Consider the following 56,618-nt stretch of genomic DNA (forward strand, 5'->3'; position numbering starts at 1 on the left):
TTTGTGCTTTGTGCGCCAGCAATGCGCGTAGCACCACGCTGGCCGTCGATTCCTGTTGCTGCCTTCCTGCTGCCGACCTTCCTTTTACTCGACGGATTCTTTTGCCCTCTGCGTGCCGCTGATCAGAAAAAAACTATCGCCTGTCAGAAAATTCTTTGCAGTTTTACTGATGAATTACGCTAATGAGGTAGAAATTTCTCGAGAACTTCCATGGCCGGGACGCGCTGCCTGCGTGGCTTTACCTTGATCGAGGTGGTGGTGGTGATGGCGGTATTTGCCATTTTACTGACCCTTGCCCTGCCGTCGATGTCGCAGTTTGTGACTGGCAACCGGATCAAGCAAGCTGCCACCGATTTCGACATGACCTTGCTGAATGCACGCAGCAACGCCATGCGCATGGGTGTGCCTGTGGTGGTGTGCGCCTCGACCGGTGCCACCAGCAATAATGTCCCGAGTTGTGACGCATCCAGCTGGAGTTCGGGCTGGGTGTCCTTTGTTGACTATCAGCGTACTGGCAGCCCGACAGCTTCCGGGGTGCTGGTGGTGCATGGTTCGATTCCGTCTTCCTTGTATGTCACCGTGACTCCGAGTGCGACCACAGCCTTCCAGTACCTGCCCGGTGGCCAGTTGCAATTGCAGGCCAGCGGTACAGGCGGATCGGCAGCCACGACCACCACCAAGATTGCCATTTGTGATGTGACGGGCAAGAGTTCGACCATGGCGCAACAGGTCAACATCCTGGCCAATGGCCGTCCGCAGCGCCTGAATCTGGGGACCTGTCCATGAACCGTTCCGTGCCAGGAAATATCCGGCATGAGGCCGGGGTGACCATGATCGAGGTGCTGGTGGTACTGGTGATTGTGGCAATTGGTATGTTGGGCGTTGCCGCCTTGCAACTGAATAATCTGCGTTACTCCAGCATGAGCAGCGGGCGCCAGCAGGCTGCGCTGGTGGCCGAACAACTGGCAGACCGTATCCGGGCCAATGCCGGGGCGGACTATTCCACTGCATCCGGTAGTTATAGCGGTAATTGTTATTCGGCCTCTACCAATTGTCCGTCCACCACGCCGGCCAATCGTGCGGCCTTCGACCTGGCCGAGATGCAGGCCATTGCCGCCAGCAGCGGCCTGAGCAGCCCTGCGCTGGCAGTCAGCAAGGTGTCCAGTGGTGGCGTGACATTCGGTTATCAGGTGACGGTGAGCTGGCAGGAGCGGGCGACCAGTGTGGCTTCGCAGACAGCAACTGCGTCAATGTCGGTATTGGTGAAACCATGAGCAAGCATCCTGTGTCCGCCTTGCATGGTGACTCCCGTTTTCAGGCGGGCTTCACCATGCTGGAGTTGATGGTCTCGGTAACCATCAGCTTTTTCATCCTGCTGGCAGTGACCAATATCTTTATCGCCAACCAGCAAACCCTGGCGGCGCAGTCGGGCAATGCGCTGATGACAGATAACGGCCGCATTGGTCTGGCGGTAATTGGTCGCCTGTTGAAGCAGTCGGGTTATTGTGACGAAACGGCCTATAGCAACACCAATGCCAGTGGCAACTGGGTGGTGCCTTGTAATCACATTAATTCGGCTGCGGCATCGGGTAGTGCCGGGTCGGATGGCTTCAGTCAGATCAGCCTGAGCGCGTCGGCTGCGGTGAGTATTGCCAGTGGAACCAGCAGTTTTACCTTGAGCAATGGCAATAGCACCAGCCTGAGTGCCATGGGGCAGAAAAGCGATACCCTGACCATCAGCTACATCACCGGGCCGCAGGCTTCTTCCAATACCGCCATGCCGGATTGTCTGGGTAATCCGTCGCCGGCGGCCAGCAATGTGATTGTCAGCAACCGCTTCTACATCAAGGTGCAGGGTGTGGGGACCGGCAGTAGCCCGCAGGTGGTTCGCCCGCAGTTGATGTGTGATGTCAGCTGGACCGATATCAATGGCAATGCCCTGTCCAGCGCGTTGACCAGCAGCCTGGTTTCATCGGGCATTGTGGCGGAGAACATCGAACGCATCGGCGTGCTGCTGGGTGTGGATAGTGCCAGTGATGGTCAGCCTGATTATTACACGCCGCCCAGTTCTTCCATCAGCATGAGCAAGGTATATGCAGTGCGCGTGGTGCTGCTGGCCAGGCAGGACCCGGTTTACAACCAGGCGCGGGCAGAGGCCTTTGGTGGTGCCACCTTCAATATGTTCGGGAGTAATTACGGAGCCACGGTGTCGTCCAGCGACAACTCCTGGGTGGCGCCGCTGGCCTCGGCGACGGTGGCGTGCAGTGCCAGCAATCCATGCTGGGCGCGCCGTCTGTATGACTCTACCTTTGTCTTGCGCAACAGGATGTCGTGATGAGAGCGCTACCAATCAATTCTGCACAACGCGGGGCCGCCCTCTTGGTGGTGCTGGTGCTGCTGGTAGCCATGATGCTGATCGGCCTGACTGCGTTTTATTCGTCCAAGCAAGAGGAACGGCTGGCGCGTGCGGGGCGGGATGGCTTGATGGCCAGGGAGGCGGCGGAGGCGGCCTTGCGCTATGCCGAGGGTCAGATTGCCAGTGGCGTGATCAGCGGCAATCTGGGTTTCAACAGCTGTCCCAATAGCGCATCCACCGGGCTTTGTTCCAACTATGCCAGTGGGCCGATGAGTGTTTTGTTGGCATCCGCAGCGATTTCCACCTCGCCCACCACGGTGGCAACAGTGCCCAGCAGTGCCTGGAATGGCGGCAGTCTGGGTAGTTTCAGCTTGCAAGCCCCGCGCTATGCCATTGAAGTCATTCCGGACCAGGCACCAGGCAGCGACCTGAGCACGGAAAGTTATTTATACCGGATTACCGCCTGGGGTTTTGGTTTCAACAGCAATATCGTGACGGTGACCGAGTCGGTTTACCGCCCGTCGAAGTAAATGGAGTCGGCAATGAAAACCAGATTGTGCATGTTGGGATTGTTGCTATGGAGCTGCTGCCTGTCGGTGGTGCAAGCGGCTTCGGCGGTGACCATCGGCTCCTTGCCTTTGGCCGGCATCGGTTCTTCCTATGGCCCGAATGTGATGTTTGCCCTGTCGGTGGAATTTCCGACCGCTGGCTCGGCGTTCAACACCAAGACATCCATCGGCAGCGTGGCAGACCTGGATGTTTCCGGGGTGGGGAATACCCCGTTTCTGGGATATTTTGATTATGCCAAATGCTATAAATACAGCGGCTCAGGATCGACAGGCTATTTCTCACCCTATGCCAGTGCCACGCTGACATCGGTGACGTACAACTCCACTGTTTACAAGATTTATACCTGTGATGGCACGGCCTGGAGCGGCAATTTGCTGAACTGGGCCACCATGACCGCAATTGATATTTTCCGCGCCACCCTGACCGGCGGTAACCGTGCGCTGGGCACCGGCGGCTGGTCCACTTCATCGGGCAACTCCACCGCAGCCACGCTGGTGAGCGATTATTCTGCTGGTGACTCCACCACTGCAACCTATCTGCGCCGCTCTGCCGTGGTACCTGGTCAGAACCAGAGTTACAACCTGACGGGTAAAACCGTATCCGGTTTGACGGTGGGCGGGACCAATTATCTGGCCAAGATCACACCATACAGTTCGACCTATACCAATCTGTGGTTCAGCAATGGTCCGGGTTACGATGGCTCGTCCACGACTTCTCACCCCTGGAGTGTGTCTGTTTACCGGTCCAGTAATGGTACCCAGCCAGGCACCCCGACTGAGGTGGATAACGCCATCGTCAAAGTCTGCGTCAGCGGCATGGTGGAAACCGGCAGCACTACACCCTACACCTGCAAGCAATATGGCAGTAACTACAAGCCGGAAGGGCTGATCCAGTCCAATGGCAGCAAGATGCGCTTTGGTGCCGCCAGTTATCTGGTGAATACCCAATACACCCAGGATGGCGGTGCCTTGCGTGCCCGCCTGAAATACCCGGGCATTTCCCAGACAGTGACAGGTGGGTCGGGCAGCAGTTACACGCTGGGTGCCGAATGGAATAGCGACGGGACTTTTGTCGTCAATCCCGACACCACTGACGCAGCCTCACACACCATTACTGCTGCGGATACTTCAACCACCTACGGTAGCACCCTGGCCGTGTCCAATAGTGGGGTGGTCAATTACCTGAACAAATTTGGTGACACTATTAGTGGCAATGTCGGCTACAAGGGTTATGACCCGGCCGCGCACCTGTACTATGCTGCGTTGCGCTATTACCGCAACTACGGCAACTATTCCACCTTTACCAGCACGCTGAGCAGCAATACTGCGTGGCAGGGCGGCTTCCCGGCCATTACCGACTGGGACGACCCCATCCTCAACTCTTGCCAGAAAAACTTCATCATCTATATCGGGGATAGTAATACCCATAACGATATTGATCTGCCGGGTTCATCCTGGTCTGGTGCCGTGGTTCCCACGGATGACACTGCTTTCAATGTTTCCACCTGGACGCAGAATCTGGGTACGGATGAGGGTATGACCGGTACGCAATATCAAACGGTGAATACAGGTTCCACCAACTCGCCTCCCTATATTGCCGGTCTGGCCTGGTGGGCGAATACCAACAATATCCGCACCAAATCCGGCGATACCAAAACAGCCAGTGTCAGCTCCTTCATGATTGACGTGGTTGAAGGCGGGAATTACAAGGGGGTAGGGAATTATCCTTGCTCTTCATATTGGAGTTCCAATGTCTGCAATGCCTTCTTCATGGCGGCTAAATATGGCGGATTTACCGACTCCAATGCCAATAGCTGGCCAGACCTCCCCAAGGAGTGGGCATCGGCAGCCAGCAGCAGTACATCCACTACCGGTACCAGCTCCATTTCGGTGTTCCCCAGCCCGGCTGCTGGCTATACCGGCACGCCGACCAATTATGCCCCGGCCAATAATCCGGCAGCCATGGTGACCGCACTGACCAATGCGCTCAGTACGGTGTCCGGTTCGGCCAATGCGTCCCAGGCCGGCCTGGCGGGCTCCTTTACCGGCAGCAAGGTATTCAGTGCCAGCACCTATGTGTTCCAGCCGGCATTCAACTCCACCGACTGGAGTGGTGACCTGCTCGCCAATACCTACTCGTTGAGCACCAGCTCCACCGGAGCCATTACCGTGACCTACAACACGGCATGGCAGGCCAAGCTGAAGCTGGAAAGCCAGCTGAACAACAGCGTGTCGTCACGTAATGTGCTGACTTACGACTACACCACCATGACCGGTGCCGCATTCAACACAACCTGGTACTCCGCACTCAGTAGCAAGACAGATGTCCCGACCGGTACCACCAGCTTCCAGTACACCGGTTTGAATACGGGGGGTTACGGTACTTACCGGGTCAATTACCTGCGTGGTGACAAAACTCAGGAAGGCAGCTCCGCTTCGCCGCAGTTCCGTACCCGCAACTACCGCATGGGCGATGTGGTGCATTCCACGCCGGTGTTCATTCCCACGCCGACGGCAGATCCGAGTGGTTGCTCCTTCGATGCCAATCTTTCCAGTCCGGCCACGGACCGGGCGACCATTTTCGCCCGTCCGGCCGCAGTGGCCGTGGCAGCCAACGATGGTATGTTGCACATCTTCAATGCCACCTACGGCAGCAGCAATGTAGGCAATGAATTGGCGGCCTATCTGCCAGCCAGCATTTACCCCAACCTGCCCAATCTGAGTTCCACCACGTATGCGCACCAGTACTTCAATGATGGTTCGCCGATGTACAAGGATGTGTGCTTCCTGTATGGCAGTAATGGCTCGGCACTGGCCAGCCCGGAAGCCCGTTCGGTGGTGGTGGGCACGACCGGGGCGGGGGGCAGCAGCGTGTATGCGCTGGATGTCACCCATGTGGACAGCCTGGGCAGCAGCAATGTGCTGTGGGAGTTCTCGGCCAAGGATGATGCCAAACTGGGCAATACCATTGGCAATCCGACAATCACCAAGCTTGCCAATGGCCGGCCGGCAGTGATCTTCGGCAATGGCTACAACCAGAGCAGTGGTACCACCGCCTCGTTGTTCGTGCTGTATCTGGACAAGCAACCGGGCACAGCCTGGACCAAGGGAAGCAACTATTTCCGTATCGACCTGCCCGCGCCCACCTTGCTGAATACTTCACCCAACGGCCTGTCTGAACCGGGCATCATCATCAGCAATGGTGCGGTGAAAACGGCTTATGCCGGGGACTTGAACGGTAATTTGTGGAAGTTCGACCTGTCCTCCACCACGCCGGGCAACTGGACCGCACCGACTGCTCCGCTGTTCACTGCCTGTGCCGGTACCTCCACTGGCCAGACCAGTGGCACCCAGTGCACGGCCAGCACGGTGCAGCCGATCACTTCCGGGGTGAAAGTGACGCGTGATCCGCTGCGTGGTTATCTGGTGTTGTTCGGCACCGGCCAGTATCTGTCCGGCAATGACCTGAGCCAAAGCAATACCCAGACCCTGTACGGTATCCGGGATGATGGCACCTTGTCCGGCAAGACCACTATCTCGGCCAGCTTGCTGGCACAGAGCATTGGTTCGCAGGTGACGACCAGCACCGATATCAGTACCGGTAATTCCCTGACCTACTACAGCATCAGTAATAACACCACCTCCAGTATCTCGGCGTGTTCCGGGGTGAATGGCTACCTGCCCAGTGGCTGCAATGGCTGGTATTTGCCGCTGACTGCCAGCGGATTTACCAATAGTCGGGTAGTCACCACGCCCACCTTGTACCAGAACACGCTGGCGTATTTCACGGCCATCACGCCTTCCTCCACCAGTGTGTGCGGCAGTGGCGGCACCACCACCTTGTTTGGTCTGAACTATGCGACCGGCGGTGGATCGACCTCGGCGATTTACGATACCTCCGGCAATGGCATGATGAATAGTGCCGACCAGGGGGCCAATGCGGTGACCAGCAACGGGATTGCCCCGGGGGGGCCCATGTTCGTGATGGTGGCTGGCAAGAGCTATATCCTTAACAGCACCGGCTCTGACGGCAAGATCGGTACGATGGGCAATCAGAACTACAGCACCATGTACGGTCGCCTGTCCTGGCGTGAAATCATTCAATCCTGGTGAGCAAGAACATGACGGATAAAAACAGTGGTTTTACCTTGATCGAGATGATGATCACCGTGGCCATCGTCGGCATTCTGGCGGCGATTGCCCTGCCGTCCTATCGCAATTACATCATTCGCGGGCACCGTAGCGAGGCGGCAACCGTGATGTTGCAAGTGGCGCAGGAGCAGGAGCGTTACTACACCATGAACAACCAGTACAACATCGGCGCCACCCAGGTCAGCCCGCTGGGGGCGACCGGCACTTCCGTCCTGTACAACATCACCGTGGTCAGTGGTACGGCCCCGGCCGGTTTCCAGGTGAATGCGGTGCCGGCCAACAGCCAGTCGCCAGATACCCAATGTGGCACGCTGACGCTGGATGCGCTGGGCAATAAAGGGTCTAGTGGCACCTACTCCACCGCAGATTGCTGGAAGTAAGTCAGCTGCCGCATTCCCGCGCATTGTTTCTGAAGCGGCATGCAGCCTGAGAGCGTGACTACCGTATAATGTCGGCCAGTCTCGCTCCTTACAGGCCTTGCCATGTCCTACCCCACACCTGCATTCGAAGACAAGATCTGCCCGCCGGAACAGCTGGCGCAGCGGCTGGCGGCATTGCCGCGTCCCATCGTGTTCACCAACGGCTGTTTCGACATCCTGCATCGCGGTCATGTCACCTATCTGGCGCAGGCCCGTGCGCTGGGGGCCAGCCTGGTGCTGGGCCTGAATACCGATGCCTCGGTCAAGCGTCAGGGCAAGGGCGAGGACCGGCCCATCAATAATGAACAGAACCGTGCCGCCGTGCTGGCTGCGCTGGAAAGCATCAGCCTGGTGACCTGGTTTGACAGCGACACCCCGGCCGAGCTGATCGAGCTGGTCAAGCCGGATGTGCTGGTGAAGGGTGGCGACTGGGCGGTCGACAAGATTGTCGGCAGCGCCGAAACCCTGGCCCGTGGCGGCCAGGTGCATTCCATTCCCTTCCTGTTTGCTACCTCCACCACGCAAACCATCAACAAGATCCGCGCGGCCGAGGATCAGGCGTGAGCGAGCATGCATTTGCCGTACTGCGCCAGCTTAGCGATGGTCGCTTCCACTCCGGTGCCGACATCGCCCGCGAGCTGGGCTGTTCGCGCACACTGATCTGGCAGGCAGTACATGCCATCGAACAGGAATTCGGACTGACGGTATTCAGTGTGCGTGGTCAGGGCTACAAGCTGGCCGAGCCCTTCGAGTGGCTGGACGTGGCCCGTGTACGTGAGGCCTTGACCTCACCCGCAGCGGAAACCTTCACCCTGGCAGTGACCGAGCGCACCGACTCCACCAACAGCCAGCTGATGGCGCGTGCGGCCAGTGGTGGCCTGCACGGCCTGGTGCTGGCGGCCGAAATGCAAACCGCAGGCCGTGGCCGACTGGGGCGACGCTGGCAAAACCGGCTGGGCGCAGGGTTGACCTTCTCGTTACTGTGGCGCTTTGATCGGGGACTGGCCGAGCTGGCCGGCCTGTCGCTGGCGGTGGGCCTGGCGCTGGCGCGTGCCTTGCATCGTCTGGCGGTGCCGGTGCAGCTCAAATGGCCCAACGACGTGCTGCTCAATGGCCGCAAGCTGGCCGGTATCCTGATCGAGCTATCGGGCGATGCGCTGGGGCCGGCTGCGGTGGTCATCGGCATCGGCCTGAATATCGACAATCCCGGCGAGGTGGATCAGCCGGTGGCCTCGCTGGCCGAAGCGGGCATCCAGCTGGGTCGCAACCAGTTGCTGGCGGCCCTGCTCAGCGAACTGGCCGTGGTGCTGGACACCTTCAACCGCGAGGGCTTTGCTGCCTTCCGCGAGGACTGGATCCGCTGCTCCAGCCACGAAAACGCACCGGTGCGGCTGAGTTTTTCCCATGGCGAACCGGTGGATGGCATTGCCCGAGGTGTAGCAGAAAACGGTGCCCTGCAAGTGGAAACGGCAGATGGCAGCCTGCGCATCTTCCATGCCGGTGAAGTCAGCCTGCGGAGCCGCGCATGAAGCTGCTGCTGGATGCAGGTAACAGCCGCCTCAAATGGGGCGTGCATGATGGCGAGTGCTGGCAGGCGCAAGGTGCGGTCAGTCATGAGCAGATTGCCCAGCTGACCACGCAATGGGCTGCCTGGCCGATAGACAGCGTTTACGCCGCATCGGTGGCCCGCCAGACGGTGGCCGATGCCATCAACCAGACCGCCCCCTGTCCGGTGCAGTGGGTGCGCTCCGCCGCTGGTTTTGCCGGTGTGCGCAATCACTACCGCAATCCGGCCGAGCAGGGTGCTGACCGCTGGCTGGCGGTACTGGCGGCGCGCAGCCTGTGTGCGGGTGATGTGGTGGTGGCCTGTGCCGGTACGGCGCTGACGGTGGAAGCGCTGACCGCAGAGGGCGATTATCTGGGTGGAATGATTTTGCCCGGTCAGGCACTGATGCTGCGCAGCCTGGCACAGGGAACCGCCCAGCTGGACCGCATGGCCGGGCAGGTGACAGCCTTCCCGCAAGGCACCGAAGACGCGCTGGCCAGCGGTGTGCTGGCAGCCCAGTGCGGTGCCATCGAGCGCATGTGCCTGCAACTGGCGGCACATACCGGCCGACCCACGCCGCAGCTGCTGCTGACCGGTGGGGATGCCGCCTCCATTGCTGCGCAACTCGCCGTCCCGGCGACGATCGTGGATAATCTCGTGCTGATGGGACTCTTGAGAGTAGCGTGCGAATCATGAAGTGGTTTCTGGTACTGATTGTGGTGCTGAATCTGGCCGTGGCCGGTTATGGCAGCTTCAAGCAACGTCCGCCGGCGGACGTGCATGCGCAGGAAATCAGCCCTGAGCAGGTCAAGCTGTTGCCGGCAGACTGGCAGCCGGCCTCTGCCCCGGCCGGTGACGCCAGTGCGCCGCTGAAGGTGTTGGCATCCATGCCGCAAACCGAAGCGCTGAAGCCGGAAGACCTCAGCAAGGCTGCGTCACAGCCGGTGGCCGCCAAACCGGCCAAGACTGAGGCATCGGCCACTACGGCCAAGGCTGAAGTAAAGAATCCGCCGCCCGCCAAGCTAGTAGAAAAACCCGCCGAGAAAACGGCTGAAAAACCCAAGACCGAAGCCATCAAGCCCGAACCCAGCAAGGCGCTGGCCTGCTACGACTGGGGTACGCTGGATGCCAAGTTGCTGACCCGGGTGAAGGGTGGTTTGCCCGGCCTCAAGCTCAAGCCCGAGCAACTGGTGGAAAGCAGCAAGGGCGAGGTCAAGGCCAATGGCAAGTTCTGGGTCTACCATCCGCCGCTGGCGACCCAGTCTGAAACCCAGACTCTGTCTGCCGAACTGAAAGACAAGGGTTTTGACAACTACATCGTGCACAGCGCGGAATTCAAGGGCAGCGTGTCGCTTGGCCTGTTCGGCCAGGAGTCTGCTGCCAAGGCCATGCAGGCAAAGGTGAAGGCTGCGGGCTTTGACAAGGTGGCCGTCGAGCAGAAGGGTCAGAAATCTTCCGCGACGGTGCTCAGATTCAAGGCGCTGGACCCGCAGCAGGCCGAGCGTCTGCAAGCGCTGCAAAAGCGCCTGACGCCGGGGATTGCCTTGCAGGCTTGCCGTTAATCGCAGCGGACAAGACGGTGTGGTGTCGCTGGCGTAAGCGATGCTGACGAAGCTGGGCGCAACGCCAAGGCATTGCGCTGCCGCAAATGCGCTGGCAATCAGGCTTGTCAGCAGACCCTTGCAAGATGGATGATGAACGGCAATGGCGGGTGTTCCGCCTTGCCGTTTTTTCATGGTTCGCTATGTCCCGACGTTCAAGCAATATCACCCGCCTGCTGGACCGTGGCGCTTTCAACGACCGTGTCCTGCGCCAGCTGGGCGGCTCGATGGCCTTTATTGCCGGCGCGCTCAATGCCGGTGGTTTCCTGGCGGTACAACGTTATACCTCGCATGTCTCCGGGGTGGTGTCCGGCATGGCCGACGACCTGGCCCTGGGGGAAGTTCGCCTGTCGCTGTCCATGTTGATCATGCTGCTGTGTTTCATCAGTGGTGCCATGCACTCCACCTGGCTGATCCTGTGGGCCAGACGCCAGCGTCTGCGCGGTGGTTACGGGGTGTCGATGATGGAAGAGGCCGGTTTCCTGCTGCTGTTTGGTGTGCTGGGTGCGGGGCTGGCCAGCCACAAAGGCTTGTTCACACCACCCACCGTGATGCTGCTGTGTTTCATCATGGGCATGCACAACACCATTGTCACCAAGCTGTCCGGTGGCCTGCTGCGCTCCACGCACATGACCGGCATTGCCACCGATATCGGCATCGAACTGACCAAGATGAGTTACTACAACCATCTGCACAGCCCCAAGATCAAAGACATCAAATCCAACCGCAGCCGGCTGTGGGTATACAGCATGATTCTGACGGCCTTCTTCCTGGGCGGCGTGGTGGGGGCACTGGGTTTCAAGCATCTGGGCTATGCCTTTACCCTGCCGCTGGCCTTGCTGTTGTTTGCACTGGGCTTGCGCCCGGTATGGTACGACATGCGTCTGCGCTGGCGCTGGTGGCAGCATCGCCACGATGTGCGCCAGCCCTGAAGTCTCAGCCAGCCTGGGGTGTGCAGTGGCTGGCAGTGTCCACCTGGTGGGTGCCGGGGTGGGCTGCCAGCAGGGTAGCGGCACTGTGGTCCGGCCCGTCCAGCCGCGCGAGCAAGGCATCGCGGGCGCACAGGCTTTGTGCACCCAGCAGGCGGCTGGCATAGGCGTCGGCTTCGGCCTCAAAGTCCGCAGGATATTTCATGTCCGCCAGCAGGATGGGGGCCACAGCCAGCAGGGTGGAGCGGTCGCCACTAAACAGATTGACCGCCAGCGAAACACCGCCTGAGCGGATCAGGCCGCGCAAGCCGTGGCGTGCTTCGATGTGTCCCACCGCATGGGCCAGCATGGCCTGCATTTCCAGCGGGCTTTTGCTATTACGCACCAGTTGGTCGGTGACAATGATTTGCCCGCCGGGCAGGGGAATGATGTCCGGACCCAGCTCGCGCGCATCCACCAGTTGCAAGTGATAACGATAGGGGCTGTTGCCCGGCACCAGCTGCTGCAATTGCTGTTGCAGTGCTTGCTGGCGGCTGTCCGGCAAGCGGGAAGGGCGTAACGTGCTGGTTTTCTCCAGCAGGCTCAGGGTGGCGCTGGCCATCGCCTGTTCCACCGCGGGCGGGGTGCGGCGTGCGGCCTCGCTGGCAAGCCAGGGCAGGCCATTGCGGTAGGCAAACCAGCAGGCCAGCAGCAAGAGCAGCAAACCAGCCAGCCGCAGCTGCGGCCAGCAGCGCCGCAGCCCGTCCAGCAGGCGGGCGGCCAGTGGCAGGTGGCCGGTCAGTTGCTGGCATTGATAGGCGCTGGCCACCTCGATGATGCCACCGTCCGGTAATTGCAGCCGGTCTGGTCGACCGGCCCTGCCGGGGTGAAAGCTGACCTCCCGCGCCGGGTAGCGATGTGTGTGCACCCCGTCGGTGAACACCAGATGATGGACATTGCGTTGCAGCATCACGGCTTTGCCGATCTGGCTGCGACCATCCAGATAATTGCCGGGCAGACTCATGGCAGATGAATCCTGTTGCGCGCAACCCGCGAAGGGGTGGCAGGCTGGTAGAGGGAAAGTATGTTGTTGTCTTTCCTAATCTGTAGCGCAAGCCGACTGCTTTGGCAACGGTGCGCTCACCCCTTGTTTGCTTTGTCTACTGGCTGGTGTTGGTGTTTTGCTGTTTTGATATAGGGGGCAAGCTGCTGGGTTCTGTGCTGTACTGACAGCATTGTGCTGTTGTGGCGCGGTTTTGCTTGAAGAAGGGGGTGAGAAGATGCGCAAACTGGGTGGAGTACTATTGCTGATACTGGCGCACGGCGTGCTGGCTGCGCCGCAGTTATTGCAGGGCAAGGTCGGACAGGCCGCGGTTGTGATGGAGCTGGACATTGCCAAGGACGGTCAGGTGGAGGGGCGCTATTTTTATCGCAAACATCACCGCGATATCGCCCTGACCGGCAGGCAGCAGGCCGATGGCAGCTTGCAACTGGGCGAGAACTTGCAATATGACGAACAGCGCAATGACATGACCCTGCGGCCGCAGAACGGCGGCTGGGTAGGCGAATGGCATGGCCCCAAGGCTACCAAGTTAGTGCCGGTCAGCCTGAATGCCTATACCCAGTCACAGTGGCCGGCCAGCAACGATGCCGCGTTAAACCCGGTACGCCAGCGTTCCGGCTACGACTATGTCCGCATGGTGGACTTGCCGCTCAAGGCAGGCAAGCGTGAGCGGCTGCAGGGTCATACCCTGCAATGGTGGGACGAGCCAGTCAGCAAGATCCGCCTGTTCCGCGTGGTGGATGGTTATCCACAGGCCAGCCTGCAGCGCATCAACCAGCTGCTGGCCGAGCGCCAGTGGCAGGAAGTGGCTAGTTATTTCGACTGCCAGCTGGGCGGCGCACGGACTGCTGGAGCGGATTTCGAACAAACGGTGACGCCGCACCTGCTGGGCAGCAAGTTGCTGAGTGTCAGTATTTTCACCAGCTATTACTGCGGTGGTGCCCACCCGGATTTTGCCGATAATCCGCTGACGCTGGATGTTGCCAGCGGCAAGGCGCTGCAACTGGAGGATTTGCTGTGGGTAGGCAAGGGCAAGCCGCAACTGGCGCGCAAGGCCGGTGGCGAGCGGGCCGACTATCAGTATGAGGAGAAGGTGCTGGCACCCTGGCTGGTGAACACCCTGACCCGTCTGTATCCGGCGCAGACCAAGCCGGGTAATGAGGACGAGTGCGATTACCGCGACCCGCAGGTATGGCAGTTTGTTAGCTGGTATGCCACGCCGCAGGGGCTGACGCTGGGGCCGTCTTTTGCCCGCGTGGCACGTGCTTGCGAATATCCGGAGTGGAGCGTGCTGCCCTGGAGTGTGGTCAAGCAGCATCCGGGTGCGCGGCCGGACCTGCTGCCCTGATCAGGCCGCCTGGCTGGTTTTCGGCTGGGCGCGGCGGGCAGGCTGCCAGCGGCCCTCTGCTGCGCCGCGCTGCCACTCCATATAGCGTTCGCCATGCTGCAGGGCCGTAAAGCCCAGCTGGCGGTAAAAGCCGCCGGCATCACGCGAAACCAGCAAAAAGCGGCGTAATTGTTGCAATTGCGGGTGGTCCTGCGCAGCACGGATCATGGCCTGTCCCACGCCCTGACCGCGCCAGTCGGGTAGCACAAACACATCGGACAGATAGGCAAAGCTGGCGTAATCGGTAATCACCCGGGCAAAGCCGATCTGCCGCTGCTGGTGATAGGCGGCAATGATCAGCGAATGCTGGATGGCACGTTCCAGCAGCGCAGCATCCATGCCGCTGGCCCAGTGCGCCTGGGTGGTGAGGAATTGCAGGATCATGGCGCGGTCCAGCCGTGCCGGGTCGTGCGAAATGTCCAGTTGCATGCGCGCCGCTCCCTGATGGTGGATGCGGGCAGTATCCGGCGCGGACATCACCACACCATGACGACCTGATGACAAGACTTTTACTACGCCCTCAGCAGCGGTACCGGTAATAGCAACAAGCCCAGCAGCAGGATTTCACACACTTCGATGCCTGCGCCCAGGCAGTCACCGGTCATGCCACCCAGCTTGCGTTTGAGCCAGCCGCGCCACAGCAGTGCGGCCAGCGGTGCCAATAGCAGTGCCGGGGCTAGCCACAGCGACAGACCCAGCAAGGCCAGCAGGCCGATGGCCTGCGCCCGCCATTGCGGCTGCCAGGCAAAGCGTTCACCGCTGCCGGGTGCCAGTGGGGGCAGGGTGGCCGACCAGAACAAGGCAAACAGCCGCGCCCAGGCCGGTAACAGCAGCAGGCCGGGCAGCTTTTGAGGCTGACTGGCCAGCAACATCAGCAGCACCAGTTTGCTGACGATGGCGCAAATCAGCGCAATCACGCCAAAGCTGCCCACGTGCGGGTCTTTCAATACCTCGAAAAAGCGCTCGCGCGAACGATGGGCTGCGCCCATGGCATCACTCAGGTCGGCCAGGCCATCCAGATGCAGGCCGCCGGTAATGCCTATCCACAGCAACAGACCGGCCAGCGCCCCCAGCCAGGGGTCGTGCAGGCTGCCCAGCCACACCGCCAGCCACAGCAAGCTGCCCAGCAGCAAGCCAACCGGCGCAAACCAGCGGGCGCTGGCTGCCAGCCATTCCGGGTGGAAGGTGCGCAGCTGCGGTGTAGGCAGGCGGGTGAGGAACTGGATGGCCAGAATCAGGCTTTGCCACCAGCGGGCGGGAGGGGTGGCTGTCGGCTGGCTCATGCTTCGCCGGGGCTTTCCAGATGCATCAGATAGGCCGGATGGCCTTCCAGAATGGACAGTTGGGCAAAGCCGCCGCGCTGTACGGTCATCAGCTTGGCCACGTCGAATTCGGTGCCCAGCAGCTCGGCCAGCAGGGCGGTGATCACCCCGCCATGGCACACCAGTACCCGGTGGCTGCCACGCGCGGTCTGAATCCATTCGCTGAATCCGCTCAACACCCGGGTGCGGAAGACTTCATAGCTTTCCCCGCCGGGCGGAATCAGCTCGCCCGCGGCCACGCGGCTGCCCCAGTCCGGATGCTGGCCGGACAGTACCGCACGCGACATGCCGTCCCAGTCGCCAAAGTCGAATTCGGCAAAGCGTTCGTCCACCTTCAGCGGCAGCGAGCCATGCAGGGCCTGATGCACAGCAAACTCGCGGCAGCGTTGCAGCGGCGAGGTGGCCATGCTGGTGACGGGTGCCAGCTGGTTCAGCCGTTGCCAGCTGCGGCTCATCTGCTCGCAGCCCAACTCATTCAATGGCAGGTCGGTGCGGCCGATCAAACGGCCGTCGTGGTCGATTTCGCCGTGGCGCAGCAAGGTGAGCGTATACGGGTTCATGCCTCAGTCTTTCTCAGTGACGCCGGCCTGGGCAAACGTGGCCATTTCGGCGTGCAGCTTGATGGCCAGTTGCAGCAAGGGCACGCAGGTGGCAGCACCGGAGCCTTCACCCAACCGCATGCCCAGCGCCACCAGCGGCTTCAGTTGCAGGGCTTCCAGTGCCAGCTTGTGACCGGTTTCTTCCGAACAATGGCTGGCCAGCAGCCAGTCGGCCACTGCCGGGTCGATGGCGCGGGCGGCCAGGGCGGCGGCGCTGGCAATGAAACCATCCACCAGCGAGGGCACACCCAGTGCCGCGCCTTCCAGATAGAAACCCGCCATGGCGGCAATTTCCAGCCCGCCCAGTTCCGCCAGCACAGCCTTGCCATCCAGATGCTGGCCTTGCAGGCGGTCCAGCGCCTGTTGCACCACGCGGCGCTTGTTGACGAGGCCGGCGTCGTCGATACCGGTGCCGCGGCCGACAATGCTGTCCACGCTGTGGCCTGCCAGACGGCAGATCAGCGTGGCAGACGGCGTGGTATTGCCAATGCCCATGTCACCGGCAATCAGCAGATTGGCCCCGTGTTCCACAGCGCGCCGCGCCGCAGCGCGGCCCACCTCCAGCGCGGCCGCGCACTGTTCTGCCGTCATGGCAGCTTCCACTGCCAGGTTGGCAGTCCCGGCGGCTACCTTGGCCTGCACAATGGGCAGTTCCGGCAGCGGGCCCAGTACACCCACGTCCACCACTTCCAGCCGTGCGGCAATGGCGCGGGCCAGCACGCAAATGGCAGCGCCACCGGCGGCAAAATTCTTGACCATTTCACCAGTTACGATGGACGGATAGGCAGACACGCCTTCCGCTGTCACGCCGTGGTCGCCGGCAAATACGGTGATGGCCGGCTGCAGGGCGTCTGGAATGGTTTTGCCCTGCCATGCGGCAAAACGACAGGCCACCGTTTCCAGTACACCCAGGCTGCCGGCCGGTTTGGTCAGCGAATTCTGGCGTTGCAGGGCGGCTTCATGAAAAGCGTGGGCAGGAAGGGCAATGGCCTGGGACATGGTGCAGTTTCTCGAGGTTGGCATGGACTAGAGCGCGACTCTAAGACATGGGGGGCAGCACGGCAAGCTGAATGCCGCCATGGCATTGGCATTGCTTGTTGCATATCAAGACTGTTCGTGCCAAATCGCCGCGGTTTAGCGGCAATCTGCCGTATAATCGCTGCCGGACAGGTGTCCGGATTTGCGTGATCCGGATGAAACGGGAAGCCGGTAAAAGCCGGCGCTGCCCCCGCAACGGTAAGGTCTGGCTGGCGCATGCCGGCCCAGTTGTCGCCATTGCCACTGTTGCCATGTGCAACGGGAAGGAGCGACAGCGCAAGACTAAGCCCGGAGACCGGCCTGTCCCTTATCGTCTGCTGAATGGCAGGCGGTCGCTGTACATCGCGGGGAGGCGATCTGGCAAACAGCAGGCGGGCCCATCGGGCCGTTCCGGTGTCATCCATTCTCAATGGCGCAAGCCATCCTCTTCGCACTTCTTGTGGCTGTGGCAGCGTTTGCCCGGCTGGTTTCATGTTTCTGGAGTGTGTGTTTCATGTTCAAAGCCCGACAATCCCTGTGGCTGCTGGTGTTGGCCAGTGCCGCCCAGGCCGACGCTCTGCCCGTTTTTCAGGGCGATGAAGTGGTGGTGACAGCTACCCGTCAGCCGCAATCGGTGGTCAAGACCCTGTCGGATGTGTCGGTGATCACCCGTGAAGACATCGACCAGTCTGCCGCCACCAATCTGCCGCAGTTGCTGGCGCGGGTGCCGGGCATCGAAGTGGTCAGCTCGGGGAATGTCGGCAGCCAGACCAGTCTGTATCTGCGCGGCAGCAATGCCAACCAGACCATCGTGTTGCTGGACGGCATGCGTATCGTTTCGGCCACCAGCGGCACCACGGCGCTGGAAAACATCCCGCTGGACAGTATCGACCGTATCGAAGTGGTACGCGGCAGCAGCTCCAGCCTGTATGGCGCAGATGCCATTGGCGGGGTAGTCCAGATCTTCACCCGTCAGGGCAGTGGCGCACCGCGCTTCAATGCCGCACTGGGGTTCGGCGATCACGGTCTGGTCAAATCCTCCGCCGGTGTCAGCGGCAAGGTGGACAATACCGCCTTCAATCTACAGATCAACCAAGAGCAGACCGACGGTTTCTCCGCCACAAATCCGCAAAGCAGCAGCTACAACGCCGACCGCGACCCCTACCGCAACCTGTCCTACAACGCCAGCCTCACCCAGAGCATTGCCAGCGGGCACGATGTTTCGCTGCAATTGTTCCAGATCATGAGCAAGCTCGACTACGACGGCTACCACAGTACCGGCGAGGATTTGCAGCGTAGCCGCCAGACTGGCGCAGCCCTGGAATCCAAAAACAGGTTCAACGACATTTGGACCAGCACCCTGCGTTACAGCTACACCATGGACCGCCAGGAACACTGGAATAACGGAAATCTGAGCGCCCGGGTCGACTTGTACCAGACTGCACAAAATGCCGTGCTGTGGCAAAACGACCTGCAAACTGCCTGGGGCAAGCTGCTGGCCGGTGCCGAATACACCGAACAACATGTGGACAGCAGCACCTCCTACGACGCCCATGCGCGTAGTAACAAGGCAGGTTTTCTCGGTTATAGCGGCGAGTTTGGCCGCCATTTGCTGCAAGCCAGTGCCCGGCGCGACCAGAACGAACAGTTCGGCGGCAAAACCACCGGCCAGCTGGGCTATGGCTACCGGCTGACTGATGCCCTGATTGCCCGTGCCAGCTATGGCACCGCCTTCAAGGCCCCGACGTTTAACGATCTCTACTACCCCTACGATGGCAGTTATTCAGGCAACCCCAAGCTGAAACCGGAAACCTCACACAACGGTGAATTAGCCTTGCAGTACAAGGACAATGGCCGCTCGGCATCGTTGACGCTGTTCCGCAACAGCATCAATAACATGATTGCCATTACCTCCGACTACAGCACCGTGACCAATATCAGCCAAGCCACCATTCAGGGCGGCACGCTGGCCGGGGCCGTGGCAACGGGTAACTGGGACCTGTCCGCATCCGCCACGTATCAGGACCCCCTGGACAACGCCACCCACCAGCAACTGCAACGCCGTGCCCGTGCCTATGGTCAACTGGCGGCTGCCTATGACTGGGGCAAGGTCACTACCGGGGTGGAGTGGCAGCTGAGCGCCAAGCGGCGGGATACCACCGATAGCGGCAGCAATGTCTGGCTGGGTGGCTATACACTCACCAATGTGTATGCCAATTACCGCTTTGCCCGCGAGTGGACGGCTACCGTCAAGCTGAGCAATCTGTTTGGCCGTCAGTACACCACCCTGTACGGTTACAACACCGCCGGGCTGGGTGGCTTTGTCGGTGTCAGCTACCAACAGAAATAAACCGGCACGCCCATAGGCGTGCATCTCCCGGCCGCGTTGCGGCGCAGCCGGGTGTTCAGGAAAACACCATGACCCACCTGATCACCGGCGGTGCGCGTTCCGGCAAAAGCCGCCATGCAGAACACCTGGCCATCCAGCATGGCGGCCCGGTTTGCTATATCGCCACCGCTGAAGTGCGTGACGAAGAATTTGCCGAACGGGTGCGTCAGCATCGCCTGCAACGGCCAGCGCATTGGCAAGTGCAGGAAGCCGGGCGTGATCTGGCCGGCTTGATTCTGGGCCACGACCAGGAAGATGGCCTGTTGCTGGTGGACTGTCTGGGCATGTGGCTGATACGCTTTTTTGGCCCGGACGATAGCTTCGACGAAGTGGAATTCGCCCGGCAGCGCCAGTGGCTGCTGGAAGCCATCGACGCGGTACAGGGCCGCTTGCTGCTGGTCACCAATGAAATCGGCTGGGGCGTGATGCCGATGAGCCGCATGGCTCGCCTGTATGGTGACCTGCTGGGGCGGCTGAACCAGGACGTTGCGGCCCGCTGTCAGCATGTCACCCTGGTGGCCTGCGGTCTGCCCTTGTCGCTCAAGGGCGGCTGATGCTGCGGCGTGCATTTGCCCTGTGGCTGCTGTTGTATGTTGGACTGGCCCAGGCGGCAGTCAGTGCGCCCGATGCCAGTGGCAAACTGCTGACGCTGCCACTCGCCGCACAACGCATAGTATCGCTGTCACCGCATGCCACCGAAATGTTGTACGCCATCGGTGCTGGCCCACGGCTGGTGGCCACGGTGGACTACAGCAATTACCCGCCGCAAGCGCGTGCCCTGCCGCGCGTGGGCGGCTATAGCGGCATCAGTCTGGAAGCGGTACTGCGCCAGCGGCCCGACCTGGTGGTGGCCTGGCAGGACGGCGGCAACCTGCGCGAGCTGGAGCGCTTGCGCCAACTGGGCGTGGCCGTGTTCATCAGCCATCCCTTGCAACTGGACGACGTGGCCGCAGAAATGCAAAGCCTGGGCCGCCTTACCGGAACGCAGGCCACGGCTGCCACAGCGGCCACCGCCTACCGCCAGCAACTGGCTGCGCTGCGTCAGCGCTATGCCCACCGCACCCCGGTCAGCGTGTTCTACCAGATCAGTGCCACCCCCATTTTTACCGTCAGCCAGCGCAGCTTCATGGGTGCCATGATGCAACTGTGTGGTGGGCGTAATGTTTTTGGCAGCCTGGGGCAAGCAGCACCGCAAGTCAGCATGGAGGCGGTTGTGGCGGCCCGGCCACAGGTAATCCTGGCCGCGCGGGCGGATCTGCTGCGCATGTGGGATCGTTGGTCGGCCCTGCCGGCGGTGGCGGCAGATACCCGTTACCTGCTGGATGAAGACTTGCTGACCATTCCGGGGCCACGTTTGCCACAAGGCGCAGCGGCGTTGTGTGCCACGCTGGACACAGCCAGGCGCAGACTGGGTTTGACGCTGGACTAGCTGGCCGTTATCCTCGCCGCCATGGACAAGGAACTGGAATACCTCGAATCCCGCGTGCAGGCCCTGATTGGCCGCATCAAGGAACTGGAAACCCAGAACGGCCGTTTTGCCCAGGCGCTGGCTGAAGCGCTGAAGGAAAACGCCGAGCTGAATTTCCGCGTGAACGAAACACGCAGCCGCGTGGCCGCGCTGGTAGAACGTCTGCCTAAGGCGGATGAGCCGGAGCAGGCTGAAGGAGAGGCAGAATGAGCGATATCGTGCAGGTCGACATTGAACTCCTGGGCCGTCATTTCACCATCGGCTCACCGGTGGATGAGCGTGAAACCCTGCTGGAGGCAGTACGTCTGCTGCAAGGCAAGATTGACCTGATCCAGCAGCACGGCAAGGTAATGGATGCCGACAAGATCGCCATCATGGCCGCTTTGAACATTGCCCATGATTTGTTGCGTACCAAAGTGGGAGAGGGCTTGGAAATGGCTTCATTCCAGCGTAAAATACGCAACATGAGCGAAGCAGCTGATACAGCGCTTCGCGAAAGCCAGCAAGCCCTGTTCTGATTTCTTGGTATCAGGCAGGAACTGGCAGACACCCAGATCAGTTTATCCCCTGCGGTGTTCGTGAAGGCTAACAATTCCTTTGTACCAATGCGTTCGCTTTTGGCCGCCAGCGTGAGTCACGGGTGTGTCGCGTCCCTTCTTGAGGATGCGCCCGAAGTGACTGGCAGGTAGCCCTCCCTGGAAACAGGGTACAAGCGAATTATGCCCAAACGACACTCGCGGGGGTCTCCCTTCCACGACCCGGCGCATCTTGCTCCGGGTCGTTTTCATTTGTCCCTTCATTGTCAGGCTTGCGCCATGCCCACTCCCGACACTGCCGTTACCGACAAGATAGCCCTGCGCAAGACCGTACGTCGCCAGCGCATGGCCTTGACGCCCGCCTACCGTGCACAGGCCATGCGCGCGGTGGCGCGCCATGCCAACCGCTTATTGCGGCGCGGGCGGCGCATTGGCGGCTATCTGGCGGCCGGTTCCGAGCTGGATGTGGAAATCCTGCTCAGTACCGCGCTACAGCGCGGTGCCAGCGTATGGTTGCCGCAGATTCCCGCCCGTGGCCGCCGCATGTGGTTCTCGCGTCTGACGGGTGATGGGCGGTGGTATCGCCATGCACGCTACGGCATCGTGGAGTTTGACGGCCCCTGCTTGCGGGCGGAAAAGCTGGATGTGCTGCTGGTGCCATTGCTGGCGGTGGATGAGGACGGTTATCGCATGGGGCAGGGCGGCGGTTTTTACGATAGCAGTCTGGCTTTCCGGCAGCGGCCGCGTCGCTACGGCAAGCCCTTGCTGGTGGGCGTGGCTTACGATTGCCAGCGGGTAACGCAGGTGCCGCGTGAAGCCTGGGATGTGCAGCTGGATTATCTGCTGACTGAACGCGGCCTGCACCGCTTTGTCCGTCGCCCGAACGCCCAAGCCTCCTGACGGAGGCTTGGCGGGGCATGGTGGCGAAGGCTGTTTAGCGCGGCTAACAAAGTAGCATGGCGTCGCTGGGGCAAGGCGCGCCGATGCCGACAGGACATGGGCAGGGCAAGGAGACGTAGCGCAGCAGCAGGTTTTTGTTAGCGGCTGTTAGTGATCCCAGTGGTGGCCGTGGCCGTCTCCAGGTACCACCACCATCGGCATGATGACCTCCGGACCACGGTAGCCTCCACGTGGTGGTACAACAACGCAGGCGCTCAAGGCAGTGGCCAGCAATACGCCAATCAACAGGCTTTTCATGATTATCTCCGGTGAACAAAGGCCTGACGGCCAAGGTTGTTTGTCTGCTTTCAAGCATAATCGAGCACAGCTGCTGCAAGATGGCGTAAATTGTTAAGACCACCTTCCATTGATTAACAGACATTGCTCATGCGTTATTGGCTGATGAAGTCCGAACCGGACGAGACCTCGATTGATGACCTGATGGCCGCGCCACAGCGTGCCTTCGAGTGGACCGGCGTGCGCAATTACCAGGCGCGCAATTTCATGCGTGATGACATGCAGCCCGGCGACCGGGTGCTGTTCTGGCATTCCAGCTGTGCCGAGCCGGGCATTGCCGGCCTGGCCGAGGTGGTGGGCAGTGCTCATGCCGACTCCAGCCAGTTTGACCCGGCCAGTCCGTATTTCGACGCCAAATCCACGCCCGAAGCCCCGCGCTGGCAGTGCGTGGATGTGCGCTTCCTGAGCAAGACGCCGCTGCTGAGCCCGGCCCTGCTGCGGCAGCACCCGCCGCTGGAGCAGATGCAGGTGCTCAAAAAAGGCAACCGCCTGTCAATTACCCCGGTCAGCCAGACCGAGTGGGAATACATCACCACCCAGCTTTGCTGAGGCAGTCTGTCTGGAGCGCAATGCTTTATCCGCCGATTGAACCATTCAGCCAGGGCATGTTGCCGCTGGATGGTCTGCACCAGATGTACTGGGAACAATGTGGTCGGCAGGATGGCCAGCCGGTGCTGTATCTGCATGGCGGGCCGGGCGATGGTTGTGCGCCGATGAGCCGGCAGCTGTTCGACCCCTGGTTTTACCGTGCAGTCTTGTTCGATCAGCGTGGCAGTGGCCGTTCGGTGCCGCGTGGCGAACTGCGTGACAACACCACCCAGCATCTGGTGGCTGACATCGAACGCTTGCGCGAGCATCTGGGCATCGAGCGCTGGCTGGTGTTTGGCGGCTCCTGGGGCAGCACGCTGGCGCTGGCCTATGCACAGGCGCATCCGCAGCGGGTGCAGGGCTTGATCCTGCGCGGGATTTTCCTGGGGCGGCAAAGTGAAATCGACTGGTTCATGCATGGCATGCGTCAGTTTTATCCCGAGGAGTGGCAGCGCTTTGTCGCGCCGATTCCTGTGGCCGAGCGGGACGATTTACTGCAAGCCTATTACCGCCGCCTGACCGACCCCGATCCGCAAGTACACCTGCCGGCCTGCCGGGCTTGGGGGCGTTATGAGGGGGCTTGTGTGGCCATTCGCCAGAATGCCGACGCCATCGAGCGGGCCAGCAGTGAATATGTGGCGCTGTCGCTGGCACGGCTGGAGGCGCATTACTTCGTGCATCGCATTTTCCTGCCCGAGGCACAATTGCTGCAGCAGATCGACCGCATCCGCCATATCCCGGCAGTGATCGTGCAGGGGCGATACGATGTGGTATGTCCGCCAGTCACCGCCAGCGAACTGGCCCAGCACTGGCCGGAGGCTGATTTCCAGCTGGTGGAAATGGCCGGCCATTCGCTGTGGGAGGGGGGGATCTTGCAGCTGTTGATGCAGGCGCTGGAATCCTTCAAATTGCGGCTGCTCTGAACCTGCGGCCCAGGTGGCAGTCAGTAAATAGATGAAAACATCTTTGCGCTTGTTGCTGCTGTTGTGCAGCCTGTTTACCACTCCGGCTACCTGGGCTTATACCGATGAAGGCCGGCTTCCCTTTATCGGCTAGCCGGGTGAATTACCGGCCGAACTGGCCCTGCGCTTTGTAAGGCAGCGGCTGGGACAGGATGGGCAGATCGACTATCCGCATTTCCAGCTTATTCAGCACAGCCCTGCCCCGGATTTCAGCCGGGCCGAGATCACCCTGATTCGCGATGGTTTGCAAGACGACAGCGTCAAGGCGATACGGCAGCAATTGCAGCTACGCCGTCGCGATGGTCGCTGGGAGATTCACGCCATTGATGAAGATTTTTCCTGCTATCGGGGGGCGGCAGGCTGGACCCGCCGCCTCTGCCCCTGAGGCCGTGGCGGCTGCTGGCAAGCGTTTGTTTTTGTGCGGCTCTTATCGGCAAGGCCCTCTGGCCGCTATAATGGGCCGATTGAATTTGTGACGGACTGCCCAAGCAGCCCTGCCTGGCGGGGACTTGGGCAGTCCGCCCTTTTGTTTTCAAGCCATTCCAGACAAAGATCACCATGCAAGAAACCTATAGCCCGCGCGAAGTCGAAGCCGCAGCGCAACAGAAATGGCAGCGCACTGCCGCCTTCAAGGCCGTCGAAGACGCCAGCCGCCCCAAGTACTACGCCTTGTCGATGTTCCCCTATCCGTCCGGCAAGCTGCACATGGGCCATGTGCGCAACTACACCATTACCGACGTGCTGGCCCGCTTCAAGCGCCTGCAAGGCTTTAACGTACTGCAACCGATGGGCTGGGACGCTTTCGGTCTGCCGGCCGAAAACGCCGCCATGAAAAACGGCGGCGCTCCGGCAGCCTGGACCTACGCCAACATCGACTACATGAAGACCCAGCTGGACAGCCTGGGCTTTGCCCTGGACTGGGAGCGGGAGCTGGCCACCTGCAAGCCCGACTACTACCGCTGGGAGCAGTGGCTGTTTACCCGCCTGTTTGAAAAAGGCGTGATCTACAAGAAAAACGGCGTGGTGAACTGGGACCCGGTGGACCAGACCGTGCTGGCCAACGAACAAGTGGTGGACGGCCGTGGCTGGCGCTCCGGTGCCGTGGTGGAAAAGCGCGAAATCCCGATGTACTACTTCGCCATCACCAAGTACGCCGACGAGCTGCTCACCAGCTTGGACACGCTGGATGGCTGGCCGGAACAGGTCAAGACCATGCAGAAGAACTGGATCGGCAAGAGCCACGGTTCCGACGTGGTGTTTGCCTACGACCAGGACAGCATCGGCCATGGTGGCGAACTGAAGGTGTACACCACCCGTCCGGATACCCTGATGGGCGCAACTTACGTTGCCGTGGCAGCGGAACACCCGCTGGCTACCCAGGCTGCGGCCAATAATCCGGCGCTGCAGGCTTTCATTGCCGAATGCAAGGCAGGTTCCGTGGCCGAGGCTGACGTGGCCAAGATGGAAAAGAAGGGCATGGACACCGGCCTGTTCGTCATCCATCCGCTCACCGGTGCCAAGCTGCCGGTATGGGTAGCCAACTACGTGCTGTGGGGTTACGGCGAAGGCGCGGTGATGGCCGTACCGGCGCATGACGAGCGCGACTTCGAATTCGCCAACAAGTACAGCCTGCCGCTGCTGCAAGTGTATGCCCCGGTTGCCGGTGACCATGCTTTCGATGCTACCCAGTGGCAAGACTGGTATGCCGCCAAGGACGACAGCGTACGCACCGTCAACAGCGGCAAGTACGATGGCAAATCGTTCAGCGAGGCCTTTGATGCCATCGTCGGCGATCTGGAAGCCAAAGCCGCTGGTCAGAAGAAAACCCAGTACCGTCTGCGCGACTGGGGTATCTCCCGTCAGCGTTACTGGGGCTGCCCGATTCCCATCATCCACTGCCCGACTTGTGGCGATGTGCCGGTACCGGAAAAAGACCTGCCGGTCGTGCTGCCGGAAAACGTGATTCCGGATGGTGCTGGCTCTCCGCTGGCCAAGATGCCGGAATTCTACGAAACCAGCTGCCCCAAGTGTGGCGGTGCCGCCAAGCGCGAAACCGACACCATGGATACCTTTGTGGAATCCAGCTGGTACTACGCCCGCTACGCCAGCCCCAAGTGCGACACCGCCATGCTGGACAAGGCAGCAGCCGACTACTGGCTGCAAGTGGACCAATACGTGGGCGGTATCGAACACGCCATCCTGCACCTGCTGTACGCACGTTTCTTCCACAAGCTGATGCGTGACGAAGGCCTGGTATCCAGCGACGAGCCGTTCAAGAGCCTGCTGACCCAGGGCATGGTGATCTGCGAAACCTTCTACCGCGAGCTGCCCAATGGCAGCAAGGACTGGATCGCCCCGCAAGACGTGGTGCTGGAACGTGACGCCAAGGGCAAGATCACCGGCGCCACCCATCGCGTGGATGGCCTGCCGGTAGTGGTGGGTGGTGTGGAGAAAATGTCCAAGTCCAAGAACAATGGCGTGGACCCGCAGGAATTCATCGAGAAATACGGTGCCGATACCGCGCGTCTGTTCATGATGTTCGCCGCTCCGCCGGAGCAAAGCCTGGAATGGTCCGACGCTGGTGTGGAAGGTGCCTTCCGCTTCCTCAAGCGCCTGTGGAAACTGGCCAAGGAGCATGCCGACGCTGGTGTGGTGGCTGCTTATGCCGGTGGCGAGCTGAATGCCAGCCAGAAGGAGCTGCGCTTCAAGCTGCACAGCACCATCCAGAAAGTGGCCGACGACTATGGCCGTCGTCAGCAGTTCAACACCGCCATTGCTGCGGTGATGGAGCTGCTGAACACCTACGACAAGACCGACCGCAGCGATGCCGCCGGCCGTGCCGTGGCACAGGAAGTGCTGGAAAGCGTCACCTTGCTGTTGTCGCCCATCGTGCCGCACATCACCGACGCCATCTGGGCGGTATTGCAGCCGGGTAGCGAGCTGCTGGCACAGGCCTGGCCGAAGGTGGACGAGGCCGCGCTGGTGAAGAGCGAAATCGAAATGATGGTGCAAGTGGCTGGCAAGCTGCGTGGCAGCATCACCGTGGCGGCCGATGCGGCCAAGGACGTAATCGAAGCCGCTGCACTGGCGCACGAAAACGTGCAGAAGTTCATGGAAGGCAAACCGGCCAAGAAGATCATCGTGGTGCCGGGCCGTCTGGTGAACATCGTCGTGTAAACCCCGGCCTGCCCGAAAGCGGGCGGGCCAGCAATCCTGCCGGTCAGCTTTTCCTCCCCGTTGCCGTGGGGCAGGGCCTGACCGGCTCCTGTTACGGAGAACAGGCATGAAGCGAATCCTGCGCGGACTGGTCCTGAGCAGCCTGGTGTTCCTGCTTGGCGCTTGCGGTTTTCATCTGAAGGGCATGGGTGGCAACGTTCGCCCACTGCCGTTTGGCAGCGTGTATGTGGATGATGGCAGTGGCAAGCTAGGTGGCGTGCTGCGCGAAACCCTGGCGCATAACGACAAGCTGATCGTTCTTTCGGCCCCCAAGCAGGCCGAGGCCGTGGTCAGCGTGCTCAAAGAAACCCAGTCCAAGGATGTTTCCACCATCAATAGCGGCGGCAAGGTCAACGAATATCAGCTGAGCTACAGCGCAACGGTGCGTACCGTCATTAACGGCGTGCCGGTTGAGCCGGATATGGATATCTCCGTACGTCGTTACATGAATTACTCCGACAGCGACGTGCTGGGCAAAGAGCAGGAAGAAAACCTGCTGTGGAACGACATGCGTCACGATGCTGCCGAGCAACTGGCCCGTCGCCTGTCTTACCTCAAGCGTCCGGCTGTGCAAAGCCTGAAGCCAGTCAATGCCCAGCCTAAGCCCTGATGCACTGACGGCGGCGCTGGACAAGGGTCTGGCACCGCTTTACCTGGTTCATGGTGAGGAAACCCTGCTGGCGCTGGAGGCTTCCGACAGCTTGCGTCAGCATGCCCGTGACCAGGGTTATCAGGAGCGGGAAGTGCTCACCGTGGAAGCGGGCTTTGATTGGTCGCAATTGCGTGATGCCATGAGCAGCGTCTCGCTGTTTGCCAGTCTCAAACTGCTGGAAATCCGCATTCCCGGTGGCAAGCCGGGGACTGAAGGTGGTGAGGCGCTGCAACAACTGGCCGCCATGCCACCGCAAGACACTATCACCCTGATCACCCTGCCCAAGCTGGAGAAGGCTCAGCTGCAATCGAAATGGTTTCTGGCCCTGGAAAAAGCCGCCGTGGTGGTGGAAGCCAAACCGGTCGGGCGGCATGAGCTTGCCGGCTGGATTGCACGCCGTTTGAAACGGCAACGGCAGCACCTGTCCGCTGAGGCCCTCAGCTTTTTTGCCGACCGGGTGGAAGGCAATCTGCTGGCGGCGCGGCAGGAGGTAGACAAGCTGGCCTTGTTGTATCCGGCAGGAGAGCTGAGTCTGGAGCAACTGCGTGAGGCGGTGGCCAACGTGGCCCGGTTTGATGTGTTCCATCTGTCCGAAGCCTGGTTGTCCGGTGATGCTGCCCGCGTGGAGCGTATGCTGGAAGGCTTGTTGGCTGAAGGTGAGTCTCCGGTGCTGGTGTTGTGGTCGTTCACCGAGGATGTGCGCATGCTGCTACGCCTGCGCCAAGGCCTGAAAGACGGGCGGCAGCTGCGTGATCTGGCGCGCGAGCTACGGTTGTGGGGTGACAAGCAGCGCCTGGCCGAGCCGGCCTTGCGTCGTATCGGCCCACGCAAGCTGATGACGGCCTTGACTGAATGTGCGCGGATAGACCAGCAAATCAAGGGGGTAGCCAGTGGCGATCCCTGGCACGCATTGCGCGGTCTGGCCATGTTACTGGCCGCATGATGCAAAAAAAATACAGTCATTTGAAACGGTCAGCGCAAGCTGGCCGTTTTTTTTCAACTGACTTTGCATTTAATCTGTTTTGTTTAAATTTCTTTTAAACAAGTATTGAGATTGCACAAGGCCTGCCCTATGATAAGTATGACTTAATACATTTTAAACAAAATAACATAAAGAATAAGGCATGATGCAAGACGAGGGAGTTCTCAGCGTGGCTGTTGCAGGTGAACACCGTACCCGCAGCAAAATCGTTCTGGTTGAAATCATCCACCAGACACTGGATGTACTGTTAACGGCCGAAGAAGCACGCCTGGTGCATTGGGATGGCCGTATCCTGCGGGTTCACAAGCTGTCCTCACGCAAGGCCAATCAGATTCTGCATGCGCCGGATGCCTATCCGGGATTCCTGGGGGTATTTGATCATCGCGCCCGCTATCGTGATCTGGCCGAGCCGCTGGGCGATATTGTGGGCGTACAGCTGTAGTCCTCAGCGCTGGCTGCGCACATGGCAATAAAAAAGACCTGCGATTGCAGGCCTTGATGGCGGGATTGCTTGCCCGGTATTTACAGCGCAGATGCCTGCGTATTGCTCAGGGCCGCAGGCAGCAACAGCTTTTTGTTGCGCAAAACGCTGCCAGGCAGGCTGTCACGGCTGTTGGCTCCGCTGCGTTTCTGGTAGGACGCCAGCACCTTGGCGACGTAATCGCGCGTCTCTTCATAAGGTGGAATGGTGTTGCGATACTTCTGCACCGCCCCTTCGCCGGCATTGTAGGCGGCAATCACCAGCGGCAGGTCATTGTTGAACTGGCTGAGCAGAAAACGCAGGTAGCGCGCACCGGCACGCAGGTTTTGTCGCGGGTCATCCAGCCTGCTGACACCAAAGCGCTCACCGGTGGCCGGAATTACCTGCATCAGGCCAATGGCACCCTTGGGAGACACCGCCTGCGGGTTGTAGCCGGATTCCACCGTGACGATGGAGTGCAGCAGATTGGCATCCAGTTTGAATTCGCGGGCAGTCTGATCAATCAGCGTCTTGTATTGGGCCGCCAGGTGCGGGTTGACCACCGGGGCCGGTACGGTTTTCAGGCCGTCCACTCGTGGCGCGGGCGGACGGTTGTCGCCACTCAGCGTTGCACCCAGGCCAGGTGTGGTGGCATCGTCCAGCGCCGTATTGCTGTTACTGCCCGATAGCTGGTTTTTCTGATAGAGCTGATAGCGCTCGTCCACCTGCCGGTTGGCAAGGTGAACCTGGCCTTGTTCATCGACAAAACCGTAAAGATCGGCATGTACGCTGTTGGCAGCAAAGCAGGCCAGCAAGGCCAGAAGCCCGTTCAAAAAGCGCAGTTTTTTCAAGATCAGCCAGTAAGAATTGGTAAAGTAGGCGCTATTGTACTGATTTTTCTATGCTATTTGGCAAGAAAGAATTGCTGAACACATTTTAAAGCAGTTTTGCATGAGAGGACGAATGATGAGCTTGTTTGATCAGTTGGGTGGTTTGCTGGGTGGTCAGAGCAATGACATGGCCGGGGCGGTTGCCGGCTTGCTGGAGCAGCACGGCGGACTCTCCGGTTTGCTGGAGAAGTTCAATAGTGGCGGCATGGGCGAGCTGGTGTCCTCCTGGGTGGGGAGCGGCAGCAATCTGCCGGTATCGGCCGAACAGATCCAGCAATTGCTGGGCAATGAACAGTTGGGCGCGCTGGCTCAGAAGTTTGGCCTGGACCCGCAACAGCTCAGCCAGGGCCTGGCTGATTACCTGCCGCAGGCCGTAGACAAGCTGACGCCGGATGGCCAGTTGCCGCAAGGTGGAGATCTGCTGTCGCAGGGGCTGGGCATGGTGCAGGGCTTTTTCAACAAATCTTGAACAAACCGCCGTGACTTCCCTCGCAAGCCGCCTTTTCAGGCGGCTTTTTGCTGTGCTGGCCGTGGTATGACGGCAACAATTCAGCTATGTCTGACTGTGCAATTCTGCCTTCAGGCGTAAAGGCAGAGTGTGTTTTATGAATAGCAATAGGAAATTTCTATTTTTAACATTTAAACAATCAAGTGGATCAATTGCCACGGCATGCTTAAGATGCACCCATCGAATGCAAACGCAGCCAAAACTGCACTTTCTTATTTCACCGACTGGAGAAAAACATGTCCGTATCGCTGATCAATACCGAAGTAAAACCGTTCAAGGCAACCGCTTTTCACAATGGCAAATTCGTTGATGTCAGCGATGCCGACCTGAAAGGCAAGTGGTCTGTCGTGTTCTTCTACCCGGCTGACTTCACCTTCGTCTGCCCGACCGAACTGGGCGACCTGGCTGACAACTACGCTGAATTCTCCAAGCTGGGCGTGGAAATCTACTCCGTTTCCACCGACACCCACTTCACCCACAAAGCCTGGCACGACAGCTCGGAAACCATCGGCAAGATCAACTACCCGATGATTGGCGACCCGACCGGCATCATCAGCCGCAACTTCGGCGTGATGATTGAAGAAGCTGGCCTGGCCGAACGTGGTACTTTCGTGATCGACCCGCAAGGCAAAATCCAGATCATCGAAATCAACGCCGGTGGCATCGGCCGTGACGCTGCCGAACTGCTGCGCAAGGTAAAGGCTGCCCAGTACGTAGCCAGCCACCCGGGTGAAGTGTGCCCGGCCAAGTGGAAAGAAGGCGAAGCAACGCTGGCGCCTTCGCTGGATCTGGTTGGCAAGATCTAAATCACACCCTGGCGCCGTACCGCAGGCCTGCGGTGCGGCCCACCGGGGCGGTCGTCTCCTGATCGCCCCCACCCCTACCACCCGATTGCAGCGGCAAGCTGTTGGCAGCGCATGAGCTTGCCAGTGCAATTGCCTGAGGATATTCCCATGCTCGACACCACCATCAAGACCCAACTGACTGCTTACCTGGAAAAACTGCAACAGCCGATCGAACTGATTGCCAGCCTGGACGATAGCGCCAAGGCGCAGGAAATGTTCAGCCTGTTGCAAGACATTGCCAGCCTGTCGCCCAAGGTGACGCTGAACAGCAATGGCCAGGCCGCGCGTCGCCCGTCCTTTGCCATTGCCCGTCCGGGTGAGGCTGGCCGTATCGAGTTTGCCGGCATCCCGATGGGCCACGAATTCACCTCGCTGGTGCTGGCTCTGCTGCAGACCGGTGGCCATCCGCCCAAGGTGGACGAGGACACCATTGCCCAGATTCGCGGCCTGCAAGGCAGCTACCAGTTTGAAGTGTTCGTCTCGCTCAGCTGCCATAACTGCCCGGACGTGGTGCAGGCCGTCAACCTGATGGCGGTGCTCAACCCCAATGTGCGTAGCGTGATGATTGACGGTGGTGTGTTCCAGCAGGAAGTCACCGACCGCCAGATCATGGGTGTGCCGGCCATTTATCTGAACGGCGAACAGTTTGGCAGCGGCCGCATGGGCCTGGAAGAAATCATCGCCAAGCTGGATACCGGTGCCGTGGCGCGCGAAGCCGAGAAGATTGCCGCCAAAGAGCCGTTTGATGTGTTGATTGTCGGCGGTGGCCCGGCTGGTGCTGCTGCTGCCATCTATGCGGCACGCAAGGGCATTCGTACCGGCGTGGTGGCCGAGCGTTTCGGTGGCCAGGTGCTGGATACGCTGGCGATTGAAAACTTCATCTCGGTGCAGGAGACCGAAGGCCCCAAGCTGGCGATGGCACTGGAACAACACGTCAAATCCTACGATGTGGACGTGATGAACCTGCAACGCGCTGCCGCCCTCAAACCGGCGCAGAACGGCCAGCTGGCCGAGGTAACGCTGGAAAGCGGTGCCGTACTCAAGAGCAAGGCGGTGATTGTGGCCACCGGTGCGCGCTGGCGCGAAATGAATGTGCCGGGCGAGGCCGAATACCGCGCCAAGGGCGTGGCCTACTGCCCGCATTGCGATGGCCCGCTGTTCAAGGGCAAGCGCGTGGCGGTGATTGGCGGCGGTAACTCTGGTGTGGAAGCTGCCATCGACCTGGCCGGCATTGTCACCCATGTCACCCTGCTGGAGTTCGGTGACAGCCTGCGCGCCGATGCGGTATTGCAAAAGAAGCTGCACAGTCTGCCCAATGTGCGCGTCATCACCAATGCTCAGACTACCGAAGTGACCGGCGACGGTCAGAAAGTAAATGGTCTGAGCTATCAGGAGCGCATTACCGGGGAAACCCACCATGTGGCACTGGAAGGCATTTTTGTACAGATCGGCCTGCTGCCCAATACCGACTGGCTGAAAGGCAGCGTTGCCCTGTCGCAGCGTGGTGAAATTGAAGTGGATGCCAAGGGCCAGACTTCAGCCGAAGGCGTGTTTGCGGCCGGCGATGCCACCACCGCACCGTACAAGCAGATCATCATTGCCATGGGCGAAGGTGCCAAGGCCAGCCTGGCTGCTTTTGATTACCTGATCCGCAGCTAAGCCCTGCTGCAATCAAGCAAAAATCCCCTTGGGTCCGCGATGGACGCAAGGGGATTTTGTCATCGGTGACGCTTGCTGCACTGTCAGTGCTGGTGTGCCTCACCCGGCGGGGTGACTTGCAACACCGCGGCGGGGGACTTCAGGCTGTGGGCATCCTGGCCTTCGGCCGGAATCTCCACCCAGTTGGTGCTGCCCTGCGCGCATTGCTGCTTCACCTTGAAGAACAGCTTGCCCGGCTGGGCAGCAATGCGGGTCTGGAACACGAATTCATCGTAAAAATCAGCCGGCAGATTGCCACCGCTCCAGCTGATGCGGCTGACATCTTCCTTCACCAGCGTGCCATGATTGTCGAACGGCTTGACTGCGGATTTTTCCACTTGCACCTGCCAGCCGGCCTTGGGCATGGGGCGGGCCAGCTGTGCACCTGCCGGCAATTCCACGCTGATGCCGGTGGTGGGACTGCCATCGCAGCCATGGCCCACTTTCAGCACGGCCTTGTAATAGCTGCCGCTGGCGGCAGTCGGGGTTTCCAGCGTGACGTGTGCCTGTGCGCTGGCGGCCAGCAGCAGGGCAAGGAGGGCGAGCTTCTGCATGATTGATTCCTGGATGAGAACGGTTATCAGCCATGGATTGTAAGGGAAGCCCATACGCTGGCCCTGCGACATCTTGTCGCAGTCATGGCTGCCTCGATGTGCTGGCTGTGGCATGCTGAAGGCTTATTGCAGCAAAGGAGTTGTCGTGCAGCATTACCAGGACATCGAGGATTATCTGTATCAGGCCATCCCGCTGGCACAGGCCATGGGGGTGAAAGTACGTCATGCGGCAGAGGATGCCGTCACCCTGTGGGCACCGCTGGAGCCGAACATCAACCATTGCGCCACCATCTTTGGCGGCAGTGCGGCCGCCGTGGCCACGCTGGCAGGCTGGTTGCTGGTGTATCGCAAGTTGCAGGCCCTGGGGGTGCGTGGGCAGGTAATGGTGCGACGCAGCCAGATGGATTATCAGAAAGCCATGCACGGCGCGTTCACTGCCAGCACCCTGACGGTGGCGGACACGGCCTGGCAGCGCATGGCTGGTGCCTTGGCCAAGGGCCGCATGGCGCGGCTGCAACTGGCGGTGGAGCTGGAGTGCGGCGGGGTGAGCGTCGGTCGGCTGGATGGCGAGTTCGTGGTGCTGCCGCCCAACTGAGTGCAGCAGACAAGGGGCTTGTCCGTGCTGAGCAAGCCCGGTTCAGAACAGGGGCCAAGGGGGCGCAACGCTGGAGCAGTGACTGTGTCGGCGCGTCTTATTCGCGGTGGTAGGGGTGATTGTTGAGGATGGAGTAGGCGCGGTAAATCTGCTCGCCCAGCATCACCCGTACCATGCCGTGCGGCAGGGTCATGGCGGATAGCTGCAGCAGCACGTCGGCACGCTGTTTCAGCTCTGCTGATAAGCCGTCGGCACCGCCGATGATGAAACACACATCATCGCCACCGGCCATCCAGCTTTTCAGCTCCTCGGCCAGCCGCACCGAAGTCCAGTTCTTGCCGCGTTCATCCATCACCACCAGCTTGCAGCGCGCCGGAATGGCGGCCATCAGCCGTTCGTGCTCGGCGGCGATGCCTTTTTCCGCCGTGACACCACCACCGCGTTTTTCCGGTTTGATTTCTTTCAGTTCCAGGCTGATGTCGCGGCCAAAGCGTTTGGCGTAGTCGTTATAGGCTTCGTCAACCCAGCGCGGCATTTTGGTGCCGACGGCGAGAATGGTGATTTTCATGGCAGGAGTCTGGCAGGGCGGGGCAAAGAACAGTGGTGGCAGGAGGGCACCGTGACGGCAGGCGTGCCGTCACGGGCGGATCAGACCTGCAAGATCAGGAGTTGGCTTGCCAGGGACGGCCGCCAGCCGGGGTGAAGCTGGGCTTTTGACCACCCCACAGCTGTTCCAGATCGTAGTAGTCGCGCACGGCCGGCAGCATGACGTGAATCACTACGTCGCCTGCATCCACCAGTACCCATTCGCCACTTTCCTGGCCTTCCGTACCCACCAGTTCCACACCGGCTTCTTTCAGGGTGACAGCCACATTGTTGGCCAGGGCCTTGACCTGACGGTTGGAGTCGCCGGTAGCCACGATCATGCGCTGGAACAGCGAAGTCAGTGTGGTGGTATCCATTTCGATGATGTCTTTGCCCTTGATGTCTTCCAGGGCGGTGACTGCCAGTTTGGCAATGTCTTGAACTTCCATGATGTCCTTTTGATGTCAGTCTTGATACATGGCGGCAGCCGGGCGGCCAGAGGTATCCGGTAAAGAGCGTTTGCCACAACCTGTGGCAAAAACGGGCAAGTGCTGTCCCGCGTGCGGGACAGGCCTTGCGGCAGTGTCTGAATCTGCCCTGCCGGGCAGGCTTTGCTAGCGATATAGCCCGTGTTGGCGGATATAAGCCAGTACCGGCGCACTCAGCAGGTTGCCGGTATCGGCACCGCTTTGCAGGCGCTGGCGTATTGCAGTTGCCGATACATCCAGCGGTGGCAGGGTCAGGGGGCGCATTGTACCGGAAGGCGCGCCATTTGAAAAATCAGTGACTTGGCGTTGTTGCCATTGTGCGCGCACGGCAGAGGGCAGCCGGGTTTCGTCGAAGCCCGGGCGCAGGGCAACGGCGATATTGGCCAGCGCGAACAAATCCTCCCAGCGTCGCCAGCTGTGCAGGCCGGCCAGTGAATCGCCACCGATCAGCCACCACAAGGGGCGCTCCGGGCCGATTTCGGCGCGGATTTCTTCCAGGGTATCGACGGTATAGGCCGGTTTGTTGCGTTGTACTTCGCGCGCGTCCACGGAAAGGCCTGGCAGGTCGGTAATGGCCAGTTGCACCATCTCCAGCCGTTGCGCCGGGCTGGCATGCGGGCCTTGCTGGCGGTGATAAGGTTGACCGGCGGGAATCAGCCGCACCTCGTCCAGCTGCAATTCGCTGCGAAACGCTTGCGCCATGCGCAGATGGGCGGCGTGGATGGGGTCGAACGTTCCCCCGAACAGGCCCAGCGCTGGCAGAAGGCTCATGCGTGTACGGGGGCCTTGCCGGTGTAACCGTCGATGATCAGCTCCAGGCGGCCGGTAGACGGGTGAATCACCATGCCGTGCACCGGAATGTCCTTGGGCATCAGCGGATGGTTGCGGATGGTCTGCACGCTGTGGCGCACGCTGTCCGACACATTGTCAAAACCCTTCAGCCAGTTGTCCAGGTCGATGCCGGCATTGCGCAGGGTATCGATGGTTTCTTCGCTGATGCCGCGTTCGGTGGCATGCGCCAGGATCTTGTTGGGGTCGATGGCGCGCATGCCGCAGTCCCGGTGGGCCACCACGCAGATTTCCTCGGCGCGTAATTCATACACCGCCACAATGAGGGAGCGCATCACCGAACCCCAGGGGTGGGTAATCAGCGCACCGGCGTTCTTGATCAGCTTGGCATCGCCGTTTTTCAGGCCCATGGCCTTGGGCAAGAGCTCCACCAGACGGGCATCCATGCAGGCGAGCACGGCCAGGCCCTTGTCGGGAAACTTGTCGGTCTTGAATTGTTCGTATTCGTGATTTTCGACGAAGCTCCGATTGTGCTCGAGAATGGTATTCAGCACACCCATGCGCGTGATCTCCTGGCTGAGGTTAGATTGTATGCTCTAATCGCGGCGCCATGCTAACACGGAGTCAGCAGCGAAGATGGGGTATTTCGCCATGGCGGCCGGCTCGGCAGCGGGGGCTATGGTAGCCAGTTTCCGGGGCGAGGGCCAATTTTGCCAACAGGAGAGGATGCTGTGGTGACAGTGCATGCCACGGACCAGCCTGATGCTTAGTCCAGGGTGTCCAGCTGCTTGCGGAAGGTGCGCTGGCTCAGTGCATAGCCCTGACGCTGATAGAAGTCAGCCGCTTCGTCACGATGGATGGCTGCGCGCAAGGTGACAGTGGTCGCCCCCTTGGTGCGGGCCCAGCGCTCGGCCACATGCACCAGCGCCCGCCCGGCACCATGCCGCCGCCAGCGCAGGCTGATGGCCAGCCCGCCGATTTCTACTGCCGCCGGTGCATCCAGCAGCGGTCGCCAGAATGCATGCAGCCAGCCAGCCACTTCCCCTTGGATTTCTGCCACCCACAGCTGATGCAGGTCCGGACTGCCCAGCAGCATGGTCAGCCGGTCACTCAGGGCCTGGCTATCCGCGGGGTAGCCCATTTCTTCGGTCAGCGCTGTTAGCGCGGGGACATCCTGATAACTGGCAGGTCGGATGATGACAGTCATAGCGTTACCAACGGGCATAGTGGTCTTCGGTTACTCCGCTCAGCCCCTGCACCACATGACGTGCACCGCTGGCGGGATGGGTAAGATGGCCATCGAAACGACCAATAACCTGAATATAACGGCTAGCGGCGATCAGAAGGTTCTGATTTTTCCGGCACAAGCCTTCCGGGGTGAATTGCAAGTCCAGCAAGCCGGCTTCATCGCTGATATGCCAGCGACGCAAAGGCTGCTGCGGGTGGAAATCAAACTGTACACCTTCCAGCGCACACAGCTGCTGTTCCAGCCAGGTGGCATTTTCATGCTGTGCCATATAACCCTGCTGCAGATTGAAGCCAAGGCCGGCACGGTGCGCGCTGGCCCAGCGCCAAGCCGTCTCGCGGGGCAGCAGGCCGTTGCTGTAATCCAGGCTGGCGACTGCCCCATCAAGCGAGTAGCGTTGGCCATGACAATCGGCAAAACCGCTGACCGCCAGGGCGGCGGTTTTGTGCGTGGTGTGGCTGTGTGCGCCGACTGGTGCAATGACAGCCAGTACCGGCGGCATGGTGCCAAGGTCAACATGGGCTGCCAGTTTCAGGGCTGGAGACTGAAGGTCTACCGCCAGAGTACTGTCGCGGCGACTGAAACGGATACTCAGGCTGTGGCAGGTAAAGCGGGCAGCGGCAAAGGGCTGGTCGGCTACGTCTGCGGCATGGCGCGGAAAGCTGTCGGTGGTGATATCCGCCAGCATGTGGCCTGTGCGCCGATCAAACAGATAGGCAAAGGCGGCACCGGTCCAGCCGACATCCACCACCGCCAGCGCAATGACATAGTCCGGATGGGTCAAGGCCAGATATTGCCAGCGTTTGTGGCGCAGACACTGCAGCATGCGCGGCCAGCGGCCTTCGGGCCGGGGCCAGTCCAGCCGGGCAATACAGCCCTGGTAGCGGCCGAACCTGATGTGGCCGTGTGCATCCTGCATACAGTCCGGTGCGTGGGGTAGATCGGCTGCTGGCATGACAGGGAGGTCCGGTTTGAAACACACGTTTGAGTCTACAACATATCCAGCGGTATTTTCAGGTAAGCCACGCCATTGCTTTCTGCTGCCGGAAAGCGCCCGGCGCGGATATTCACCTGGATGGCCGGCAGAATGAGCACCGGCATCTCCAGCGTGGCATCGCGTGCCTGGCGCAGGGCAATGAAGTCCGCCTGGCTGATGCCTTGATGCAGGTGGATATTGTGCTGTTTCTGCTGTCCCACCGTGCTTTGCCAGGCAATGGCCCGTCCATTGTTCGGGTAGTCGTGGCACAGCAGCAGACGGGTATCGTCCGGCAGCGCCAGCAGCCGCTGTACGGATTGATACAGCGTGGCGGCATTGCCGCCGGGAAAGTCACAGCGTGCGCTGCCCACGTCGGGCATGAACAGGGTGTCACCAACAAATACCGCATCGCCAACCTGATAGGCCATGTCCGCCGGGGTGTGGCCGGGTACCGACAGCGCCCGGGCCGGGAGGGTGCCGATGTAAAAATCTTCCTCATCGGCAAACAAGTGGTCGAACTGGCTGCCATCGGTGGCAAAATCATGCCCCAGATTGAACACTGCCTTGAAAATGTGTTGTACCTGCACAATGTCCTGGCCGATGCCAATCAGCCCGCCTGCCTGTTGCTGTAGCCAGGCGGCGGCGGACAGGTGGTCGGCATGGGCATGGGTTTCCAGTATCCATTGCAGCGTCAGGCGCTGCGCGTGCAGGAAGTCCAGCAATTGTTGTGCGCTGTGCCGGGCGGTACGGCCGGATTTGGCGTCGTAGTCCAGCACCGGGTCGATAATGGCGGCATGCCCGCCGGGATGGTCGTACACCACATGGCTTGCCGTGGCGGTGGCCGGATCGAAAAAAGTGGCGATTTCAGGTTTCGGCATGATGGATTCGGCGCTTCCCTTGGCGGTGTTCGTTAGGGCAGGGCTGACCAAAGCGGTCAGCAATACAATATACTATAATATATATTATAATTTGCTATGCATCCTTGCCACGTTCAAGAGACAGTGGCGTGCGTAGTGCCAGAGGGGTGGATAACATGGATTTGAATGTGCTGCGGGCAAATGCCGGCCGGGCTGCGGCCTTGCTCAAGAGCCTGGCCAACCAGGACCGTTTGCTGTTGTTGTGCCAGTTGGTGGATGGCGAAAAGACGGTTTCCGAGCTGGAGTCGCTCACCGGTATCCGGCAACCCACCTTGTCACAGCAACTGGGCGTGTTGCGCAACGAGGGCCTAGTGAATACCCGGCGCGAAGGCAAGTGGATTTACTACAGCATCGCCAGCATCGAAGCGATGACCATGCTGTCTGCCTTGCATGGCCTGTTTTGCGCCGACGAGGCGGCCACGCTGCCTGCCGCCCATACCGAGGAGTGACTGTGAATATTGCCTGGGCTAGCTTTACACCGGCGGCTGCACTGGTCGGTGGCCTGCTGATTGGCGTAGCCGCCAGCTGGCTGGTGTTGTTCAACGGACGGATTGCCGGTATCAGCGGCATGCTGGGCGGCCTGCTGGACCGGGCGGGTGACTGGTCGTGGCGGCTGGCCTTTGTATTGGGCCTGCTGCTGGCACCGTTGTTGTGGTCGCGCCTGATTGGCCCGCTCCCGCCCATGCAACTGGGCGCACCCATACCGCGCTTGCTGCTGGCTGGCGTGCTGGTGGGGGTGGGTACGCGTCTGGCATCCGGCTGCACCAGCGGACACGGTGTGTGCGGGCTGTCACGCTTGTCGCCGCGTTCCCTGCTGGCCACGCTGACTTTCATGGCCAGTGCCATGTTGACAGTGCTGGTGATGCGTCACTGGCTGAACGGAGGCTGAACATGAGCAAATTACTCTCTGCCGCTCTGGCTGGCCTGTTGTTTGGCCTGGGCCTGCTGCTGTCCGGCATGAGCAATCCGGCCAAGGTGCTGGGGTTTCTGGATGTCACCGGCCAGTGGGACCCCAGCCTGATGCTGGTGATGGGCGGTGCCATTGCCATTGGCTTTTTTGCTTTTCGCCGGGCCGAACGGCAAAGCCATAGCCTGCTGGGAGAACCCATGCAATTACCGGACAAAAGCAAGCTCACGCCAAGGTTGGCAGTGGGCAGTGTCCTGTTTGGCATTGGCTGGGGGGTGGCCGGCATCTGCCCGGGACCGGGGCTGGTGCTGGTGGGCATGGGACAGACGGGGGGCGTATATTTTGTCGTCGCCATGTTGCTGGGCATGTGGTGCGCCCGCCCGCTGATCAAATGGCTGTCCTGAAGGATGCCTGGCCAGTCTGGCTGACCGGTTATCGGCGGGAGTGGCTGGCCGGTGACCTGAGCGCCGGTGTGGTGGTGACCCTGCTGTTGATTCCGCAGAGCCTGGCTTACGCCTTGTTGGCCGGCTTGCCGGCACAGGCCGGTTTGTACGCCAGCATTGTCCCCTTACTGATATATGCCTTTGTCGGGCGTGGTCATGCCCAGTCGGTGGGGCCGATGGCACTGACTTCCCTGCTGACTGCAGCCACCCTGTCGCGCTTTGCCGAGGCCGGCAGCAGCGACTATCTGGCTCTGGCGCTGTGGCTGGCGGTGCTCTCCGGCGTGATGCTGTTGCTGATGGGCGTGGCCAGGCTGGGCGTTGTGGCGGATTTGCTGTCCGAACCGGTGCTTTCCGCCTTTACCACCGCCTCTGCCGTACTGATAGTGCTATCCCAGCTTGGTCCGCTGGCTGGCTTGCATTTGTCCGGCAGTTCACTGCCGCAATGGCTGCTGGGCATGAGCCAGCAGTTTGGCAGCTGGCAGCCTGCCGCACTGGGTTTGGGCTTGCTGGCACTGTTGTTGTTGCTGGCTTTGCGCCAATGGGGTGAGGCGCTATTGCAGTACCTGGGCCTGCCTGTACACGCTGCCCGTTTGCTGGTGCGCACCGCTCCGGTGTTGCTGATGCTGGCCAGCCTGCCCTGGTCGGCGCAGTGGCAAGTCCCGGTGGTGGGGCCGGTCGATGCGCAGTGGCCTGCCTTGGCCATGCCGGCCATCACCCTGTCCCGTCTGGCGGATCTGGCCATTCCGGCATTTTTTATTGCCTTGATCAACTATGTGCAAAGCCTGTCTGTGGCCCAGCTATTGGCAGCACGACGGCAGGAGACGGTGGACCCGGACCGGGAACTGCTGGCCCTGGGGCTGTGCAATGTGGCGGCTGGGCTGGCTGGCGGTTTTCCGGTGACTGGCGGGCTGAGCCGGTCCGTGGTCAATGCCGATGCCGGGGCCAACACCCAGCTGGCCTCACTGGTGACAGCGGCGGGCATGCTGATGCTCAGTTGCTGGGGCGGCGCGCTGCTGGCCCGGCTGCCATTGCCGGTGCTGGCGGCCATCATCATTGCTTCCTTGCTTTCCATGATTAATGTCGCTAGTTTGCGGCGCGCCTGGCTGGCCGAGCGGGCGGATGCCGTGGCCTGGCTGCTGACCTGTGGGTTGGTACTGCTGCTGGGGGTGGATAGCGGCATCATTGCCGGGGTGTTGGTATCTCTCTCCACCTTGCTGTGGCGTAGCAGCCGCCCGCATATCGCGGTATTGGGCCGGGTGCCCGGCACTCATCATTTTCGCAATCGCGAACGCCATGCGGTGGAAAGCCTGCCCGGCGTACTGATGCTGCGGGTGGATGAAAGCCTGTATTTCGGCAATGCCCGTCAGGTGCGGCAGGCCGTGCTGGCTCGCCATGCGCTGGCTACCGGCACGCAACAACTGGTGCTGGTGATGAGTGCGGTCAACCGGGTGGATACCACGGCCTTGTCCATGCTGGCCAACCTGGACCAGACCCTGCAACAGGCCGGCGTGAGCCTGCATCTGGCCGAAATCAAGGGCCCGGTGGCGGACATCCTGCAGCGCACTGGCCTGTCACAGCAATTTGCCGGCCGCGTGCATCTGTCCACCCAGGCGGCCTGGCAGGCACTCAGCCGGCCGGCGGATTATCAAATCTGAACAATTCTTCACCGCTTTTCCAGCCATCAGATGCTGGTCGGTTAAGGCGTGCAGGGCTATGCTGTGGCGATTCCGGGCGCTGACCGTTTGTCAGGTCGGCTTGCAACCAAATCGCTGCTGCCTGTTCACATCCAAGATGAAAAAAACCTTGCTTGCCAGCTTGCTGGCCATGATGTTGGCCCAGCCCTTGCTGGCTTATGCCGACCTGCCTGCCTTGCCAGATCTGGGCGATGTTTCCGATAGCACCCTCTCCATGGCGGACGAAGCGCGCCTGGGGCGCGACTTCATGCGTGCCATGCGCGATGCCGGCGACGTGCTGGACGATGCCGAAGTGAATGATTACATCAATACTCTGGGACATCGGCTGTCGGCCACGGTGCGCATACCGGGCCTGCAGCTGACCTACTTTGTGGTCAACGACAAGCAGATCAACGCTTTCGCCATGCCCGGCGGCTATGTGGGGGTGAATAGCGGTCTGGTGGTGGCCACCCAGAGTGAAGGCGAGCTGGCCTCGGTGATCGGCCACGAAACCGCCCATGTCACCCAGCGCCACATTGCCCGCATGCAGGCGGCTACCTCGGCCACCAGCCCCTTATTGCTGCTAGGGACGGTATTGGCTGCCGTTCTTGCCTCGCGCGCCGGGGGTAGTCAGGCGTCCATCGGCACCTTGTCAGCCGGACTTGGTTTGCAGATTTCCAACCAGTTGGCATTCTCGCGCGATTTCGAACGTGAAGCAGACCGCGTGGGCATGCAATACCTGGCACAAGCCGGGTTTGATGTCCGCGCCATGCCAGCCTTCTTCCAGCGTCTGGAATCGGCCAATCGTTACAGCGACAACAATGCCTACGCTTTCCTGCGTACTCACCCGGTCACCTCGCAGCGTATCAGCGAGGCACAGAATCGGGCACTGGAATATCCAGTCAAGATGAAGGCGGACAGTACAGCCTATCTGCTGGTACGGGAAAAGCTGCGGGTGATGACCCTGGCCCCGGACGAGGCGGTGCGCTTTTATCAAATGATGCTGGATAAAGGTCAGTATCTGAACGAAGGTGCAATGTGGTACGGGCTGTCACGCGCCCAACTGGCCGCCCATCACCTGCCTGCAGCCCGCACGGCACTGGGCAAGGCCGAAGCACGTTTGCCGGCCGACCCCATGCTGTTCGGGCAAGAGGCTGCCATTGCCCGCGAGGCGGGCGACTGGAGTGGTGCACTGGCCAGCCTGCGGCGCGGGCAGCAGGCTTTCAAGGACAGTCAGCCCTTGCAAATGGCCGAACTGGATGTCCTTATAGACAGCAGCAATCGTCCTGCCGCGCTGGCATTGCTGCGGCAGTTACAAAGTCGTTATCCGCGTGATGCGGCCTTGTATCGCAGCGAAGCGCGTTTGTATGCAGACCGCGAGCCCCAGCGTTATCACGCGGCACTGGGCAATGCCTTCTACTTCGAACGGCGTTACGAGGCGGCGCTGGAGCAATATCAGTTTGCTTCCCAGGCCAAGGGCGACGACTTCTACCTGCGTTCTTCCATCGAAGCGCGCATGCGCGAAGTTGAAAAATTGCTGAAAGAAGAAAAGAAGGATTCGGGGAAGTAAAGCGGAGGCGGTGCTACTGATGGCGGTATCGCAAAAAAACAACATGATGCAGCGCAATATCCTGATAAATGGAGCAAATATTCAGTGATAACCCTAATTGCCTATTCCGTTGTTGCCTCATGAAACTATACACTCCGCAACACCAGAGGGCCTTTTCATAAATGAACATTTTTATTGCGAAAGTGATCGTTTATAATCTGTCCCTAGCGAGTCCGGTTCGTTTTTTCGTTTTCGATCCGGTAACACAATAAAGTGGGTCTGGACCTGATCCCGACCCCGGTCACCCCGATGTGAGGATGAGATATGGCTGCAACCTTCCCTGACGATATCGATCCCCTGGAAACCCAGGAGTGGACTGAGGCGCTGGAGTCGGTTCTGGATACCGAAGGTTCCGAGCGCGCGCACTTCCTGCTGGAAACCATGGTTGAGCGTACCCGCCGCCGTGGCGCCTACCTGCCCTTCGACGCAACCACCGCGTACCAGAACACCATCCCGGTGGGTAAAGAACAGAAATCCCCCGGCAATCACGAGATGGAGCACCGCATCCGCTCCATCAACCGCTGGAACGCCGCTGCGCTGGTTCTGCGCGCCGGCAAGAAAGACCTGGAACTGGGCGGCCACATCGCATCCTTCCAGTCCTCCGCTACCCTGTACGACGTTGGTTTCAACCATTTCTGGCGTGCTCCGAACGACGAGCAGGACGGTGATCTGATCTACTTCCAGGGCCACATTGCCCCGGGCGTGTATTCCCGCGCCTTCCTGGAAGGCCGTCTGACTGAAGAACAACTGGACAGCTTCCGTCAGGAAGTGGACGGCAACGGCCTGTCCTCCTATCCGCACCCGTGGCTGATGGACGACTTCTGGCAGTTCCCTACCGTATCCATGGGTCTTGGCCCGCTGATGGCCATCTATCAGGCCCGCTTCCTGAAATACCTGGAAAGCCGTGGCCTGGCCCGTACGCCGGGTCGCAAGGTATGGTGCTTCTGCGGCGACGGCGAGATGGACGAACCGGAATCCCTGGGTGCCATCGCCCTGGCCGCACGTGAAGGCCTGGACAACCTGATCTTCGTCATCAACTGCAACCTGCAGCGTCTGGACGGCCCGGTACGTGGCAATGGCAAGATCATCCAGGAACTGGAAGGCGACTTCCGCGGTTCCGGCTGGAACGTACTGAAAGTGATCTGGGGTAGCCGTTGGGATCCGCTGCTGGCCATGGACACCAAGGGCCTACTGAAGAAGCGCATGGACGAATGCGTGGACGGCGACTACCAGACCTTCAAGTCCAAGAACGGTGCCTACGTTCGCGAACACTTCTTCGGCAAGTATCCGGAGCTGCGCGAAATGGTGGCCAATATGTCCGACGACGAGATCTGGGCCCTGAACCGTGGTGGCCACGATCCGCACAAGGTATACGCCGCTTACTACGAAGCCACCCACAATGCCAACGGCCGTCCGACCGTAATCCTGGCCAAGACCATCAAGGGTTATGGTATGGGTTCGTCCGGCGAAGCGCAGAACATTGCCCACCAGGCCAAGAAAATGGATATCGAAAGCCTGCGCAAATTCCGCGACCGCTTCGGTATTCCGGTGTCCGACGAAGACCTGCCGAAGGTGCCGTACTACAAGCCGGCTGAAGACAGCCCGGAAATGAAGTACATGCGCGAACGCCGTGCCGCGCTGGGCGGTTACCTGCCGGCCCGCAAACCGGTGAAGGCCCCGTTGGCCATCCCGGGTCTGCACATTTTCGACAGCCAGCTGGGCGATTCGGGCGAGCGCGAGTTCTCCACCACCATGGCCTTCGTGCGCATGCTGGGTACCCTGCTGAAAGACAAGAACATCAGCAAGCAGATCGTGCCTATCGTACCGGATGAATCCCGTACCTTCGGTATGGAAGGCATGTTCCGCCAGTACGGGATCTGGTCCACCCAGGGTCAGAACTACGTACCGCAGGACGCCGACCAGCTGATGTTCTACAAGGAATCCAAAGACGGCCAGATGCTGCAGGAAGGCATCAACGAGCCGGGCGCGATGTCCTCATGGATTGCCGCAGCCACCAGCTACGCCAACCACGGCATCCCGATGATTCCGTTCTACATCTACTACTCGATGTTCGGTTTCCAGCGTATCGGCGACCTGGCCTGGGCTGCTGGCGACATGCGCGCCCGTGGTTTCATGCTGGGCGGCACTGCCGGCCGTACCACCCTGAACGGTGAAGGTCTGCAGCACGAAGACGGTCACAGCCACATCCAGGCAGGCCTGATCCCGAACTGCGTGTCCTACGACCCGACCTTTGCTTACGAGCTGGCAGTCATCCTGCAAGATGGTCTGCGCCGCATGTATGGCGAGCAGGAAGACGTGTTCTACTACATCACCCTGATGAACGAGAACTACACCCACCCGGCCATGCCGCAAGGTGCCGAGCAGGGCATCATCAAGGGTATGTACCTGCTGAAGGACGGCGGTGACGCCAAGGTGAAGGTACAGCTGATGGGTTCCGGCACCATCCTGCGTGAAGTGATTGCCGCGGCAGACCTGCTGCGCAACGACTTCGGCATCGCGTCCGACATCTGGAGCGTGACCTCCTTCAACGAGCTGCGTCGTGACGGCATGGAAGCTTCCCGCTTCAACCTGCTGCACCCGACCGAAGCTGCCCGCAAGTCCTTTGTCGAGCAGCAGCTGGAAGGCCGCAGCGGTCCGGTGATTGCCGCTACCGACTACATCCGCAACTACGCCGACCAGATCCGCGAATACGTACCGGGTCGCTACGTGGTACTGGGTACCGACGGTTTCGGTCGCTCCGACAGCCGCGCCAAGCTGCGCGAGTTCTTCGAAGTGGATCGTCACTACGTCGCCGTGGCTGCCCTGTCCGCCCTGGCCCGCGAAGGCAAGATCGAAGCAGCCAAGGTTGCTGAAGCGATTGCCAAGTACGGCATCAAGGCTGACAAGCTGCCTTCCTGGAAGGCATGAGGCCGGGCCGGATACGGCCAAGCTTGAGGTAGCGAGCCCGCCCCGCCGGGGCTGGCTTGCAACGTAGCCGAATATCGGTGGCGGTACCGTACAGGTGCCGCCGCTCTACGGATGGAAAGCTCATGAGCAATCTGATCGAACTGAAAGTGCCCGACATCGGTGGGCACAGCAATGTAGACATCATCGAAGTATTCATCACCGCCGGTCAGACCGTGGCAGTGGACGATTCGCTGATCACCCTGGAAACCGACAAGGCCACCATGGAAGTGCCGGCCGAAGCTGCGGGTGTGATCAAGGAAATCCGTGTCGCGGTTGGCGGCAAGATTTCCGAAGGCGACGTCATCGCCATCCTGGAAGTCGGCGCCAGCGCAGCCGCGCCTGCTCCGGCCAGCGCGGCACCTGCTGCTGTTGCACCGGCCCCGGTTGCCGCCGTTGCAGCTGCTCCGGTAGCTGCCCCTGCCGCTCCAGCTGCCAGCGGTCGCATCGACATCGTGGTGCCGGATATCGGTGGCCACAACGGTGTGGACGTGATCGAAGTATCGGTCAAGGTGGGCGATGTGATCAGCGTGGACGATTCCCTGATCACGCTGGAAACCGACAAGGCCACCATGGAAGTACCGGCCACTGCCGCTGGCAAGGTCGTTGAAGTCAAGGTTGCCGTTGGCAGCAAGGTAAGCCAGGGCGACCTGATCGTAGTCGTGGAAGGCGCAGTTGCTGCCGCTGCTGCTCCGGTAGCCGCGCCTGCTGCAGCCCCGGCCCCGGTAGCCGCTCCGGCTCCTGTCGCCGCTGCGCCTGCCGCCGCTGCCCCGGTTGCCGTCAGCGCCAGCCTGCCCGCCATCAACGAAGCCAGCTTCTCCAAGGCCCATGCCGGTCCGTCGGTACGCCGTCTGGCTCGTGAGCTGGGTGTGGACCTGGGCCGCGTCAAGGGTACGGGCCGCAAGGGTCGTATCATCGACGCCGACGTGAAGGCCTTCGTCAAGGGCGTGATGCAGAACCCGGTGGCGGCTGCTCCGGCTGCCGCTGGTGGTTCCGGTGTGGGTCTGGACCTGCTGCCGTGGCCGAAGGTGGACTTCGCCAAGTTCGGCCCGATCGAAACCAAGCCGCTGTCGCGCATTCAGAAGATTTCCGGTGCCAACCTCAGCCGCAACTGGGTGATGATCCCGCACGTGACGTTCAACGACGAGTGCGACATCACCGAGCTGGAAGACTTCCGCAAGACCATCGGCAAGGAATGGGAAAAGTCCGGCCTGAAGATTTCGCCGCTGGCCTTCATCATCAAGGCCGCCGCCGAAGCCCTGAAGGCATTCCCCACCTTCAACAGCTCGCTGGACGGTGACAACCTGGTGCTCAAGCAGTACTACCACATCGGCTTTGCTGCCGACACGCCGAACGGCCTGGTGGTACCGGTGATCAAGAACGTCGATCAGAAGGGCATCAAGCAGATCGCCAAGGAACTGACCGAGCTGTCGCTGCAAGCCCGCGAAGGCAAGCTCAAGCCGACCGACATGCAAGGCGCCACCTTCACCATCTCCAGCCTGGGCGGTATCGGTGGCAGCAGCTTCACCCCGATCGTGAATGCGCCGGAAGTGGCAATCCTGGGTGTGTGCAAGAGCCAGATCAAGCCGGTATGGAACGGCAAGGAATTCGCACCGCGCCTGATGTGCCCGCTGTCGCTGTCTTTCGATCACCGCGTGATCGACGGCGCTGCTGCCGCGCGCTTCACCGTGCATCTGGGCAAGCTGCTGTCCGACGTGCGTCGCCTGATCCTGTGATGGTAGGGCGGAGCCCCACAGGGGCATTCCGCCTTCTCCTTGCCGCATGAAATACGGCGGAATGCTCCCGGCAAAGCCGTCAGCTTCCGCCCAACGGATGGAAAACCATGAGCAATCTGATTGAACTGAAAGTCCCGGATATCGGCGGTCACAGCAATGTGGACGTGATCGAAGTCTTCGTGAAGCCGGGCGATGTGGTGAGCAAGGACGACAGCCTCATCACCCTGGAAACCGACAAGGCCACCATGGAAGTGCCGGCGGAAACCGCCGGTGTGGTGAAGGAAGTCAAAGTGGCAGTGGGCAGCAAGGTGAGCGAAGGTGACGTGATTGTCATCGTCGAAGCTGCCGCCGCCGCCAGCGCCGCCCCGGCAGAAGCCAAGCCGCTGGAAACCACCGGCGTGGCCTCGGCTCACACCGATGCCGGTTTCGCGCCGCAAACTGCCCCGGTGGCTGCCAGCCATAGCGGCGGTGCCGATATCGAATGCGACGTGATGGTACTGGGCGGTGGCCCTGGCGGTTATTCCGCTGCCTTCCGCGCGGCCGACCTGGGCCAGAAAGTGGTCATCGTCGAGCGTTACTCCACCCTGGGTGGCGTGTGCCTGAACGTGGGCTGCATCCCGTCCAAGGCCCTGCTGCACAATGCCGCCGTGATTGACGAAGTAAGCCATCTGGCTGCCAACGGCATCAAGTTCGGCAAGCCGGAAGTGGATATCGACCTGTTGCGCGGCTACAAGGAAAAGGTTATCGGCAAGCTGACCGGTGGCCTGGCCGGCATGGCCAAGGCGCGCAAGGTGCAGATCGTACGTGGCAATGGCCGCTTCATCGACCCGCATCACATCGAAGTGTCGCTCACCACCGGCAACGGTCGTGAAGAGAGCGGCGAGAAGACCATCGTCAAGTTCAAGAACGCCATCATCGCCGCCGGTTCGCGCGTGGTGAAGCTGCCGTTCATTCCGGACGATCCGCGTGTGGTGGATTCCACCGGCGCGCTGGAACTGAAAGCCGTGCCGGAAAAGATGCTGATTATCGGTGGCGGCATCATCGGTCTGGAAATGGGTACCGTTTACTCCACGCTGGGCGCACGCCTGGACGTGGTGGAAATGCTGGACGGCCTGATGCAGGGTGCCGACCGTGACCTGGTCAAGGTATGGCAGAAGTGGAATGCCCACCGCTTCGACAACATCATGCTGAACACCAAGACTGTGGCTGTCGAACCGAAGGAAGACGGCGTGTATGTCACCTTCGAGGGCGAACAGGCACCGAAAGAACCGCAACGTTACGACCTGGTGCTGTACGCCACCGGCCGCGCGCCTAACGGCAAGCTGCTGGGTGCGGAAAACGCCGGCGTGGCTGTGACCGACCGAGGTTTCATTCCGGTGGACAAGCAGCAGCGCACCAATGTGCCGCACATCTACGCCATTGGCGACATCGTCGGTCAGCCGATGCTGGCCCACAAGGGCGTGCATGAAGGCCACGTGGCCGCAGAAAACTGCGCCGAGCACAAGGCCTTCTTCGATGCCCGAGTGATTCCGGGTGTGGCCTATACCGATCCGGAAGTGGCCTGGGTGGGCATGACCGAAGACGAAGCCAAGAAACAGGGCATCAAGGTGGAGAAATCCGTCTTCCCGTGGGCTGCGTCCGGTCGCGCCATTGCCAATGGTCGTGATGAAGGCTTCACCAAGCTGATTTTCGATCCGGCTACCCATCAGGTGATTGGTGGCGGCATTGTCGGCCCGCACGCCGGCGACATGATTGGTGAAATCTGCCTGGCGATTGAAATGGGCTGCGATGCCGAAGACATCGCCAAGACCATTCACCCGCACCCCACCATGGGCGAATCCATCGGCATGGCTGCCGAAGTATTCGAAGGTAGCTGCACGGACCTGCCGCCGCAGCGCAAGAAGTAAGCAGCCCGTCCGGCCGCAAGGCCGGGCAGGCCGCCTGCAGTCCCGGCCCGCCCCTGGCGGGTCGTGTCTTATCTCTCTCAGTCTTGTGGCGGATCATTCCGCCCTTTTTTTTGGCAGTACCCTCCACCCGCTCTGCCAACAGCCCTCGCCAGACTGAACCAGTTTCGCTACCATCAGTCGGATTCCAGATGAATGCCGACATGCTGCCACGAACCTCTCCCCTTGCCTTGTCATCCGCCCTTGCCCTGACGCTGTGTGCCGCACCAGCCTGGGCTAAGGTGGATTACACCGTCAGCGTGGATGCCCCATCGAGCCTCGGCAGCCTGTTGAATGATCATCTGGAACTGGTTTCCGCCCGCAACGACCCGGACCTGGACGATTTCCAGTTGCAGGCCATCATCAAGGAAACGCCAGCGGCGGCACAGGCTCTGCTGGAGACCGAAGGCTATTTCAGCGCCGTCATCCGGGTAGAGGAGCAAGGCGAGCATCACTATGTCATCAAGGTGGAAGCGGGTGAACCCGTCATCATCGAAGATGTCACCCTGCAATTGAATGGCGACATCCGTCAGCAAGCCGACTACCGCCAACGGCTGGCCGCTGTGCTGGAAGCCTGGTCGCTGCCGATTGCGGCACCCTACCGGCAGGACGACTGGAGCAGCAGCAAGCGTGCCATCCTGCGTTTGCTTACTGTCGATCGCTTCCCGCTGGCCAAAATCGTCAAGAGTCAGGCCGATATCGACCCGCAAACGCATCGCGCCCAGCTGCTGGTGGAAGTGGACAGTGGCCCGCTGATTCGCTTTGGTCCGACCAATATCAGCGGTAACAAGCGCTATCCGCTGAATGTGGCCACCGGCCTTGCCGACTTCCGCCAGGGCGACCCTTACCAGCAAAAGAAATTGCTGGATTACCAATCGGCACTGGAACAGGCTCCGCAATATTCCGGCGTGGTGGTGAGTGCCGACATGGCCCGCATTCTCAATAACGAGGTGCCGGTTGATGTGAGCCTGACCGAATTCCCCAAGCAAAAGCTGGAATTCGGCCTGACCTATGATTCAGAAGACGGGCCCGGTGTTCGTGTCGGTTACGACTACTACAATCTGTTTGGCAAAGGCTGGACCGGCTCCGCCTTGCTGGATTGGAAAAACAGCGACCGCAATCTCAGCCTGGGCCTGGGTTTCCCGCGCCAGGCGGACAATTACTCACACTCCATTACCTCAACATTCAAGGAAACCGATATCCAGGGGGTGAAAACCACCGCGATCGATGCCGGTGCCTGGCGTATTCGCAGCCACGAAAAAATCAACGCCCGCTTTGGCGTGGAGTTCATCCAGGAAAAGGAAACCATCGGCAACACGCCCAGTAACAATACCCGGGCCGTACTGGGTGTATTCGGCTGGACACGGCGCGATGTGGACGACACCTTGCGTCCCCGTTCCGGCACCCTGCTGGATGCTTCCCTGTCCAGTACGCTGGGCGGATTGTTGTCCACCACCAGCTTTGTCCGTGGCTATGCCCGTGGGGTCAGCTACTGGAGCCCCTGGCCCAAGTACGGCACGCTGTTGACCCGCCTGGAGGTGGGGCAGGTGTGGGCCAAGGACAGCGATGAGGTGCCGTCCTCCCAGTTGTTCCGGGCTGGCGGTTCCAACAGCGTGCGCGGTTATGAATACCAGAGCCTGGGTCTGCCCGGTGCTGATGGTGCCGTGGTGGGGGGCCGTGTCGTGGCGACGGCCACGCTGGAATACCAGATTCCGGTGGCAAAGGACTGGGCGCTGGCCCTGTTCCATGATGCCGGTAATGCCGCGCAAAGCTGGCAAAGCTTCAAGCTGGAACACGCAAATGGTATCGGCGTGCGCTGGATGAGCCCCATTGCACCGCTATCCATGGATATTGCCAAGGCAGAAAAGGACGGCAAGTTGCGCTGGAACATGAGCCTGGGGCTGGCATTCTGATGCAGGACATGCCATTGCCAGAGCAGGCAGCAGCGCCACCAGCCAGCCCGCCATCTCAGCCAAAGCCGCCGCGCCGCCGTTGGGGCCGTCTGCTCTGCCTGCTGGTGCTGCTGGCCCTGTGTGCTGCACTGGGCTGGCTGGGTGGCAGCGCACAGGGCCTGGCCTGGCTTTGCCAGCAACTGCCGGCATTGAGCCAGCAGCAATTGAGCATTACCCGTAGCGAAGGCAGCCTGTGGTCCGGTTTTACCCTGCACGATATCCGCTGGCGCGCACACTACCAGGATGTCGACATCGACCGTCTGCAACTGCAATGGCAGGCATCCGACTTGTGGCAGCGCCGCCTGCAAGTGCAGCTGCTTGATATCGGCCATGTCCGGGTGAACAGCCGTCCGGCCCCGGCAACGCCACCTGCCGGTGCGCCCGCCTCCCTGTCGCTGCCACTGGATATTCGGGTGGAGCGTCTGCAACTGGCCAGCCTTAGCCTGCTACCGGCGGATGTCAGGCTGTATGGCTTGCAGGCCAGCTATGCCTACCAGAATCAGCAGCATCAGCTACAGCTGACCCGGCTACAAACGCCATGGGGCAGCACCAGCGCCCGTCTGTCCCTTGCCGACAGCGCGCCATTTGCCACCCAGGGTCAACTCAGCGCCCAGGGCGAGCTGGAGCAGATTCCAGTGCAGGCCCGGCTGCAACTGAGCGGCCAACTGCTGGCCTTGCAAGTCGATGGCACTGGCAGCGGCAAAGGCATGCTGGTAGAAGCGCATGGCGTGTTGCGCCCGTTTGCCCTCAATCCCTACAACCGCTTTGGCCGGCTGGATGTGCGGGTAGGCGGCATCAATCCCCAGTCCCTGTTCCCGGCCTGGCCCAAGGCGCGGCTGGGTTTTGCCGTGCATGCCGAGCCGGATGGCGGCTCGCGCATCAAGGGTGGCCTGTCGCTGCTCAACAGCCAGCCCGGGCCGCTTTCGGCCAATCAACTGCCCATGTCGCTGCTGGTGGGCGAGTTCCGTGCCGATGACAAGGTACTGTTCCTGGACAAGCTGATGGCCCAGCTGGGCGAGGGGCAGCTTAACCTCACGGGCAAGGTGGAGCCTGGCTCGCTAGACATGGTGGCGCTGCTGCACAATATCCGCCTGAAAACCCTGTATGCGACCGCGCCGGATGACACCATCAAGGGCACCGCACGCGTAGTCGGGCCGCTGGCCGGGCCGGATATCCGTGCCAGCCTGTATGGCAAGAGCCTGCAACTGGAAACGGCTGTCGGTTTCGAACAGGATGCGACAGGCAGAAACCTGTTGTTGCGCCAACTGGCTCTTACAGCAGGTGCCGGCAAACTGCAGGCATCCGGCAAGCTGGGACTGGAGGGTAAACAGCTTTACCAACTGGAAGGGCAGTTGCAAAAGGCCGACCCGTCCCGCATGCAAGCAGGCTTGCCAGTAGGCGAGCTCAATGCCGCCATCAAGGCCAGTGGTCAGCTGGCCCAGCCGCTTTCTGGCAAGATCGCCTTGAAATTTGCTCCCAGCCGGCTGTCCGGCGCCCCCTTGTCCGGCCAGCTGAGTGCCGACTGGCAGGGCGAGCGTCTGCATCAGTTGCTGGCCGACCTCACCCTGGCCAGTAACCGACTGCAAGCCAGTGGCGCTTATGGCGTAGCCGGAGACAAGCTCAAGCTGCTGATTGATGCCCCTAATCTCTCGCTGTTGGGCCGTGGTTTTTCCGGCACCATCAAGGGTCAGGCCGAATTGAGCGGAACGCCCAAGGCACCGTTGCTCAGCACCAGTCTGCGGGCCGAACGGCTGCACCTTCCCGGTGACTTGTCGGTGCAAAGCCTCAGCCTGGATGGCGACATCAAGGCCGATGCAGGCAGCCCTTTCCGTCTGCAACTGGCGGCGGACAAACTGCAGGCCGGCAGTTTTACTGCCGAACAATTGCGTGCGCAAGGCAGTGGCACCCGCACCCGTCACCAGCTGCAACTGGATGGCCGACTGCGTCTGTCCGGGCAACCCTATCAGCTGCAACTGGCGGCCAGTGGCGGCTTGCCGGCCAATAGCGGGCAATGGCAGGGCGTGCTTGAACGTCTGGAGCTTGCCGGCAAACCCGGACTCAGCCTGCAATCGCCGCTGGCGGTCGAGGCCGGGCCTGCGCGCGTGCGGCTGGGGGCGGCACGCTTCAAGCTGCTGGGTGGCAGCCTGTCGCTGGCGGGGCTGGAGCGCAGTAACGGTGTCCTCACCACGCGTGGCCATGCCGAAGGCCTGCATCTGAGCGAGCTGGCACCATTGCTGTCACTGCCGGTGGAGCAGAACCTGGTACTGGATAGTGGCTGGGCGCTGAATCTCAATGGCAAACAGCCGCAAGGCGAGCTGTGGCTCAAGCGGGTGGCGGGTGATGTCCGTCTGCCTGCCGAAGCCGGGCGGCCAGCCCCCCTGGGCTTGAAAGCGGCACAGCTTGATGTGCGGCTGGATGGCGGCAGCCTGCGGTTTGACAGCACTATCGACAGTCAGTATGCCCAGTTGTCCGGCAAGGGCAGCCTGCCGTGGAATGGCGGCAACATTGACATGCGTACGCCGCTGGCGGCCAATGTCAGCGTGTCGCTGCCATCACTGGCCGCATTGGCACAGCTGTCTTCACCCGCGCTGGAACTGGGTGGCCAGCTGTCTGCCAACCTGAACTTGACCGGTCCCTTGGGCCAGTTGCAAGGGCAGGGCAATATTCAGGGCAGCAAGTTGATGCTGGCTGACCACCGTACCGGCATTCATCTGGGCGATGGCGTACTACAGGCCCATCTGAACGGTCGCAGCCTGGTGCTGGACAAATTGCGCTTTGCCAGTGGTCAGGGCGATGTGGTGGCCACCGGCAGCCTGGATTTGCGAGAGGCCGGACCGGATGCCGTGGTACGGGTGGTGCTCAACAAGTTCAGCGTATTCGACAAACCCAGTCGCAAGCTGGTTGTTTCCGGCAACGCCGAACTGAGCATGGTGGAGCACAAAATCGCCCTGACGGGCCGTATCCGGGCTGATCAGGGTCGGATTGACCTGCCCAAGGGCGGTGCACCGACACTCAGCGACGATGTGATCGTCAAGGGCCGAGCCTCGGCCGAGCCCTCGGCCTTTGCCAGCCTGCCGCTGACCGTGGCGCTGGATCTTGATCTGGGAGACCGCTTCCGCTTTGTCGGTCAGGGGCTGGACGTCGAGCTGACCGGCGTGGTCAAGGTTTCAGCCAGCCCGGGCCAGCCGCCGGGGGCGCGTGGCCAGGTCCGGGTGGTCAAGGGGCGCTACAAGGCTTATGGCCAGGATCTGGATATCGAACAAGGCATCATCAGCTTTGTCGGGCCGCTGGATAATCCGGTGCTCAATGTGGTGGCCAAGCGTCATTTGTCTCCGGTAGGCGCAGGGGTGGAGGTGTCCGGCAGCGTGGCTTCGCCGCGCATCCGCCTGGTGGCGGATGAATCCATGTCTGAAAAAGACAAGCTGGCCTGGCTGGTGCTCGGTCATGCTGCCAGTGGCGATCGGGATGATTCTGCGCTGGCGGCATCCGCCGGTCTGATGCTGGCCGGGTCCATCAACGACCACGTTGGCCTGTTCGATGAGCTGGGTATGGCCAGCCGCAAGGAACGGACCCTGGCAAATGGTACGGTCAGCCCGGCAGAGCAGGTGGTCACCGTAGGACGTCAGCTTACCCGCGAGCTGTATCTGGGTTACGAATACGGCGTGACCAGTGCCGACCAGGCGGTCAAATTGATGTATCAGCTCAGCAAGAACTGGTCCATGGTGTTGCGCGCCGGTACCAATGCCTCGGTGGAGTCGCGCTACACCCTGCGATTTGACTGATACCTTGCGCGTTTTTTCCGTAGTCATCCCATCCGGCCAGAGCTCTCCTGATCGGATGGGGTAACACTGCCCTTTCTTCCGGTATCGCTA

General features: G+C 60.8%; 55 protein-coding genes and 1 riboswitch. Of the genes, 39 read left to right on the forward strand and 16 right to left on the reverse strand.

What is annotated here, in order from left to right; translation table 11 throughout:
- The 12 genes from HWX34_RS21065 to HWX34_RS08215 form a co-directional block, all read left to right on the forward strand.
- Positions 1-183 (forward strand): hypothetical protein (locus HWX34_RS21065; RefSeq protein WP_218645112.1); only part of this gene is annotated, 183 nt, incomplete at its 5' end.
- A gap of 27 nt (positions 184-210) precedes the next feature.
- Positions 211-786 (forward strand): GspH/FimT family pseudopilin, encoded by a 576-nt coding sequence (locus HWX34_RS08165; RefSeq protein ID WP_178971793.1) that lies wholly within the window; start codon positions 211-213, stop codon positions 784-786.
- A complete protein-coding gene (gene pilV / locus HWX34_RS08170) occupies positions 783-1,274 on the forward strand; it encodes a type IV pilus modification protein PilV (protein ID WP_178971794.1) in 492 nt (163 codons plus the stop codon). The genes HWX34_RS08165 and pilV overlap by 4 nt, the downstream gene beginning before the upstream one ends.
- Complete coding sequence (locus HWX34_RS08175) at positions 1,271-2,335, forward strand: PilW family protein (protein ID WP_178971795.1); 1,065 nt, start codon at positions 1,271-1,273, stop codon at positions 2,333-2,335. The genes pilV and HWX34_RS08175 overlap by 4 nt, the downstream gene beginning before the upstream one ends.
- Entirely contained in the window at positions 2,335-2,886 is a 552-nt protein-coding gene (locus HWX34_RS08180; RefSeq protein WP_178971796.1) for a PilX N-terminal domain-containing pilus assembly protein, read from the forward strand. Before HWX34_RS08175 ends, HWX34_RS08180 begins: the two co-directional genes overlap by 1 nt.
- 12 nt (positions 2,887-2,898) lie before the next feature.
- A complete protein-coding gene (locus HWX34_RS08185) occupies positions 2,899-7,038 on the forward strand; it encodes a pilus assembly protein (RefSeq protein WP_178971797.1) in 4,140 nt (1,379 codons plus the stop codon).
- A gap of 8 nt (positions 7,039-7,046) precedes the next feature.
- On the forward strand, positions 7,047-7,457 hold the full coding sequence (locus HWX34_RS08190) for a type IV pilin protein (RefSeq protein WP_178971798.1): 411 nt from the start codon (positions 7,047-7,049) through the stop codon (positions 7,455-7,457).
- Between the two features lie 102 nt (positions 7,458-7,559).
- On the forward strand, positions 7,560-8,060 hold the full coding sequence (gene rfaE2, locus HWX34_RS08195; RefSeq protein ID WP_062791484.1) for a D-glycero-beta-D-manno-heptose 1-phosphate adenylyltransferase: 501 nt from the start codon (positions 7,560-7,562) through the stop codon (positions 8,058-8,060).
- Positions 8,057-9,025 carry a biotin--[acetyl-CoA-carboxylase] ligase gene (locus tag HWX34_RS08200; protein WP_178971799.1) on the forward strand — a complete coding sequence of 323 codons (969 nt, stop codon included), beginning with the start codon at positions 8,057-8,059 and terminating at the stop codon, positions 9,023-9,025. The genes rfaE2 and HWX34_RS08200 overlap by 4 nt, the downstream gene beginning before the upstream one ends.
- On the forward strand, positions 9,022-9,738 hold the full coding sequence (locus tag HWX34_RS08205; RefSeq protein WP_178971800.1) for a type III pantothenate kinase: 717 nt from the start codon (positions 9,022-9,024) through the stop codon (positions 9,736-9,738). Before HWX34_RS08200 ends, HWX34_RS08205 begins: the two co-directional genes overlap by 4 nt.
- A complete protein-coding gene (locus HWX34_RS08210) occupies positions 9,735-10,604 on the forward strand; it encodes an SPOR domain-containing protein (RefSeq protein WP_178972005.1) in 870 nt (289 codons plus the stop codon). The genes HWX34_RS08205 and HWX34_RS08210 overlap by 4 nt, the downstream gene beginning before the upstream one ends.
- A 182-nt stretch (positions 10,605-10,786) precedes the next feature.
- Positions 10,787-11,575, forward strand: coding sequence for a YoaK family protein (locus HWX34_RS08215; protein ID WP_178971801.1), 789 nt, complete (start codon positions 10,787-10,789; stop codon positions 11,573-11,575).
- A gap of 4 nt (positions 11,576-11,579) precedes the next feature.
- Here the strand turns inward: HWX34_RS08215 and HWX34_RS08220 are convergent, their stop codons facing one another.
- Positions 11,580-12,575, reverse strand: a complete 996-nt coding sequence (locus HWX34_RS08220; protein ID WP_178971802.1) for a M48 family metallopeptidase — start codon at positions 12,573-12,575, stop codon at positions 11,580-11,582.
- A gap of 256 nt (positions 12,576-12,831) precedes the next feature.
- Here HWX34_RS08220 and HWX34_RS08225 point away from each other — a divergent pair, with 256 nt between their 5' ends.
- Positions 12,832-13,962: a hypothetical protein gene (locus HWX34_RS08225; RefSeq protein ID WP_178971803.1), complete on the forward strand. Its 1,131-nt coding sequence runs from the start codon at positions 12,832-12,834 to the stop codon at positions 13,960-13,962.
- Here the strand turns inward: HWX34_RS08225 and HWX34_RS08230 are convergent, their stop codons facing one another.
- From HWX34_RS08230 to cobT, 4 genes are read right to left on the reverse strand one after another with little or no spacing between them, the layout of a single operon-like run.
- Positions 13,963-14,478 carry a GNAT family N-acetyltransferase gene (locus tag HWX34_RS08230; protein WP_255496627.1) on the reverse strand — a complete coding sequence of 172 codons (516 nt, stop codon included), beginning with the start codon at positions 14,476-14,478 and terminating at the stop codon, positions 13,963-13,965.
- Between the two features lie 35 nt (positions 14,479-14,513).
- Positions 14,514-15,284, reverse strand: a complete 771-nt coding sequence (gene cobS, locus HWX34_RS08235; RefSeq protein WP_178971804.1) for an adenosylcobinamide-GDP ribazoletransferase — start codon at positions 15,282-15,284, stop codon at positions 14,514-14,516.
- Positions 15,281-15,883: a histidine phosphatase family protein gene (locus tag HWX34_RS08240; protein ID WP_131357094.1), complete on the reverse strand. Its 603-nt coding sequence runs from the start codon at positions 15,881-15,883 to the stop codon at positions 15,281-15,283. The genes cobS and HWX34_RS08240 overlap by 4 nt, the downstream gene beginning before the upstream one ends.
- Before the next feature lie 3 nt (positions 15,884-15,886).
- The gene (gene cobT / locus HWX34_RS08245) at positions 15,887-16,921 is read right to left on the reverse strand and encodes a nicotinate-nucleotide--dimethylbenzimidazole phosphoribosyltransferase (RefSeq protein ID WP_178971805.1); all 1,035 of its coding nucleotides are present in this window, start codon (positions 16,919-16,921) and stop codon (positions 15,887-15,889) included.
- A 152-nt stretch (positions 16,922-17,073) separates the two neighbouring features.
- Positions 17,074-17,279, forward strand: a riboswitch (cobalamin riboswitch).
- Between the two features lie 174 nt (positions 17,280-17,453).
- On the opposite strand from cobT, the gene HWX34_RS08250 reads away from it, so the two are divergent.
- From HWX34_RS08250 to HWX34_RS08275, 6 genes are all read left to right on the forward strand, one after another.
- A complete protein-coding gene (locus tag HWX34_RS08250; RefSeq protein ID WP_178971806.1) occupies positions 17,454-19,289 on the forward strand; it encodes a TonB-dependent receptor domain-containing protein in 1,836 nt (611 codons plus the stop codon).
- 68 nt (positions 19,290-19,357) lie between these two features.
- Entirely contained in the window at positions 19,358-19,882 is a 525-nt protein-coding gene (gene cobU / locus HWX34_RS08255; protein WP_178971807.1) for a bifunctional adenosylcobinamide kinase/adenosylcobinamide-phosphate guanylyltransferase, read from the forward strand.
- Positions 19,882-20,757: a cobalamin-binding protein gene (locus HWX34_RS08260; RefSeq protein WP_178971808.1), complete on the forward strand. Its 876-nt coding sequence runs from the start codon at positions 19,882-19,884 to the stop codon at positions 20,755-20,757. Before cobU ends, HWX34_RS08260 begins: the two co-directional genes overlap by 1 nt.
- Positions 20,758-20,778: 21 nt before the next feature.
- Complete coding sequence (locus HWX34_RS08265) at positions 20,779-21,006, forward strand: hypothetical protein (protein ID WP_178971809.1); 228 nt, start codon at positions 20,779-20,781, stop codon at positions 21,004-21,006.
- Complete coding sequence (locus HWX34_RS08270; RefSeq protein ID WP_045845836.1) at positions 21,003-21,314, forward strand: cell division protein ZapA; 312 nt, start codon at positions 21,003-21,005, stop codon at positions 21,312-21,314. Before HWX34_RS08265 ends, HWX34_RS08270 begins: the two co-directional genes overlap by 4 nt.
- A gap of 297 nt (positions 21,315-21,611) precedes the next feature.
- Positions 21,612-22,232 (forward strand): 5-formyltetrahydrofolate cyclo-ligase, encoded by a 621-nt coding sequence (locus tag HWX34_RS08275; RefSeq protein WP_178971810.1) that lies wholly within the window; start codon positions 21,612-21,614, stop codon positions 22,230-22,232.
- A gap of 147 nt (positions 22,233-22,379) precedes the next feature.
- Here HWX34_RS08275 and HWX34_RS08280 read toward each other — a convergent pair whose 3' ends face one another.
- Positions 22,380-22,529 (reverse strand): hypothetical protein, encoded by a 150-nt coding sequence (locus HWX34_RS08280; RefSeq protein WP_178971811.1) that lies wholly within the window; start codon positions 22,527-22,529, stop codon positions 22,380-22,382.
- 129 nt (positions 22,530-22,658) lie between these two features.
- Here HWX34_RS08280 and HWX34_RS08285 point away from each other — a divergent pair, with 129 nt between their 5' ends.
- Positions 22,659-23,117 carry an EVE domain-containing protein gene (locus tag HWX34_RS08285; RefSeq protein ID WP_178971812.1) on the forward strand — a complete coding sequence of 153 codons (459 nt, stop codon included), beginning with the start codon at positions 22,659-22,661 and terminating at the stop codon, positions 23,115-23,117.
- 20 nt (positions 23,118-23,137) lie between these two features.
- Complete coding sequence (gene pip / locus HWX34_RS08290; protein ID WP_178971813.1) at positions 23,138-24,079, forward strand: prolyl aminopeptidase; 942 nt, start codon at positions 23,138-23,140, stop codon at positions 24,077-24,079.
- A gap of 142 nt (positions 24,080-24,221) precedes the next feature.
- Here the strand turns inward: pip and HWX34_RS08295 are convergent, their stop codons facing one another.
- Positions 24,222-24,398, reverse strand: coding sequence for a hypothetical protein (locus HWX34_RS08295; RefSeq protein ID WP_178971814.1), 177 nt, complete (start codon positions 24,396-24,398; stop codon positions 24,222-24,224).
- A gap of 278 nt (positions 24,399-24,676) precedes the next feature.
- On the opposite strand from HWX34_RS08295, the gene leuS reads away from it, so the two are divergent.
- The 4 genes from leuS to HWX34_RS08315 all read left to right on the forward strand — a co-directional run bounded on the left by leuS (position 24,677) and on the right by HWX34_RS08315 (position 29,410).
- A complete protein-coding gene (gene leuS, locus HWX34_RS08300) occupies positions 24,677-27,295 on the forward strand; it encodes a leucine--tRNA ligase (protein WP_178971815.1) in 2,619 nt (872 codons plus the stop codon).
- Positions 27,296-27,401: 106 nt separating this feature from the next.
- Positions 27,402-27,944: an LPS assembly lipoprotein LptE gene (gene lptE / locus HWX34_RS08305; RefSeq protein ID WP_178971816.1), complete on the forward strand. Its 543-nt coding sequence runs from the start codon at positions 27,402-27,404 to the stop codon at positions 27,942-27,944.
- Complete coding sequence (holA, locus tag HWX34_RS08310) at positions 27,925-28,929, forward strand: DNA polymerase III subunit delta (protein WP_178971817.1); 1,005 nt, start codon at positions 27,925-27,927, stop codon at positions 28,927-28,929. Before lptE ends, holA begins: the two co-directional genes overlap by 20 nt.
- 181 nt (positions 28,930-29,110) lie before the next feature.
- Positions 29,111-29,410: a hypothetical protein gene (locus HWX34_RS08315; RefSeq protein ID WP_255496628.1), complete on the forward strand. Its 300-nt coding sequence runs from the start codon at positions 29,111-29,113 to the stop codon at positions 29,408-29,410.
- An 80-nt stretch (positions 29,411-29,490) separates the two neighbouring features.
- On the opposite strand, the gene HWX34_RS08320 is transcribed toward HWX34_RS08315, so the two are convergent.
- Positions 29,491-30,279 (reverse strand): lytic transglycosylase domain-containing protein, encoded by a 789-nt coding sequence (locus HWX34_RS08320; RefSeq protein ID WP_255496629.1) that lies wholly within the window; start codon positions 30,277-30,279, stop codon positions 29,491-29,493.
- A 112-nt stretch (positions 30,280-30,391) separates the two neighbouring features.
- On the opposite strand from HWX34_RS08320, the gene HWX34_RS08325 reads away from it, so the two are divergent.
- From HWX34_RS08325 to ahpF, 3 genes are all read left to right on the forward strand, one after another.
- Positions 30,392-30,787 (forward strand): YidB family protein, encoded by a 396-nt coding sequence (locus tag HWX34_RS08325; protein ID WP_255496630.1) that lies wholly within the window; start codon positions 30,392-30,394, stop codon positions 30,785-30,787.
- Positions 30,788-31,062: 275 nt separating this feature from the next.
- Complete coding sequence (gene ahpC / locus HWX34_RS08330; RefSeq protein WP_178971818.1) at positions 31,063-31,632, forward strand: alkyl hydroperoxide reductase subunit C; 570 nt, start codon at positions 31,063-31,065, stop codon at positions 31,630-31,632.
- A gap of 147 nt (positions 31,633-31,779) precedes the next feature.
- On the forward strand, positions 31,780-33,330 hold the full coding sequence (gene ahpF, locus HWX34_RS08335) for an alkyl hydroperoxide reductase subunit F (RefSeq protein ID WP_178971819.1): 1,551 nt from the start codon (positions 31,780-31,782) through the stop codon (positions 33,328-33,330).
- An 83-nt stretch (positions 33,331-33,413) separates the two neighbouring features.
- Here ahpF and HWX34_RS08340 read toward each other — a convergent pair whose 3' ends face one another.
- A complete protein-coding gene (locus HWX34_RS08340; RefSeq protein ID WP_255496631.1) occupies positions 33,414-33,923 on the reverse strand; it encodes a YcnI family protein in 510 nt (169 codons plus the stop codon).
- Between the two features lie 145 nt (positions 33,924-34,068).
- Here HWX34_RS08340 and HWX34_RS08345 point away from each other — a divergent pair, with 145 nt between their 5' ends.
- Complete coding sequence (locus HWX34_RS08345) at positions 34,069-34,518, forward strand: YiiD C-terminal domain-containing protein (protein WP_178971820.1); 450 nt, start codon at positions 34,069-34,071, stop codon at positions 34,516-34,518.
- Positions 34,519-34,615: 97 nt separating this feature from the next.
- Here HWX34_RS08345 and rlmH read toward each other — a convergent pair whose 3' ends face one another.
- The 7 genes from rlmH to HWX34_RS08380 all read right to left on the reverse strand — a co-directional run bounded on the left by rlmH (position 34,616) and on the right by HWX34_RS08380 (position 39,480).
- Positions 34,616-35,086 (reverse strand): 23S rRNA (pseudouridine(1915)-N(3))-methyltransferase RlmH, encoded by a 471-nt coding sequence (gene rlmH, locus HWX34_RS08350; RefSeq protein WP_045845823.1) that lies wholly within the window; start codon positions 35,084-35,086, stop codon positions 34,616-34,618.
- A gap of 94 nt (positions 35,087-35,180) precedes the next feature.
- Positions 35,181-35,552: a ribosome silencing factor gene (gene rsfS / locus HWX34_RS08355; protein ID WP_045845822.1), complete on the reverse strand. Its 372-nt coding sequence runs from the start codon at positions 35,550-35,552 to the stop codon at positions 35,181-35,183.
- Between the two features lie 165 nt (positions 35,553-35,717).
- Entirely contained in the window at positions 35,718-36,362 is a 645-nt protein-coding gene (nadD, locus tag HWX34_RS08360) for a nicotinate-nucleotide adenylyltransferase (RefSeq protein WP_178971821.1), read from the reverse strand.
- Positions 36,359-36,940 carry a carbonic anhydrase gene (locus HWX34_RS08365; RefSeq protein ID WP_045845820.1) on the reverse strand — a complete coding sequence of 194 codons (582 nt, stop codon included), beginning with the start codon at positions 36,938-36,940 and terminating at the stop codon, positions 36,359-36,361. The genes nadD and HWX34_RS08365 overlap by 4 nt, the downstream gene beginning before the upstream one ends.
- Before the next feature lie 206 nt (positions 36,941-37,146).
- Entirely contained in the window at positions 37,147-37,587 is a 441-nt protein-coding gene (locus HWX34_RS08370; RefSeq protein WP_178971822.1) for a GNAT family N-acetyltransferase, read from the reverse strand.
- Between the two features lie 4 nt (positions 37,588-37,591).
- Positions 37,592-38,581 (reverse strand): DUF2804 domain-containing protein, encoded by a 990-nt coding sequence (locus tag HWX34_RS08375; protein ID WP_178971823.1) that lies wholly within the window; start codon positions 38,579-38,581, stop codon positions 37,592-37,594.
- Positions 38,582-38,616: 35 nt separating this feature from the next.
- Positions 38,617-39,480 carry an MBL fold metallo-hydrolase gene (locus tag HWX34_RS08380; RefSeq protein WP_178971824.1) on the reverse strand — a complete coding sequence of 288 codons (864 nt, stop codon included), beginning with the start codon at positions 39,478-39,480 and terminating at the stop codon, positions 38,617-38,619.
- Positions 39,481-39,635: 155 nt separating this feature from the next.
- Between HWX34_RS08380 and HWX34_RS08385 the strand changes: the two genes are divergently transcribed.
- The 10 genes from HWX34_RS08385 (at position 39,636) to HWX34_RS08430 (ending at position 56,528) form a co-directional block, all read left to right on the forward strand.
- Positions 39,636-39,968 carry a helix-turn-helix transcriptional regulator gene (locus HWX34_RS08385; RefSeq protein WP_045845817.1) on the forward strand — a complete coding sequence of 111 codons (333 nt, stop codon included), beginning with the start codon at positions 39,636-39,638 and terminating at the stop codon, positions 39,966-39,968.
- 2 nt (positions 39,969-39,970) lie between these two features.
- A complete protein-coding gene (locus tag HWX34_RS08390; RefSeq protein ID WP_178971825.1) occupies positions 39,971-40,408 on the forward strand; it encodes a YeeE/YedE family protein in 438 nt (145 codons plus the stop codon).
- A gap of 2 nt (positions 40,409-40,410) precedes the next feature.
- Complete coding sequence (locus HWX34_RS08395) at positions 40,411-40,830, forward strand: DUF6691 family protein (RefSeq protein ID WP_178971826.1); 420 nt, start codon at positions 40,411-40,413, stop codon at positions 40,828-40,830.
- Positions 40,818-42,524 (forward strand): SulP family inorganic anion transporter, encoded by a 1,707-nt coding sequence (locus HWX34_RS08400; RefSeq protein ID WP_178971827.1) that lies wholly within the window; start codon positions 40,818-40,820, stop codon positions 42,522-42,524. The genes HWX34_RS08395 and HWX34_RS08400 overlap by 13 nt, the downstream gene beginning before the upstream one ends.
- A 136-nt stretch (positions 42,525-42,660) precedes the next feature.
- The gene (locus HWX34_RS08405) at positions 42,661-44,112 is read left to right on the forward strand and encodes a M48 family metallopeptidase (RefSeq protein ID WP_178971828.1); all 1,452 of its coding nucleotides are present in this window, start codon (positions 42,661-42,663) and stop codon (positions 44,110-44,112) included.
- A 303-nt stretch (positions 44,113-44,415) separates the two neighbouring features.
- On the forward strand, positions 44,416-47,079 hold the full coding sequence (gene aceE / locus HWX34_RS08410; protein ID WP_178971829.1) for a pyruvate dehydrogenase (acetyl-transferring), homodimeric type: 2,664 nt from the start codon (positions 44,416-44,418) through the stop codon (positions 47,077-47,079).
- Between the two features lie 122 nt (positions 47,080-47,201).
- Entirely contained in the window at positions 47,202-48,851 is a 1,650-nt protein-coding gene (gene aceF, locus HWX34_RS08415; protein ID WP_178971830.1) for a dihydrolipoyllysine-residue acetyltransferase, read from the forward strand.
- Between the two features lie 107 nt (positions 48,852-48,958).
- Entirely contained in the window at positions 48,959-50,758 is a 1,800-nt protein-coding gene (gene lpdA / locus HWX34_RS08420; RefSeq protein ID WP_178971831.1) for a dihydrolipoyl dehydrogenase, read from the forward strand.
- A 200-nt stretch (positions 50,759-50,958) separates the two neighbouring features.
- Positions 50,959-52,707: an autotransporter assembly complex family protein gene (locus tag HWX34_RS08425; RefSeq protein ID WP_255496633.1), complete on the forward strand. Its 1,749-nt coding sequence runs from the start codon at positions 50,959-50,961 to the stop codon at positions 52,705-52,707.
- The gene (locus tag HWX34_RS08430) at positions 52,707-56,528 is read left to right on the forward strand and encodes a translocation/assembly module TamB domain-containing protein (protein ID WP_255496634.1); all 3,822 of its coding nucleotides are present in this window, start codon (positions 52,707-52,709) and stop codon (positions 56,526-56,528) included. The genes HWX34_RS08425 and HWX34_RS08430 overlap by 1 nt, the downstream gene beginning before the upstream one ends.
- Positions 56,529-56,618: the final 90 nt, after the last annotated feature.

It is taken from the genome of Aquitalea sp. LB_tupeE (assembly GCF_013391415.1).
GTDB lineage: Bacteria > Pseudomonadota > Gammaproteobacteria > Burkholderiales > Chromobacteriaceae > Aquitalea.

Bases quoted from the DNA above. Each gene is read 5' to 3' on its own strand.
- HWX34_RS08165 (WP_178971793.1), top strand. From the start codon at position 211: ATGGCCGGGACGCGCTGCCTGCGTGGCTTTACCTTGATCGAGGTGGTG.
- pilV (WP_178971794.1), top strand. From the start codon at position 783: ATGAACCGTTCCGTGCCAGGAAATATCCGGCATGAGGCCGGGGTGACC.
- HWX34_RS08175 (WP_178971795.1), top strand. From the start codon at position 1,271: ATGAGCAAGCATCCTGTGTCCGCCTTGCATGGTGACTCCCGTTTTCAG.
- HWX34_RS08180 (WP_178971796.1), top strand. From the start codon at position 2,335: ATGAGAGCGCTACCAATCAATTCTGCACAACGCGGGGCCGCCCTCTTG.
- HWX34_RS08185 (WP_178971797.1), top strand. From the start codon at position 2,899: ATGAAAACCAGATTGTGCATGTTGGGATTGTTGCTATGGAGCTGCTGC.
- HWX34_RS08190 (WP_178971798.1), top strand. From the start codon at position 7,047: ATGACGGATAAAAACAGTGGTTTTACCTTGATCGAGATGATGATCACC.
- rfaE2 (WP_062791484.1), top strand. From the start codon at position 7,560: ATGTCCTACCCCACACCTGCATTCGAAGACAAGATCTGCCCGCCGGAA.
- HWX34_RS08205 (WP_178971800.1), top strand. From the start codon at position 9,022: ATGAAGCTGCTGCTGGATGCAGGTAACAGCCGCCTCAAATGGGGCGTG.
- HWX34_RS08210 (WP_178972005.1), top strand. From the start codon at position 9,735: ATGAAGTGGTTTCTGGTACTGATTGTGGTGCTGAATCTGGCCGTGGCC.
- HWX34_RS08215 (WP_178971801.1), top strand. From the start codon at position 10,787: ATGTCCCGACGTTCAAGCAATATCACCCGCCTGCTGGACCGTGGCGCT.
- HWX34_RS08220 (WP_178971802.1), bottom strand. From the start codon at position 12,575: ATGAGTCTGCCCGGCAATTATCTGGATGGTCGCAGCCAGATCGGCAAA.
- HWX34_RS08225 (WP_178971803.1), top strand. From the start codon at position 12,832: ATGCGCAAACTGGGTGGAGTACTATTGCTGATACTGGCGCACGGCGTG.
- HWX34_RS08230 (WP_255496627.1), bottom strand. From the start codon at position 14,478: ATGTCCGCGCCGGATACTGCCCGCATCCACCATCAGGGAGCGGCGCGC.
- cobS (WP_178971804.1), bottom strand. From the start codon at position 15,284: ATGAGCCAGCCGACAGCCACCCCTCCCGCCCGCTGGTGGCAAAGCCTG.
- HWX34_RS08240 (WP_131357094.1), bottom strand. From the start codon at position 15,883: ATGAACCCGTATACGCTCACCTTGCTGCGCCACGGCGAAATCGACCAC.
- cobT (WP_178971805.1), bottom strand. From the start codon at position 16,921: ATGTCCCAGGCCATTGCCCTTCCTGCCCACGCTTTTCATGAAGCCGCC.
- HWX34_RS08250 (WP_178971806.1), top strand. From the start codon at position 17,454: ATGTTCAAAGCCCGACAATCCCTGTGGCTGCTGGTGTTGGCCAGTGCC.
- cobU (WP_178971807.1), top strand. From the start codon at position 19,358: ATGACCCACCTGATCACCGGCGGTGCGCGTTCCGGCAAAAGCCGCCAT.
- HWX34_RS08260 (WP_178971808.1), top strand. From the start codon at position 19,882: ATGCTGCGGCGTGCATTTGCCCTGTGGCTGCTGTTGTATGTTGGACTG.
- HWX34_RS08265 (WP_178971809.1), top strand. From the start codon at position 20,779: ATGGACAAGGAACTGGAATACCTCGAATCCCGCGTGCAGGCCCTGATT.
- HWX34_RS08270 (WP_045845836.1), top strand. From the start codon at position 21,003: ATGAGCGATATCGTGCAGGTCGACATTGAACTCCTGGGCCGTCATTTC.
- HWX34_RS08275 (WP_178971810.1), top strand. From the start codon at position 21,612: ATGCCCACTCCCGACACTGCCGTTACCGACAAGATAGCCCTGCGCAAG.
- HWX34_RS08280 (WP_178971811.1), bottom strand. From the start codon at position 22,529: ATGAAAAGCCTGTTGATTGGCGTATTGCTGGCCACTGCCTTGAGCGCC.
- HWX34_RS08285 (WP_178971812.1), top strand. From the start codon at position 22,659: ATGCGTTATTGGCTGATGAAGTCCGAACCGGACGAGACCTCGATTGAT.
- pip (WP_178971813.1), top strand. From the start codon at position 23,138: ATGCTTTATCCGCCGATTGAACCATTCAGCCAGGGCATGTTGCCGCTG.
- leuS (WP_178971815.1), top strand. From the start codon at position 24,677: ATGCAAGAAACCTATAGCCCGCGCGAAGTCGAAGCCGCAGCGCAACAG.
- lptE (WP_178971816.1), top strand. From the start codon at position 27,402: ATGAAGCGAATCCTGCGCGGACTGGTCCTGAGCAGCCTGGTGTTCCTG.
- holA (WP_178971817.1), top strand. From the start codon at position 27,925: ATGCCCAGCCTAAGCCCTGATGCACTGACGGCGGCGCTGGACAAGGGT.
- HWX34_RS08315 (WP_255496628.1), top strand. From the start codon at position 29,111: ATGATGCAAGACGAGGGAGTTCTCAGCGTGGCTGTTGCAGGTGAACAC.
- HWX34_RS08325 (WP_255496630.1), top strand. From the start codon at position 30,392: ATGATGAGCTTGTTTGATCAGTTGGGTGGTTTGCTGGGTGGTCAGAGC.
- ahpC (WP_178971818.1), top strand. From the start codon at position 31,063: ATGTCCGTATCGCTGATCAATACCGAAGTAAAACCGTTCAAGGCAACC.
- ahpF (WP_178971819.1), top strand. From the start codon at position 31,780: ATGCTCGACACCACCATCAAGACCCAACTGACTGCTTACCTGGAAAAA.
- HWX34_RS08340 (WP_255496631.1), bottom strand. From the start codon at position 33,923: ATGCAGAAGCTCGCCCTCCTTGCCCTGCTGCTGGCCGCCAGCGCACAG.
- rlmH (WP_045845823.1), bottom strand. From the start codon at position 35,086: ATGAAAATCACCATTCTCGCCGTCGGCACCAAAATGCCGCGCTGGGTT.
- rsfS (WP_045845822.1), bottom strand. From the start codon at position 35,552: ATGGAAGTTCAAGACATTGCCAAACTGGCAGTCACCGCCCTGGAAGAC.
- nadD (WP_178971821.1), bottom strand. From the start codon at position 36,362: ATGAGCCTTCTGCCAGCGCTGGGCCTGTTCGGGGGAACGTTCGACCCC.
- HWX34_RS08365 (WP_045845820.1), bottom strand. From the start codon at position 36,940: ATGGGTGTGCTGAATACCATTCTCGAGCACAATCGGAGCTTCGTCGAA.
- HWX34_RS08370 (WP_178971822.1), bottom strand. From the start codon at position 37,587: ATGACTGTCATCATCCGACCTGCCAGTTATCAGGATGTCCCCGCGCTA.
- HWX34_RS08375 (WP_178971823.1), bottom strand. From the start codon at position 38,581: ATGCCAGCAGCCGATCTACCCCACGCACCGGACTGTATGCAGGATGCA.
- HWX34_RS08380 (WP_178971824.1), bottom strand. From the start codon at position 39,480: ATGCCGAAACCTGAAATCGCCACTTTTTTCGATCCGGCCACCGCCACG.
- HWX34_RS08385 (WP_045845817.1), top strand. From the start codon at position 39,636: ATGGATTTGAATGTGCTGCGGGCAAATGCCGGCCGGGCTGCGGCCTTG.
- HWX34_RS08395 (WP_178971826.1), top strand. From the start codon at position 40,411: ATGAGCAAATTACTCTCTGCCGCTCTGGCTGGCCTGTTGTTTGGCCTG.
- HWX34_RS08400 (WP_178971827.1), top strand. From the start codon at position 40,818: ATGGCTGTCCTGAAGGATGCCTGGCCAGTCTGGCTGACCGGTTATCGG.
- HWX34_RS08405 (WP_178971828.1), top strand. From the start codon at position 42,661: ATGAAAAAAACCTTGCTTGCCAGCTTGCTGGCCATGATGTTGGCCCAG.
- aceE (WP_178971829.1), top strand. From the start codon at position 44,416: ATGGCTGCAACCTTCCCTGACGATATCGATCCCCTGGAAACCCAGGAG.
- aceF (WP_178971830.1), top strand. From the start codon at position 47,202: ATGAGCAATCTGATCGAACTGAAAGTGCCCGACATCGGTGGGCACAGC.
- lpdA (WP_178971831.1), top strand. From the start codon at position 48,959: ATGAGCAATCTGATTGAACTGAAAGTCCCGGATATCGGCGGTCACAGC.
- HWX34_RS08425 (WP_255496633.1), top strand. From the start codon at position 50,959: ATGCTGCCACGAACCTCTCCCCTTGCCTTGTCATCCGCCCTTGCCCTG.
- HWX34_RS08430 (WP_255496634.1), top strand. From the start codon at position 52,707: ATGCAGGACATGCCATTGCCAGAGCAGGCAGCAGCGCCACCAGCCAGC.